We start from the raw sequence: 57,671 nt of genomic DNA on the forward strand, positions 1-57,671 counted from the left end.
GGCGGCGGCGGCCGGAGCAGCGGCGGCCGGCGCGGCCTTGGTGTCAGCCTTGGCGGCCTTGGCAGGGGCAGCGGCGGGCGCAGCGGCCGAAGCGGGGGCGGACGCGCCTTCCGTCACCGAACCCAGGACCGTGCCGGGAACGACATTGTCGCCCTCGGCCGCCTTGATGTCGCCCAGCACGCCGTCGGCGGGCGAGACGACCTCCAGCGAGACCTTGTCGGTCTCCAGCTCGACCAGCAGTTCGTCCTTCTTGACCGGATCACCGACCTTCTTGGTCCACTTTGCGATGGTGGCTTCGGTGACGGATTCACCGAGGGCGGGGGTCAGGATGTCGGCCATGTCAGGTCCAGCTCGTCTCTAGTCGGTCTTTTATACGTGTATCAGGCGAAGGCTTCGGTCGTGAAGGCTTCGAGTTCCTTCAGGTGCCGGCTCATCAGACCGGCGGCGGTCGAGGCCGAGCCGGGACGGCCGACGTAGCGGGCGCGCTTGGCCTTCACGTCCAGCTTGTCCAGCGTCAGCTCCAGCCACGGATCCACGAAGGTCCAACCGCCCATGTTCTTCGGCTCTTCCTGGCACCAGACCAGTTCGGCGTTGGGGAAGCGGGCCAGTTCCTTGCGCAGCGACTGGATCGGCCACGGATAGAACTGCTCCAGACGCAGGATATAGACGTCGTCCACCGCCTGGCCGTCCTTGGCCTTCTTCTCGCGCGCGTCCAGCAGGTCGTAATAGACCTTGCCCGAGCACAGGATGACGCGGCGGATGTCCTTGTCCGCCTTGATCGTGATGCCGGCGATCTCGGGCCGCGTCTGGGCGTCGTCGTGCAGGACGCGGTGGAAGGCCGAGCCCTCCGCCAGGTCCGCCATGGACGAGACCGCCTTCTTGTGACGCAGCAGCGACTTGGGCGTCATCAGGATCAGCGGCTTGCGGAACGGCCGGTGCATCTGGCGACGCAGGATGTGGAAGTAGTTGGCCGGGGTGGTGCAGTTGGCGACCTGCATATTGTCTTCGGCGCACTGTTGCAGGAAGCGCTCAAGACGGGCCGAGGAGTGTTCCGGTCCCTGGCCTTCATAGCCGTGAGGCAGCAGCATGGTCAGGCCGCTCATGCGCAGCCACTTGCGCTCGCCCGAAGAGATGAACTGGTCGATCACCACCTGGGCGCCGTTCACGAAGTCGCCGAACTGGGCCTCCCACATCACCAGCGTATTGGGGTCGGCCAGCGAATAGCCGTACTCGAAGCCCAGCACCGCCTCTTCAGACAGGGCCGAGTCGATGACTTCGAAATTGGCCTGGCCTTCGCGCAGGTTGTTCAGCGGGATGTAGCGCTCTTCGGTCGTCTGATCGATGATGCCCGAGTGACGCTGCGAGAAGGTGCCGCGCACCGAATCCTGGCCCGACAGACGGATCGGGAAACCTTCATCGACCAGCGAGGCGAACGCCAGGCTCTCGGCCGTGGCCCAGTCCAGGCCCTGGCCCGAGGTGATGGCTTCGCGGCGACCGTCGATGACGCGCTTCAGCGTCTTGTGCATGTTGACGCTGTTGGGAATGGTGGTCAGGCGGTGACCCAGGTCGGTCAGCTTGGCCAGCGGCACGGCGGTGTCGCCGCGCAGCTCGTCCTTGGGCGATTGGAAGCCCTGCCACTGGCCGTCCAGCCAGTCGGCCTTTTCGGCGGACCAGCTCTTGCCGGCCTCGAACTGCTCGTCGAGGAATTTCTCGAACCGCTCGACCTCAGCGTCCACCTCGGCTTGGCTGATCACGCCTTCGGCCACCAGACGCTGCGAATACAGTTCGCGGGTCGAGGGCTGGGCGCGGATCTTCGAATACATCAGCGGCTGGGTGAAGGTGGGATCGTCGCCTTCGTTGTGGCCGAAGCGGCGGTAGCAGAACATGTCCACCACCACGTCCTTGTGGAACTTCTGACGGTATTCGGTCGCCACCTTGGCGGCGAAGACGACCGCTTCGGGGTCGTCGCCGTTGACGTGGAAGATCGGGGCCTGGACCATCAGAGCCACGTCCGACGGATAGGGCGAACTGCGCGAGTTGCGCGGGCTGGTGGTGAAGCCGATCTGATTGTTGATGACGAAGTGCAGCGTGCCGCCGGTGCGGTAGCCCTTCAGTCCCATCAGCGCAAAGCACTCCGCGACCACGCCCTGGCCGGCGAAGGCGGCGTCGCCGTGGATCAGCAGCGGCACGACCTTGGAACGATCCAGCGCCCACTGCCCCTCGGGCACGCCCTCGTTGGCCTCGCGAATGTCGAACGCCTGTTTGGCGCGCGCCTTGCCCAGCACGACCGGGTTGACGATCTCGAGGTGCGACGGGTTGGCGGTCAGCGACAGGTGGACGTGGTTGCCGTCGAACTCGCGGTTCGACGAGGCGCCCATGTGATATTTGACGTCGCCCGAGCCCTCGATGTCGCTCGGCACGGCCGAACCGCCCTGGAACTCGTGAAAGATGACTTTGTAGGGCTTGCCCATCACGGCGGCGAGCACGTTCAGACGGCCACGGTGGGCCATGCCCAGCACGACCTCGTCGACGCCCAGCGAACCGCCGCGCTTGATGACCTGCTCCAGCGCCGGGACCATGGCCTCGCCGCCGTCCAGACCAAAGCGCTTGGTGCCGGGGAAGCGCTTGTGCAGGAAGCGTTCGAAGCCTTCGGCCTCGACCAGCTTGGACAGGATGGCCAGCTTGCCTTCCTTGGAGAAGGCGTTCTGCTCGAACTTGTCGGCGCCCTCGAACCGCTGCTGGAGCCAGGATTTCTCCTCCGGCTCAGCGATATGCATGAACTGGATGCCGATATTGCCGCAGTAGGTGCGCTTCAGGATCTCCAGCACTTCGCGGATCGTGCCGGTCTGAAGACCCAGGACGCCGTCCAGGAAGATCGGGCGGTCCAGATCGGCGCCGGTGAAGCCGTAGAATTCGGGCGTCAGCTCGGGGTTCTCCACCGGCTGTTCGATGCCCAGCGGATCCAGCTTGGCCTGCAGGTGCCCGCGCACGCGATAGCTGCGGATCAGCATCAGGGCGCGGATGGAATCATGGGCGGCGGCGCGGATCGCATCGGCCGAGACGTCGGCCGATGCGGCCGTGGGCGCAGCAGCCGGCGCAGCGCCGGGCTTTTTGGGATCAGGCTTCGGGGCCGGCCAACGGCCGTCGAAGACGCCGGTCTCCTCCGTCGGTTCGGTCGCGACGCCACGGCCCCAGCTGCCCGCGCCGGCCGAGGCGGTCACCAGGGCGGCGTTGTCGCGCAACTGGTCGAAGAAGGCTTTCCATTCGGCGGAAACGGAGCCGGGGTCTTTCGCCCACTTCTCCTGAAGCTCCTCGACGTAGGCCGCATTGGACCCGTAAAGGAATGAGGTCTCGGCAAAGACCTGGTTCAGCCGACCGGCATCGTCCGCCATCGTTTCGCAATCCCTGGGCCCCGACGGACACATCTCCGTGAGGGGCGCGCCCGTCATATAGGCGTCGTTTCCTGACGGGTCATGACCGAAACGGGGCAATTTGGTAGGAAATTGGTCGCAGGCCCAAGAAAAAACGCCCCCGGCCTCAGCCGAGGGCGTCCATCGATGCGTCACACGGCATTTTTGATGCCGAAAAGCGATCAGGCCGGGCGCATCAGCCCTTCAGGACTTCGACCAGGGTCTTGCCGAGGCGAGCGGGCGATTCCGACATGCGGATGCCAGCGGCTTCCATCGCCGCGATCTTGGATTCCGCATCGCCCTTGCCGCCCGAGACGACGGCGCCGGCGTGGCCCATGGTGCGGCCCTTCGGCGCCGTACGGCCCGCGATGAAGCCGGCCATCGGCTTCTTGCGGCCCTTCTTGGCTTCGTCGATCAAGAACTGGGCGGCGTCTTCTTCCGCGCCGCCGCCGATTTCGCCGATCATGATGATCGAGGTGGTTTCCTCGTCGGCCAGGAACAGCTCCAGCACGTCGATGAATTCGGTGCCCTTGACCGGGTCGCCGCCGATGCCGACGGCCGTGGTCTGGCCCAGGCCTTCGTTGGTGGTCTGGAACACGGCTTCATAGGTCAGGGTGCCCGAACGCGACACGATGCCGACCGATCCCTTCTTGAAGATGTTGCCCGGCATGATGCCGATCTTGCACTCGTCCGGCGTCAGAATGCCGGGGCAGTTCGGGCCCAGCAGGCGCGACTTGGAGCCTTCAAGGCGACGCTTGACCTTGACCATGTCCATCACCGGAATGCCCTCGGTGATGCAGGTGATGAAGGGGATTTCGGCGTCGATGGCTTCGATGATCGCAGCGGCCGCGCCCGACGGCGGGACGTAGATAACCGAGGCGTCGGCGCCCGTGGCGTCACGGGCTTCGGCGACCGAGGCGTAGATCGGCAGGGTTTCGCCGTGCGATCCGGTCCAGTTCGTGCCGCCCTTGGAGGGATGCACGCCGGCGACCATCTGGGTGCCGTGATAGGCCAAGGCCTGTTCGGTGTGGAAGCCGCCGGTCTTGCCGGTCAGGCCCTGGACGATGATCTTGGTGTTCTTGTCGACGAGAATGGACATGGGTCTGTGCTCTGAATTCGATGTGTCAGCGGGGCGGTGGCGAGTAAGGCCGAAGCCTTAGCCGACCGCCGCGACGATCTTCTGGGCGGCGTCGTCGAGGTCGTCGGCGGCCTGGATGGTCAGGCCCGACTCGTTCAGGATTTTCTTGCCCAGTTCGGCGTTGGTGCCTTCCAGACGCACGACCAGCGGCACCTTCAGGCCCACTTCCTTCACGGCCGCGACCACGCCCTCGGCGATGACGTCGCACTTCATGATGCCGCCGAAGATGTTGACCAGGATGCCTTGGACGTTCGGGTCGGCGGTGATGATCTTGAAGGCCGCCGCGACCTTCTCCTTGCCGGCGCCGCCGCCGACGTCACAGAAGTTGGCCGGCTCCTTGCCGTACAGCTTGATGATGTCCATCGTCGCCATGGCGAGCCCTGCGCCATTGACCATGCAGCCGATGTTGCCGTCCAGCGAGACGTAAGCGAGGTCCCACTTGGACGCTTCGATTTCCTTGGCGTCTTCTTCGGTTTCGTCGCGCAGTTCCTTGATGTCGTCGTGGCGGAACAGGGCGTTGCCGTCGAAGCTGACCTTGGCGTCCAGAACGCGCAGATGGCCGTCCTTCATCACGATCAGGGGGTTCACCTCCAGCATGTCCATGTCCTTCTCGACGAAGGCCTTGTACAGGGCGGGGAACAGCGACTTGGCGTCTTCGGCCGCGGCGCCCGTCAGGCCGTAGGCGGCGGTGATGGCGACGACGTCTGCGTCGGTCACACCCGCGCTCGGGTCGATGACGATGTTCTGGATCTTCTCGGGCGTGTCGTGGGCGACGGTTTCGATGTCCATGCCGCCTTCGGTCGAGACGACGAAGGCGATGCGGCCATAGGCGCGATCGACCAGCAGCGAGCAGTACAGCTCACGCTCGATGTCGGCGCCGTCCTCGATGTATAGGCGGTTGACCTGCTTGCCGGCGTCGCCCGTCTGGGCGGTGACCAGGGTGTTGCCCAGCATTTCCTTGGCGTGAGCGACGGCTTCCTCGACCGAGAAGGCCAGGCGAACGCCGCCCTTGGCGTCGGCCGGCAGTTCCTTGAACTTGCCCTTGCCGCGGCCGCCGGCGTGGATCTGCGACTTCACGACATAGAGCGGGCCGGGCAGTGACTTGGCGGCCGCCTCGACCTGATCGACCGACGTCACCGCGACGCCCTCGGCGACCGGGGCGCCGAAGCCTTTGAGGACCTGCTTGGCCTGATATTCGTGAATGTTCATGGGGGACCGTCGCAACCGCTGCTGGGAGAGTTGCGGGGCTTATAGGCCCCACCCCTTCGCAGGTGCAACCGTCCACAGGCCCCCTTTAGTCGACCCAGTCCTTCTTGAGGGTGCGCGACGCCCCGATCAGCAGGATCGCGGCCAACACATAGAAGCCCATGCCGGTGTAGATGGCCCAGCGCAGGCTTTCCTCTCCGAAGCGCGGGGCCAGCAGGTCGCTCATCCAGCCGAAATAGTAGAAGCCGACCGCGATGCCGAGTAGATTGTTCAGCAGCAGGAACAGGGCCGAGGCCGTCGAACGCATGGCCGCCGGCACCAGATGCTGGACCGCCGCCGTGATCGGACCCAGCCAGGCCAGGTTCAATCCGGTCGGCAGCAGGAAGATCAAGAAGGCCAGGGTTAGCTGCTGAACGTGGCTGCCGCCGCCGGGCAGAACCAGGCCGATCAGCCAGGGCGAGTTCATCGCCAGGATGAAGCACGGCGCCGAGATCAGGAAGGCGATGGCGGGCGTCAGCGGATAGGCGCCCTTGCCCTTCTTGGACAGCTTGTCGGCGATCATGCCGCCCAGCCAGATGCCCAGGATGCCGCCGATCAGGGCGATGCCGGAATAGTAGATGCTGGTCTGTTTCAGGGTCAGGTCGAAGCTGCGCATGAAGAACAACGGCAGCCAGCCGGCGACGCCATAGCCGCACACCGACGACGAGGCGGCGCCCAGACCCAGCAGCCAGAAGCTGGGCTTGCGGATCACCACCGAGGCGGTGCGACGCGCGATCATCAGCGATATGCCGATCACCACGGCCAGCAAGCCGCCGAACGCCAGCACCAGCGGATTGCCCAACGACATGCCCATCAGCCAGCTCAAGGCCCCGAGGATTAGCAGGCCGGCGCCGAGGCCCAGCATGATCTGGGCGGCGATCTTGCCGGCTCGATCCGTGCCGACGGGGGCGGCGGCCAGGGCAGCGACCTGGGCCTCGGTCTTGATGGCGTCGGTTCCGCCGCGCCTGGGATCCCGCACCGTCAGACGCAGCAGGGGCGCGACCAGCACGCCCAGCAGGCCGACCACGATGAAGGCCGTGCGCCAGCCGTAGGTCGCCGCCAGCAGGCCGCCGACCAGGGTGCCCGCCGCCATGCCCAGCGGAATGCCGAAGGCGAAGGCCGCCATGGCCCGCGCGCGCTGATGCGGCGGAAAATAGTCGGCGATCAGCGAATAGGCCGGGGCCACGCCGCCCGCCTCGCCGATGCCCACGCCCATCCGGCACAGGAACAGCTGGCCGAACGACCCGGCCATGCCGCACAGGGCGGTGAAGGCCGACCAGACGGCCAGGGCGCCGGTCATGATCCAGACCCGGCTGAACCGGTCGGCCAGCCAGGCCAGCGGAATGGCCAGCGTCGAATAGACCGAGGCGAAGGCGATGCCGCCCAACAGGCCGAACTGGCTGTCGGACATGCCGAACTCTTCCTTCAACGGCGCGGCCAGGATGCCGATGATCTGGCGATCCAGGAAGTTCAGCATGTAGATCAGGATCAGGACCGCCAGCACATAGTAGCGATAGCCGGGCCGCTCAGGCCGCTCGGGCCGCGCCTCCTGGACCGTCAGCGTCTCCGTCGTCATCGGCGTTTCCCCTCGGCGTCTTGTTGTTCGTTGCGGCGAGCCTATCCGCAAGTCGAGCCTGTGCAAAATAGGCCCCACGAAGCGAAAAAGGGCGGCGGCCCGGAGACCGCCGCCCCTCGTCGTCAGGCGTTATGGATGTGGATCAGAACTTCAGACCCAGGGTCGCCGTGACGGTGCGCGGCGGGCCGTAGAAGCCGATGATCGAGTTGCCGGTCAGGGCGCCGGGGAAGGTGTAGCCGCCGACGCGATAGCGTTCGTCGCCCAGGTTCTTGCCGTGGACGCCGAAGGTCAGGCGGTCGTCGGACGACGTCCAGACGATGCTGGCGTCATACATCCAGTAGGCGTCCTGATCGAGCAGCGGCGCGGGCGTTTCAAACTGCTGATAGGCGCCGCGATAGGCGACCGACGGGATGAAGGCGATCGACGAGCCGTTCTCCATGACCCAGTTGTAGTTGGCCGAGATCGATCCGGTCCATTCCGGCGTGTTCTGGAAGTCGCGCTGCGAGGATACGTCGACGACGCAGCCCGGCAGGGTCGGGCAGGACGTATTGCCCGAGGCCGTCGGGATGTAGGCCAGGAACTGGTCGAACTTGGCGTCGATGTAGCTCAGCGAGGCGTTGAACGTCAGGGCGTCGGTGGCGCGCACGCGGCCTTCGAACTCCCAACCGCGGATCGAGGACGAGCCGACATTGTCCACCACCGAGGCGACGGTCGCCCCGGCCGGATACTGGGTCGTGATCTGCTGGTTCTCGTAGCTGGAATCGAAGATCGCGGTGGCGAAGGTCAGGCGACGATCCAGCAGCGAACCCTTCAGCCCGATCTCATAGGTCTCGACCGTTTCCGGCGCATAGCCGTTGACGGTGGCGGGATACAGGACCGCATCGCCACGCATGTCGAAGCCGCCCGATTTGAAGCCTTCGCCCCACGAGGCGTAGGCCGTCAGATCGGGGCCGAACTTGTAGTTGACCGAGACGCGCGGCGTGAACTTCTCGAACTCGCGAGTGCGGGTGTAGTTGGTGCGCGGCGCCCCCAGCGGCACGGCGGCGTTGTTGCCGAAATAGGGGCTGCGGATGCCCAGATACTGCTGACGGAAGACGGTGCCTTCCTTCTCGTCCTTGGTGAAGCGTCCGCCGACCGAGACCGACAGGGCGTCGGTGAAGTCATAGGAGAAGTCGGCGAAGACGGCGTAGCTCTTGGTCGCCACAGAACCCGAGGTCAGGGTCGTCAGATTGGCCAGACCCACGACGGTGTCGAACGCGCCCGAGGCGTTGGCGTCCATGTAGAAGACGCCGGCGACGCCGTTCAGGCGGCCCGCGCTGACCAGAACCTGGAATTCCTGGCTGAACTGGTCGTCGTCATAGGCGGCGGGGATGTCGAGGATGGGCTGGGGCAGGTTGTCGAAGTCGATGTTGCCGCGCGTCAGGCCTTCACGATAGGCGCTGATCGACTTGAAGGTGAACATGTCGCTCATCTCCCATTCGCCGGTCAGCGACACGCCGCGCGTCTGGACGCGGTTCTTGTCGCCGGCGCCGGCGTTGGTGTCATAGACGTCGGCGGGCGACGGGGCGAACTCGCGGTGGCCGTGGCGCGCGTTGGAGTCGTCGTTCACCAGATCGCCGGCCAGACGGAAGAACAGGCTGTCGGTCGGGCTCCATTCCGCGCTGGCGCGGAAGGCGGTCACGTCCTTGTTGTAGTGTTCGTTGCCGGTGTTCAGGTTCTTGCCGTAGCCGTCACGCAGATAGCGGGCCAGGGCGGCCGAAACCTTGAACTCGTCACTGAACGGCAGCTGGGCGCTGGCGATCACGTCGCGCTGGTTATAGCTGCCGTAGGAGGCGCGCAGGCGTCCCTCGGGCTCGTCGGCATTGATGCGGCTGGTGACGTATTTGATGGCGCCGCCGATGGTGTTGCGGCCGTAAAGCGTGCCTTGCGGACCGCGCAGCACCTCGACCCGCTCCACGTCGAAGATGTCCAGAACGGCGGCCTGCGGGCGGGCCACATAGACGTCGTCGATATATAGGCCGACGCCGGGATCGAAGCCCCACAGCGGATCCTGCTGGCCCACGCCGCGAATGAAGGAGATCAGGGTCGAGTTCGAGCCCCGCGCGGCGTTCAGCGTCAGGCTGGGCGTCGAGCGCGCCAGTTCGGTGATGTCCAGGGCGCCGCGCGCCTCAAGCTGTTCGCCGCTGACGGCGGTCACGGCGACCGGCACGTCCTGCAGGCTTTCCGCGCGGCGGCGCGCGGTGACGACGATGTCGTCGACGGTCGCCGCATCTTGGGCGTTCGCGGCCTGAGCGGTCGCCTCCGCGTCCTGGGCGACCGTGGCCCCCGCAAGCACGCCCCACGCCGCGCCGGCCAGCAGCGCGCACTTCACATGACGGTTCATGATCCTAGACCCCTTTGTCGTTTCCAGCCCGATGGACGCTTTTATTCAGCGTTCAATGATTTTCATGGAAACTACCCGGTTTCGGCCGTCTGTCAAACACTGGACTGACGCAGCGTCACTTGGATCGCCGACCGTGGCGCCGTTGCACCGTCGCGGTCGTGCGCCTAGCCTTGCCGGATGAGCAAGCCGGACGCCGCCGCCCCCCTTCCCCGCCCCGTCGCCGCCGCGCGCCGCAAGGCGGCAGGCGCTGCGCCAGCGCGGCGCGGCCGCCCGCCCAAGACCGAGGCCAAGGCGGCGGGCGAGACGCGCGATCTGATCCTGGATGCGGCCGAGGACCTGTTTTCCAAACACGGCTTCTACGGCGTCACCATCCGCGAGGTGGCGCGCGAGGCGGGCGTGGATACGGCCCTGGTCCATTACTATTTCGGGGCCAAGCGCGAGCTGTTCGACGCCGTCTTCCTGCGCCGGGCCGAGGTCTGGAACGACGACCGCGTCGCCGCCATCGATCGCTATGCCGAGACGGCCGGCGATGACATGACGCTGGAGGGGCTGCTGGAAGCCTTCCTGCGGCCGCCGTTCGAATGGTCGCTGAAGGGCGGCCCGGGCTGGAAACACTATTCCGCCCTGGTGGCCCAAACCAACGCCAACCCCAGTTTCGGCGGCGAGACGATGGCGCGCTATTTCGACCCGGCCATCCACCGGCTGATCGAGCTGATCGCCAAGGTGCTGCCGGGCGCCAGCGAGGTCGATCTGTACTGGGGCTATCACAATCTGTCGGGCGCCCTGACCCTGACCCTGGGCGAGACCGGGCGCCTGGACCGGCTGTCGAACGGGCGGGCGCGATCCGGCGATCTCGAGACGGCGGGCGACTATATGGTCCGGTTCGCCGCCGCCGGCTTCCGGGCCGTGGTCGGAATGTCGCTCCGCCAAGCCTGATCAGTTCGGACCGACGAAGACGGCCCACATCAGCCGACCGGGCAGGAAGGTGAAGGCGCCGGCCACGATCAGTCCGCCGACGAACATCCCCGTCATGGCGCGCCGGTGCGCCGCCACCCGGTGACGCCGCGCGGCGTAGACCGCCATCGGCAGGGCGACCACGGTCCAGCCGCTGAGCAGATGAACCAGAGATAGGCCGCCGGGCCCGTTCGGATTGAGCTGGTTTATGAATAAGGAGCTGACGGCCGTGGTCGCCATGGCCATCACCCACATCCAACCGAGAGTCCGGTGCAGCCGGTTTCCCTTGACCCCGACCAGCAGGACGACTCCGATCGCCAGCGCCGTCACGGCCGCCGCCACATGGATCTGGATCGTCGTCGGCGAGGCGAACAGCAGCGACCATCGCGGGGCGTGAAAGGCATAGCCGACGCTCAACATCCGTCCCCCGTCGACCAAAAGATAGGCGACGAGCGGCACGATCAGCAGCGTCAGAGCCAAGGCAAACGATGCGAGGCGAGACAGGCGAGGCATGTGCATATCTCCGTTTCCACCGCCTTGCCGCGGCGCTTCGATCATTGCATCCCGGCTTTCGCCAACGGCCGTCCAGACTGCGCCAACGCCCACCCGACTTTCCCAAGGTTGGAAATCATGGTCTCAAGGCGGGACCGCCAGATGCCGAAAGCCGCCATGACGTCCCAAGCCGCCGACCGCCGCCGCACCTTTTTGCGTGGGCTTATCGTCGCCGTTCTGGCGGGCGTCTTTCTGGCGGTGACCGGCGCTTTCGGCAGCGCGGGCGCGTCCCTGCCCGTGCGCTTGGCCTATTGGGTGGTGATCATGGTGCTGGGCGGGCTTTGGGGGCATCTGTGCAGCGTCTTGGTCAGCCGATTTCTGGATTCGGACGAGCGGCCTTGGCTGACGATTGCGGCCATGGTCCTGATCATCACCGGGCCGCTGTGCGTGCTGGTCTGGGCGGCGACGGGATTGTTCTTCGCCCAGAGGCTCTATCCGCTGGCGGTGCTGCCGCAGCTGATCGTGCCTGTGTTGGTCATTACGGCGGCGGTGACGACGTTGAACGTCTTTTTGGGGCGGGCCGTGCCGGTCCAGACCCATGCGGCGCCGCCCGAGACAGCGGCCCGCCCGGTTCGGTTCCTGGACCGTCTGCCCATGAAGCTGAAAGGTGCAACGATCCGGGCCGTGCAGGCCGAGGACCACTATCTGCGCATCCACACCGACCGGGGGTCGGACCTGATCCTGATGCGGCTGTCGGACGCGGTGGAAGAGCTGGAGGGACTGGAGGGCGCCCAGACGCACCGCAGCTGGTGGGTGGCGCGCGAGGCGGTGCGCGCCGTCGAACGCGGCGACGGGCGCGCGACCCTGACGCTGGACGGCGGTCTGTCGGCGCCGGTCAGCCGCCGCTACGCCCGGATGCTGCGCGACGCCGAATGGTGGTGACGGATCACGGCGCGGGCTGGGTGGTCAGCATCGACGCAGGCGCGGCGCAGCCGGTCAGCTCGTCGTCGCCGATCTCGACCTTGGCCGTCAGCGGATAGGTGCGGTCGCTCATGCCGTCCGAACATTCGGTGGCGATCAGCACGACGTTCAGCGCCTTGTTCAGATTGGTCGAGCTGGCGAAGGTCGCGACCGTGCCCTGAACCGTCGCGCCATGGTTCGGCGCGCGCTGGCTCGGCTGATCGACGCGGGTGTAGATCAGGGCGTCCGGCGTGATCTCCACGCCCCAGAAGGGTTCGGTCCCCAGCGCCCGCACCGGCTGACCCAGATCGACGCCGCCCAGGCTGACGGCGGCCTGGGGCTGGGGCGCCGGCTTGGGCTTGGAATCCTCGCGGTCGTAACAGGCGCCGAGCGAGAGGCCGGCCACGGCGATGGCGAGCGGGGCGGCGGCGAGCGGAATGAGGCGCATGACGGCTCCTTTTGGTTCGGGCGCAGGTGAGGTCCCGGCCGCCCTCGGTCAAGGGGCGCGGCTGGGTTATGCTGGCTCCATGTCGATTCGCCCCACCGCATTCGAGTTCTTCGCCGGGGGTGGCCTGGCGGGTTTGGGACTGTCCGCCGCCGGCATCGACACCGTCTTCGCCAACGACATGGACGGGGCCAAGGCGCGCGCCTTCACGGCCAATCATCCACATACCCCGTTTCGTCAGGGCGATGTCTGGACCCTGACCGTCGACGATCTGCCGGGACGGCCCGACATGGCCTGGGCCTCGTCGCCCTGTCAGGACGTCAGCCTGGCGGGCGCGCGCGGCGGGCTGGAGGCCGGGCGATCGGGGGCCTTCTGGGGCTTCTGGGGGCTGATGCAGGGGCTGGCGGTCGAAGGTCGGGCGCCGCGCGTGATCGTATTGGAGAACGTCATCGGACTGCTGACCTCGGGTCAGGGGCGGGATTTCGCCGCCGTCTGCTCGGCGATGGTCGAGGCGGGCTATACGGTCGGCGCGCTGGAGATGGACGCCGCCCACTGGCTGCCCCAGTCGCGGCCGCGCCTGTTCGTGGTCGCCATTCGGGGCGAGGCGCCGCGAATGGCTGGTCCGGTCGCGCCCTTCCATTCGCCACGCCTGATTGCGGCGCATGCGCGTTTGCCAGGGGCGGTGAAGGCGGCCTGGGCCTGGTGGTCTCTGCCTGCGCCGTCGCAGCGTAATCTGGACCTTGCGGCCATTCTGGAGCCGGACGACGCCGTCACTTGGCTGGATGATGCGGACGCCATCCTGGCCCTGGCCGCGCCACTGCACCGCGCCAGTATCGCGTCGGCCCTGGCGTCGGGCCAGCGCTGTGTCGGCGCCGCCTATCGCCGGGTGCGGACCGAGAACGGGCGCAAGGTCCAGCGTCTGGAAATCCGGTTCGATGGTCTGGCCGGATGCCTGAGGACGCCGGCCGGCGGCTCGTCGCGTCAATATGTGGTGGTGTGCGATCGGGGCTTGGCGCGGGTTCGGCGGCTGACCGGGCGCGAGGCCGCGCGGCTGATGGGCGTGTCGGACGACTATCGCCTGCCGTCGAGCGAAAGCGCGGCGCTGAAGCTGATGGGCGACGCGGTCGCCGTGCCGGTGGTCAAGGCGTTGGCTGAAGGGCTGTTGCTGCCGGCGCTGATGGATCGACGCGCCGCCGCCTGACGCCGTCACTGATCGCCCAGATAAAAACACCCCCCGGATATCGCCCGAGGGGTGGGAAACATGCGGTCTTTAGCGCTGGACCCACTGGCCCTGGGCGTTGCGGTACCATTGGCCCGAGGAGATGCGGGGCAGCAGCTGGGCCTCGAACATCCGCGCGCCGGCGACATCGGCCGAGGTGCCGGCGTCGGCAGCGCTGCGGGCGTAGGCGGCGCGGCGGCCGGAGTTGGTTGCGTCGACCGCGGCGCGCAGGCTGGCGTCCGAGGTCGGGGTGCGGAAGCCCAGATAACCGTCGGCCTGCTCACCCACGGTGCCGGCGGCCTTTGCCTGGTCGATCTGCGCCTTCTGGGCGCTGGTCTGGGCGATGGCGGCGCCCGCGACGCCCAGAGCCGCAACGGCGGCGCCGATCACGAAGAGTTTGCGGAAGGTCATGTCAGCCTGTCCCTTTCAGAGAGAAGCGGGAAATCAGAAGAGGTTGGGGTTCTGCTGCAACAGCTGCTGCAGCTCCTGGTCCAGCCGAACGCGCACGTCGGCGTCCAGCTTGGCGTAGATCTGGATCGGCGCGACCTCAAGACGGATGGTCGGGGCGCAGGCCGCGAGGGCGACGACGACGGCTCCGAAACCGAGGCCGGCCAATTGGCGCTTGTGGATCATGACGTGGGCTCCGGTTCGGCCGAGGGTGATGTCTCTAATAGCACGCCGTCCAATGAACGCGCGCTGAATGGTGAAGTTCAATCGGCAGGCGCCGGGACGGGCGCGGGCGTCGCATCCTGCTGACCCTGGCGCGCGCGATTGACGGCCAGCAGATCCGAGATCAGCTGGTTGGCGTTCAGGGTCGTGTCTAGCGTCAGATCGATCTGGGTGTTCGACGGCAACGGCAGTTTGCGGTTCAGGAACTGGCGGCTGATCAGTTCGCCGATCGTCAGGCGAAGCTCCTGGCGTTTGGGAGGATCGTGGCGGCCGCGAATGTGGAACAGGACCGCCAGACGCCCGCCGTCCAGGCTGTTCACATCGGCGCTGAGCTGGTCGAAGGACAGGTTCTCCATCGCCTGATAGGCCAGGTCCTCGACGACGTTTTCCGACACCTCGCCGCCCCCGCCGCTGGCGGCGACATCGGTCAGGACGTCCCGCTTGATCGACAGGCGGCCCGGCTGGACCGCCTCCAGCTTGCCGGCGGTGATCTTGAGCCCGCGCTTGGGGTCCATGATGAAGGGCAGGCGGCCGGAGACGACCGCGTCCAGCTGAACCTTGTCGTCAAAGCCGGTGTCGGCGACGATATCGCCCAGCTGCACCCGGTCCAGCACGATCACGCCGCTGTAGGGCTGGGTCGCGTCCAGCGGGACGGTGAAGGGCTCGACCGAGACGGTCCCGCCGCCGGCGACGACCTGGGCGCCGTCAATCAGCACCCCGGCCTCATTGATCGAGAAAGTCACATCCAGCGCCGTGACGGCCGTGCCGACGGCGAGGCTGTCGGCCGTCAGCTTTTGGTTCGGGGCGGTGATCAAGGGTGTCAGGCTGCTGAAGACGATGTCGCCGCGCAGCCCCCTCACGGCCCCGACCGGACTGACGAAATCCAGGCCCGGCGTGACCAGATGACCGCTGGAGGTCGGTTCGGCGTCCTTCGTCCAGTCGAAACGTCCGTCGAAGCTGACGGCGCCCTCGACCGGCGACTGCAGGAAGTCGGCGGCGAGCGGGCTGAGCATCGCCGGCTGAAGCCCATGCTCGGCGAAGGTCACGTTCGGGGCGGTGATGACGATGCCGCCCGAGCCGGTGCGGCCATCGTGCGCCAGGGTCAGGCGGCCGAGATCATAGGCGGCGGCCGCGCCCGTGCCCTTCAGATCGAAGGCGCCGCTCCAGCGTTCGTTGGCTAGCGTCGCAGATCCTGTGGCGGAAAGCGGTTCGAACCGTTCCGGCGTCAGGGCGTCGACGACGCGGGCGGCGGCCACATTGGCGGTCAAACCGATGCCGGCCTTGGTCCCATCGACGGTGACACGGCCCGCAGCGTCGGCGAACCGCATGCCGAGGAAGGGCGCCTGGGCCGAGACTTGGGCGAACCCGCCCGCGACGCGCCAGACGCCGTCCTTCGACGTCAACAGCGGACCGCCCTGGGGACACAGCTTGCCGGCGACCTGATGGACGTCGTTCTCGTCCAGCTCCAGCCGCTCGACGGTCAGGTCGACGCAGTCCGATGTCGCATAGGTCAGCCGGCCGGCGTTCATAGCCAGGACGCCGCGCGTCCGGGCGTCGATGCCGCGCGCCAGGTCGAAATCCAGTCGGGCACGACCGTCCAGCGTCGCTTCGAACCCGCCTTCGGTCAGGCGCCAGTTCGGGACCGCGACGGACATTTCCGGCAGGCCCTTGCCGCGCGTTGCGGTCAGGGTCAGCGCCCCGCCGCCCAGCCGCCCCGGCTCGGCCTGATAGGCGCCGCCCTGACCTTGAGCCACCGTCAGGACGCCGCCGTTGGCGGGCGTCAGGGTCACGGGACGCGACAGGGAAACGGTCGTGCCGGCCGCGCCCGTGGCGAAGCGGATGGCGGGCGCGTTCAGGGCGAAGCGTCCCAGCGCGCGCTTCATCTCGGCCAGCTCGGCGATGTCGTCGCGGCCGACCGCGCCGAACAAGGGCCAGGCCCCGTCGGCGGCGCGCAGCGATCCGTTCGCCACGATTTGAACCCCGCCGTCGCTGACCACGTCCAGATCCAGGTCGGCGCGGCCGCGCTTCAGCGCCAGGTCGCCGAAACCGAAACGGTCGAAGGTCACGCTCAAGGGGCCGGTCGCCTCGAAGGCCGCATCCTTGCCGCCCAAGGCTAGGTCGCGCGACGTCAACGACAATCCGCCGATCGTCGTCTGACCCATCCGTCCCGAACCGGCGGTCAGGGCCAGCGGCCCCTGCATGCGCCAGCGCACGGCGTCGTCGCGCGACACCGTCAGCTTGCCCCGAGTCGCCGTCGCGGCGACATCGGCGATGCGCAGGTCCGCGCCCTCGACGGCCGCCGCCTTCAGCGCGGTCGTGACTTCGCCGTCCAGCCGGAAGGTTTCGATCCAGCCGGAGACGGCGCCGTCGAACCGGGCGGCGACATCGGCGCTGCGGGCGCTTAGCGTCGAGGTTCCCAGGCGTTCGCCCGTCAGGCGGGCGTCCAGCATCGCCCGGCCGTCGCCGCGCCGCGTCTTCAGATCCGGATAGGGCAGATCGCCGGTCAGCGTCAGCGCAGCCCTCTGCCCGCGCGCAGCCGGTGTCGTGAAGGCATCAGCGGCGGCCGACAGCTTGATCGCCATCCGGTCGCCGGTCGTGGTCAGGTCCAGCAGGCCGGACAGGCCTTGGGCCTCCGTTTCGCCGCTCTTCAGCGCGGCTTTCGGCAGGCGCGCCGCCAGCCGCATCAGCTTGCCGTCGTCAATCCGGGCGTCAGCCAACAGATCGACCGGCCCGTATTCCGTATTCAACCGCCCGCGACCGCCCTCGACGATGACCAGGGGCCCGCGCGAATCCGGACGCGGCGGTCCGCCGGTGAACTCCTTGATCAGCGGGTCCAGCGAGCCGAACGACAGTTTTCCGCCCTTCCAGCTGGCCCTGACCACCGGTCGCACCAGACGGATGCGGCTGGGGGTGACGCCCAGGCCCGACCTGGACCACGGCATGGCGACGGCGTAATCGACCTCGGCCCGCTCAACGACCACATCCGGATCGTTGGAATCGCCGATGCGGATGCGGCCGACGAAGCCGTCGATCTCGATCCGCTCCACCTCGACATCGGCCGGAATCCCGCGCTGGTCCAGCCAGCCGACCAGGACATTGCGGGCCACAGCACGGCGATTGAGATAGATCAGGGCGGCCACCACGCCGATCAGCAGCGCCAAGATCAGAACCCCGACGGCCACGGCGCGCAGGACGCGACGGGTCTTGGCCGGCGGCTTTGGCTGGGGCTTGGACGGTGTGTCGGTCAAACGGATCGATCGCGTGATTGAAACGGCAGGCCGCCCACCTTGGTCATCCTTATCCCCAGCACAAGATTAAAGCGTGACGGTCGGTGTTCGGCGCCGCTTCCTGCCGGTCAAGCTGGGCCAGATAACGGCGAATCGACCGGTCGGGATCCCCGCACCGTCGAGCTTTGTCTGACGCACGTTAACCGTTTGTAACGGTCTGCTTTCCAAAATGAGACAAGCGAGGTATAGGACCGCCTTCGCGCCACGGGCGATACGGCGCGATCTTCGAGAACGAGTAAAGCTTTGGCGCCGAAGGCGTCGCAATACGACGGGGACCGATGGCTCAGTTCGACCCACGCCGCCAGCCGATGCGGCTCGCGCCGCACATGCTTACGGCGGCAGCTGCAATCTCGGTGGCGATGCTCGCTGGTCGAGCCTATCAACCCGCTCAGGCCGAAGAAGTTCCCGCCCTGACCTCGGCCCAGATGGCGGCCATGGAAGCCAAGGCCTTCGCCGCCGCCAACGCGCCCGCCGGCCTGACCGCGCCCGAGGCCGTCAACGTCCAGATCCGCCGCGGCGAAACCTTCGAGCAGGCCGTGCGTCGCACCGGTGTCGCGCCGGAAGAAGCCAGCGCCGTCGCCGCCACCGTCGCCAACGCCTTCGATCTGGCCGATCTGCGCGCCGGACTGAAGTTCGAAACCGCCATCGCCAAACCGCGCAACGGCCGGGGCGACGCCCGCCTGATCGGCCTGACGATGCGCACCGGCCCGGCGTCGCAACTGACCGTATCGCGCAGCTTCGACGGCGCCTTGCGCCTGCGTTCGCTGGAAGAAAAAGTCACCCATGAGACCGTCGTCCTGAAGGGCGATGTCGAGCGCAGCCTGTCCGCCAGCGCGCGTGAACTGGGCGCCACCGCCTCCATCGTCCGCTCGGCCAGCCGCCTGTTCGCCACCAAGTTCGACATGCAGCGCGACATCCGCGCCTCCGACGAGTTCACCATGGTCTTCGACCGTGAAGTGACCGAAGCCGGCCGCACGGTGGATGTGGGCGACCTGATGTACGCCGAACTGCGCGGCGTGACCTTCTATCGCTTCAAGCCCGCCGGCGCGAAGGAGGCTCAGTTCTTCGATTCGAACGGCAAGAACCTGCGCTCCGCCATGATGCGCACGCCGCTGCAGAGCTTCCGCCGCGTGTCGTCCAACTTCGGTTTCCGCACCCACCCGATCTCGGGCTATAAGAAGATGCACCAGGGCATCGACTTCGCCGCCGGAACCGGCACGCCGGTCGTGGCCCCCGCGGACGGCGTGGTGGTCGAGGCGCGCCGCTGGGGCGGTTACGGCAACTGGCTGCGCATCCGCCACAACAACGGACTGGAAAGCGGCTACGGCCACCTGTCGCGCTACGGCTCGGGCATCCGCGCCGGCCAGCGGGTCAGCCAGGGTCAGATCGTCGCCTACGTCGGCTCAACCGGCGCCTCGACCGGTCCGCACCTTCACTATGAGCTGTGGCGCGGCGGCCAGCGGATCAATCCCGCCGGCGTGCGCACCCAGGAAGGGACCGAACTGGCCGGCGCCGACCTGACCGCCTTCCGCGCCGAAAAGGCCCGCATCGACCGCATCATCGCCTCGGGCGGTCAAAAGCGCCCGGCCATGCAGCAGGCCTCGGCCGAAGGCCTGCGTCCCGCCCGCGGCTAAGGTTCAGCCGACCAGACGCGGGGTTGCGCGCCCCGGCGTCGGGCAGGACAGGCCGTGGACCGTCACATCGGCCTCGCCCAGCTTCAGGCCCAACAGGTCCAGTACCGGATTCAGCGCGCCGTCCAGCACCGGCCCCAGCGGCTCCAGCAGCCGCCCCAGGGCCTTGGTCAGGTCGCCGAGCCCCAGGCCTAGGCCGATCACGTTCACATCCACGTCCAGGCGCGCCAGCAGGCTGGCCACCGCACCACTGGCGAAGCCGCGCGACGCCATGGTCTTGGTGCGCTGATTGTCGATGTCGCCCGCGTCGAACCTTAGCGATCTGAAACCGGCGTCCGCCGCCTCGACATCCGCCTTGCCGGTGATGCTGACGAGGCCCAGGACCGACAGCAGGGTCGCGCGCTGGGGCGCCAGCGGGGCCTTGAAGTCGTCAAGCTTGGCCTCGTCCACCACACCGATCGATGCGCGCGCCAGGCCCGGCCGCACATCGACCTCGACCGCGTGCGCCGGATCGCAGGACAGCGACTTCAGCCGCGCCTCGGACGCCGCCATTTCGATCAGGATCGGCAGTTCAACCCGCGCCAGACCCGACAGGGATTGCGCCGTCTTGGCCCGCACGTAGAGCCGCGCCTGAGCCGTGCGGATGATCGGCTGGCCGTTGGCCGTCACCGTCAGCCAGGGCGAGCGATTGGGCCGTTCGCCGATCGCCAGGCTGGTCTTCAGATCGGCGAGCCCGACCGGCACGCCCAGGTTCAGCGCTATCTGTCGGTCCCCGCCCCCGACCTCCAGCATGGCCATGACCAGATCCATGGCCGAGACCGACGCGTCCAGCCCCTCGCGGATCCCGTCGGGCGATTGCGCCTCCAGCCCGATCAGGTCGCTCAGCCTGACCTTCGTTCCGACCGAGGCCGAGGCCAGCTTGCCCAGCGCCCCGCCGTCCTGGCCGCCCGCCAGCCGCTCCAGCACCCTCAGCGCACGGCCGGCGTCGACCTGGGTCGCCAGAAGCCGGTCATAGTCGCCGACCTGGACGCCCAGATCGGTCGCCAAGGCGTCGGTGAACCCCAGCAAATTGACGTCCAGATCGATCAGACGACGATAGTCCATGACGCTGAGCGACACCTTCGACCCGGTCAGGCCGCCGAGCACCTGATTGGCCACACCGCCGTCCAGCCGCGCCAGACGCGATCCGATCGAGATCATGGCCTTGGGCGTCCCGCCGCCCGTCGTCGCCGTGGCCCGGCGGGTGACCCGCACCTGATAGCGGCCCAGCAACAGCGGCGTGAAGAACATCGGCGCGCGACTGGTGACCTCGACCCGTGCGGCGTTCGGCTTCACCCCGCCCGTCATGAACCGGTCTTTGCGCGCCTTGGCTGGATCGGGCGTATAGACGCCCAGCGCCGTCGTCACCGTGACCGAGACGTCGGGCGCGACATTGGCCTCGACCGTCGTCTGCGCCGCGCGCGAGACTGCGCCCTCGCCAAGCGCCAGGTTTCGCACCGCCGACAGCGCCGCGAGATCCGCCGCCCCCTGAACCCGGCGCGTGTGCAGAACCAGAACGCCCAGGTCGATCACCGCCGCCGTGAACAGACACAACAGGCCGCCCGCGACCGCCGCGATCACCGCCACCGCCCCACGCCGATCAGCGCCGAACCGGAGCAGCAGCCGAGGCGCCCAGGCCCTCATCAATAGTCGCCCACATGGATGACCGCCGACCGCCGAATGACCGACGGCGGACGCGGCAGCATTCCGCCCAGCACCATGATCAGACTGTCGCTTGCGTCATAGACGACGACGACCCGCAGGCGGCCGGCATCCTCCATCACCTCGATTGTCGTGTGATCGGGGTTCAGCGCCACGCCCCGCACCGCCTCGCTGACCTCGCGCCGCGCCAGGCCGTCGCGCTCGGCCGCGTCCAGCCCCCCGATCGCCGCCCTGGCGCCCTCCGACGCCAGGGCCTGAACCGACTGGGCCATCAGAAACCAGCCGCCATAGACGACGATGCCGATCAGCAGCAGGACCAGGATCGGCCCCACCAGCGCAAACTCCACCGCCGCCACGCCCTCGCGCCCGCGTCGCCTTGCAGCAGGAATGGGTCCAAACGTCCGCATGCCAACCTCACGATTACTATCATGGGTTGTATATCAGGCACAGTTAAGCGTTCGTGTGGCCGCTGAGCGAGCATATGCTCGTCGCGCCTACAGTAGCCAGCCCTAGCCGGCCATCACCCGTTTTTCGGCCCGATCTGATGTCGCGAAAAAGGCAAGCAAGTCGTCGAACGGCAGTGGTCGCGAGACCCAGTAGCCCTGGATGGTGTCACATCCCAGAGCCGACAAGGCGTCAAAGACTTCCTCGGTTTCAACGCCTTCTGCGACGACGGTCATGCCCAAACCGTGGGCCAGATCGACGGTGGATTTGATGATCAGGCGATCACGCCCGCTGTCGAGGACATCAAGGATCAGGGACCGGTCGATCTTCAACTCGTCAGCGTTCAGCATTTTCAGATAGCTGAGCGAAGATAGGCCGGCGCCGTAGTCGTCGATCGAAATCCGCACCCCCGCCGCTCGATAGGCCGCGATCGCCTGGGCCGCGATCTTCGGGTTTTCGATGACGGCAGTCTCAGTGATTTCGAAGATGAGATCGGCGTCGCAGCCCTCGATCAACTGGAGCGCACGCGCTTGGAAGGCCTCGTCCACAAGGAGCCGTCCGGACACGTTCAGAGCGATCGCCAGATGAACGCCCTGGGCCCTCAACGCGGCCTGATCCTCGATCGCTTTGACGATGCTCCATTCGGTCAGGACCCTGATCTGTCCCGTCTGTTCGGCGATCGGAATGAACAGGTCCGGCCCGATCCGACCCCGCACCGGATGATGCCAGCGGCAGAGCGCCTCGACAGAAGCCGTTGAGCCATCCGAGGTCTTGCGCTTGGGCTGATAGTGCAGACTGACGTCGCTCCTGCGCAGGGCGTCGCGAAGTTCCGACATCAGGGCGAGGTTGTTGTCGGGATCGACAAAGGACGCCTCGTCATAAAGCACCGTACGGTCGTCCGAGAGATCGGCCTGGTTAAGCGCCGTCGTCGCCCGTTCGATCAGGGCATCGCCGCTCGCCGACTGCCTATCCTGTGAGGCGCTGCCGATGCGGACGAACAAATCCAGAGGCTGGCCGTCGACGGTGAAGGTCGTTTCCACGGCGCGAAGCGATCTGGCCAGGGCGTGTTGCTGATCGACGGACAGATCGGCCCGCGAGAAGGCGAGCACCGAGGACGCGATTTGCGCCACCAGGTCCACGTCGGCCAAATTGGCCAAGCGGTCGGCAAGCTGGACCATCAAGGTGTTGGCGACGTCATAACCGACGACCCCGCGCATCTCCGCATGGCGATCCACGCCGATCGCAAACACGGCGACGTTGGTCTCGGCTGTGGCGATCAGGTCGTCGATGCCCGCCAGCAGAGCGCGGCGATTGGGAAGCCCTGTTTCCGGCTGGTGCATCGCCAGATGAAGCAGGCCGGCCTCTCGCGCCTGCACGATCGCCTTGGCTTGCCTCGTCAACTCCACGCGGGTCGCCCAGATCGCCATCAGTGTCTGCGTGAAAAGAAGCGCGGCGATGTCGATGCTGACCGGCAGCAAGGCCTGAAGCACGATCGGCGCGATGACGATCAAGGCCGTGATGGCGACATGGCGCACGACCAGCCGCCACAGGGCGCCGCCCCCGCTTCTCACAGGCTGTAAAGCCGCGACGAGCCCGGCGCACAGGATCAGAAGCGCCAGCGGGCTAAGGCTGACCAGGGCCCGTGCGTCAGCGATACTTTCGTAGGCGAGGGCGTGGATGATGACGCCGGGCAACAGCCCGACGGGCGTGGCGAACTCGTCGCCGAGTTCAAGGGCCGTCGCCCCCATCAGAATCTTCTTGCCGCGCACGAGCGAGGGGTCGAAGCGGCCGCTATAGATGTCCTCGAAACTGAGGTGGGGGATCGATTTCTGCTCGATCCCGAAATCGACAGTGAAAGCGCCCTGTCGCACCGAGGCATCGGCCAAGATGGCCGCGACCGATGGCGGCGCTTCATCTGAGGCGCCATAATCGTAATGGCGCACCCTTCCGTCGCCATCCACAGGCACATTGACCGAAGCGAGCAAGGAATCATTCAGAAGCGGCGCGATCGGGCGGTTGCCCGATCTGCGTGTTTCCCCGGCGCCATATGACTCCATCTGCTCGAAGGTCGCCAACGCCACCTGACCGGGATGTCGCGACACGGCCGCCGCCAGCGCCTGATCGGACGCGGGGTTCGACGGCGCGCTGAAATCGACATCGACAGCGACTAGGGTCGCCCCTGCCAAAATCAGATTGTCGATCGCCTGGGCATACCGTCGCCGATCCCATGGCCAGGCCTCTGCGGCGACCAGGCTTCGGGAATCGATCTCGACGATCGTCAGGCTCTGGGTGGCGGGCCTCTCCAGAACCGAGAACCGCGCAGAGGCGATGACATCGTCAAGGGGCCGGAAGGCGCCGGACAGCATGCCGACGCCTATGACCGCTAGCACTGACAGGCTCCATATTCCGGCACGCGCACGCATCGATTGGAGCGCTCGATAAAGATTCATCAATCTCTCGGCGGGCGACCGCCAGGCCCCCCATTGCCCCCGTTGCCGCCACCGTTGCCGGAGCCGCCATTGCCGCCCCCGTTGCCGGGGTTGCCGGGGTTGCCGGGGTTGCCGGGGTTGCCGGGACCGCCGTTGCCGCCACCGTTGCCGGAGCCGCCATTGCCACCCCCGTTGCCGGGGTTGCCGGGGTTGCCGGGGTTGCCCGGACCGCCGTTGCCGCCACCGTTCCCGGAGCCGCCATTGCCGCCCCCGTTGCCGGGGTTGCCAGGGTTGCGCGGACCGCCGTTGCCGCCACCGTTCCCGGAGCCGCCGTTGCCGCCCCCGTCGCCAGGGTTGCCGGGGTTGCCCGGACCGCCGTTGCCGCCACCGTTGCCGGAACCGCCATTGCCACCCCCGTTGCCGGGGTTGCCGGGGTTGCCGGGGTTGCCCGGACCGCCGTTGCCGCCGCCGGTGCCAGAGCCGCCATTGCCGCCCCCGTTGCCGGGGTTGCCGGGGTTGCCAGGGTTGCCCGGACCGCCGTTGCCGCCACCGTTGCCGGAGCCGCCATTGCCACCCCCGTTGCCGGGGTTGCCGGGGTTGCCCGGACCGCCGTTGCCGCCGCCGGTGCCAGAGCCGCCATTGCCGCCSCCGKYGCCAGGGTTGCCGGGGTTGCCCGGACCGCCGTTGCCGCCGCCGGTGCCAGAGCCGCCATTGCCGCCCCCGTTGCCGGGGTTGCCGGGGTTGCCAGGATTGCCCGAGCCGCCGTTGCCAGTGCCGTTGGCGACCCCGCTGCCAAGATTGGCCGGATTGCCGTTGCCTGTTCCAATCGACCCGTTGGCGCCCGAACTGGTGGTTACAGGCGGGGCCGATCCGTTGCCGCCTTGGGCAGAGCTTGCTCCGCTACCGGTGGATGTCGCCGCAGAATTCCCAGAGGAGGTGCTGGCCGTCTGGGCCGATGGTGTCGCCGTAACGGCTATAGGACTGCTGGATGTCGCGGTCGTCCCGCTCGTGGCCGCTGGCGCCGTCGCAGGCGGGTTCTGGACTAGGCCATCGGTCAAGGTCTCGTAGTCAAGGCTTGGCGCCGCGACCGGCGCCGCTTCGATCGGAACCGATGCAACGGGTGTGGAAACTTCGACGCTGGTCGGTTGCTGACGCGGAACCAAGGCGGTGGCGCCCGCCGCCACGTCACTGACGGCGTTGCCGTTGTTGGCGCGAACTTCGACCAGACCTTCGGCGACATGCACGCGGTCGCCGATTGGGTCGACGGTGACTGTAAACGTCGTTCCCTTCACCACGGCGGCAAGCAATGGCGTCTCCACTCGGAAGTGCGGCTGCCTCTGCCGATCAACCTGGAAAAGGGCCGAACCGAGGTCCTGCAAAACCCGTGTCATGCCGCCGACTTCTGGCGCGAGCGTGGTGCGACTGTTCGGCCCTACCACGACCCTTTGCTGACCGTTCGTGATCAGCGCCCGGCCGTTTCCGCCTGTCGTGACGCTGGTTCCGGTCGGTAATACCTGCCCAACCGCGCCGTTTGCAGCGGGCCGCGCCGGTATGGCCACGCGAACAACGCCTGCCACTTCCCTGATGCGCCATTCATCCGCCAGAGCCTGGGTCGGATAGCGCACGAAGAAGAAGAGGACCGCGAAGAATATTGCGTATCGATTGGCCAACACAGGCTCCAGACATTCTATTTGATGTTCTGGATATCAGGACGTGCCTGCCAAGCTCTTAACTGGCGATATTAACACGATTTTTAGCCCGAACGCCGTAAGTGGCCTCCTGTGTCTGGAGAGCGGTGTGCGTCATATTTTTTCGACTTCATGGTTAAGAACAATCACTGTCCTGTGGGGGATGGTGGCGGTGCTGACCATGGCTGTCGCGGGACCGGTTCGCGCGGACGCTGAGCCGGCTTCGACGCCGGACGCCGGATGCGCAGGATGTCTGATCCTGACCAGCATGCTGATCCAGGGGGTGAGCGCCTATCCACTCGCCGATCTCGCCGACACCTATGACCAGCAATTGGCGCGGCGCGTCTCGGTGGACGATCTGGTGCAGTCCGCCAATGCGATCACCGCGCGTTATCGGAACGACGGCTATTTTCTGACCCGCGCCGTCGTCGCCGAAACCGACCCCGCCATCGGCGCCGCCCGCATCGTCGTGTTCGAGGGCTATATCTCGGAACTGAAACTGACCGGCGATGGCGCACGCGCCGTCGAACCGATCCTGAAGCCTTTGGTGAACCAGCGCCCCCTGACCGTCGGCGAACTGGATCGCCGCCTCTCCCTGGCGTCCGACGTGCCCGGGGTCAAATTGACCAGCCGCATCGAGCCGATCATCGGCGACCCGGCGCAACACCGCCTGGTGGTCGAGACGGAAATGACCTCGGGCAGCGCCGGCGTGTATGCCGACAATCGCGGTTCCGAAACCCAGGGTCCGTGGCAAGTCTACCTGTCCGGCGCCCGCAACTCGACATTTATGGCCGGCGACCAGATCACATTGGGCGTGCTGACGGTGCCGGATCGTCCTGACGAACTCACCTATATCGATGCGTCCTACTCTGTCGTCGCGCCCGGAGGCGGCCGCATCCGCTTTGGCGTATCGGGCTATGAGACGGATGCGCCGCTTCAGAACGCATCGGGCTGGGTCGGGGGGAGCAGCCGCATGGCCTGGGTCACGCTCTCGCATCCTTTGGTCCGTTCGCGCGACAAGAACCTCTGGCTCAATGCGGGACTGGATGTCCGTCGCGTCGAGCAGAACTACGTCGCCACGGGTCGCGCCGACGAGACCCTGACCGTGGCGCGGATGTCGGTAGCGGGACAGCGGCGTTACAGCCCCGGCTGGATGGCCGGCTCGGTTCAGGTGTCCAAGGGGATCGACGCCTTTGGCGCCACGACCGAGCGTTCGCCGCTGAATACGCGCTACGACGCGACGGGCGAGTTCTTCAAGGTCAACGCCCAGGTCAGCGCCTATCGCGATCTCAGCAAGTTTGTCGGCATCTACGTTGAGGCCTCAGGCCAATGGTCGGACGACGCCCTGCTCAGCTCCGAAGAGTTCTTCGTCGGCGGCCCGACCTATGGCCGGGCGTATGACTATGGCGAAGCCAGCGGCGACAAGGCCGTCGCCGGGATGATCGAGGCGCGGATCGGATATGATCCCAAAGGCGAACTGATCACCTTCGCCCAGGCCTTCGCCTTCTTCGACGCCGCCAAGGTTTGGAACAAGACGCCCGGACGCGACTGGTCCGAACAGCTGACGTCCGCCGGCGTCGGTTCGCGCATCACCTTCGACCGCAAGACCACCCTGCGTATCGAGTTCGCCAAACCCCTGTCCCGCGCGCCCTATAACCAACCCGACAAGGGCTGGCGCACCTTCGTGTCGCTGTCGAAACAGTTCTAGGCGCGCACAGAAGCCCTCGCGATGCGCTGCAGCGGATCGCGAGGCGGCCCGCCTAAAATTGGCGTCACGTTTGCAGTCGTATTTTTTGGAAGAAGTGGCGCACCCGGAGCGATTCGAACGCCCGACCCTCAGATTCGTAGTCTGGAGAAAATTGTATGGAAAACAGGCTCTTGGCCTTTGGGCCTTGTAACGCCAAAGTCTATGATCGACCTGCCATGAACCGATGTTTCAACTCGGCTGTGTCGGCAAATATGCATGGGCAGTGGGTCGCGCACAACCAAAGGCTGGGTCACCACAAAGGGCGGTCGTCTTGCCCAGACTGGTAGCGCAGGGCGTCCACGATTATCTGAAAGGCAGCCAGGTTCTGACGACGGCTGGGATAGTAGAGAAAGTAGCCGTCGAACTTCGGAGACCAGTCGTCCAACACAAGTTCCAGCCTGCCTGACGCGAGATCCGTCGCGACGATGTCCTCCGGCACATAGGCGATCCCCAGTCCGCTGACCGCTGCGTCGATCATGGCGTAGGAGTTGTTGAAGGTGACCTGGCCATCGACGCGGACGCGCAGGGCCTGACCGTCCTTCTCGAACTCCCAGGCATAGAGGCTGCCCGCCGACTCGTGGCGCATGTTGATGCACGCGTGGGCCACCAGGTCCTTGGGGTGCTGTGGCCTGCCGCGCTCGGTCAGGTAACCGGGTGAGGCGACGGCGACGAGACGCCAGTCGGGGCCGATGCGGACGGCGATCATGTCCTTCTCGACGCTTTCGCCCAGCCGGACGCCCGCGTCGAACCTTTCCTCGACGATGTTGCGGAAGGTGCTGTCGAGGATCAGTTCGACCTTGATGTCGGGATAGGCGGCCAGCACCGGTTTCAGCTTGGGCCACACCACGCTGTCCAGGGCATGATCGGACAGGGTCAGTCGGATCGACCCCGCTGGCCTGTCCCGCACGCTGGTCAAGCTTTTGATCTCCTGTTCGATCTCGGCCAGACGCGGCGTGATCGTCTGCAGCAGACGTTCGCCCGCCGCCGTGGGCGCGACGCTGCGCGTCGTGCGGGTCAGCAACCGGATGCCCAGACGCGCCTCAAGCTGACGGATGGCATGGCTGAGCGTGGATTGCGCGACGCCGATCCGGGCGGCGGCCTTGGTGAAGCTGCGCTCCTCCGCGACGATCTGGAACCAGGTCAGCTGGTTCAGGTCCGGTCCGGCCATGGACGGCCTCCTCGATTAATCGTCTACATCGATTAGTTCATGCCAATCTCCATGGCTAATCGCTTTGAAGGCCAGCGCCTAGTTTGTCTCTCGACGAAAGAGGGAGACGACCATGCTGGCGGCCACCGCTCCGACATCCGAAGCCACGACGCCGACCGCCGCCTGGGGCGCGGTGTTGTCGATGGCGCTGTGCGTGGCCTTGCTGATCGCGTCGGAGTTCATGCCGGTCAGCCTGCTGACGCCCATGGCGCAGGGTCTGGGCGCATCGGTCGGGCAGACCGGCCAGGCCGTCTCGATCAGCGGCCTGTTCGCCGTCGTCGCCAGCCTGGGGGTCAGCACGGTCGCCGGGCGGCTCAACCGCAAAGGCGTTCTCGTCGGCCTGACGAGCCTGATGGGTCTCTCGCTGGTGCTGGTCGCGGCCGCGCCGAACTTCGAGATCCTGATGGTCGGGCGCGCCTTGCTGGGCCTCTGCATCGGCGGCTTCTGGGCGCTGGCGACGGCCGTCATCATGCGGCTGGTCCCGCAAGCGGACGTGCCGCGCGCCCTGGCCCTGATGTATGGGGGTCAGGCGATCGCCGCCGCCTTCGCCGCGCCGATCGGCAGCTATTTCGGCGGCCTGTTCGGTTGGCGCGAAGTCTTCTGGGCGCTGACGCCGCTCGTGGCCGCCAATGTGGTCTGGCACCTTGTCGCCCTGCCGTCGCTGCCCGCCCGTGGACAGCGGGGGATCGGCGACATGCTGGACCTGCTGCGTCGCCGGTATTTCCTGGTCGGCCTGATCGCCTCGATGCTGTCCTGGGGCTCGGCCTTCACCCTCTTCACCTATCTGCGGCCCTTCCTCGAACAGGTCACAGGCGTCGGCGTCACCGGCCTATCGGTCCTGCTGCTCGCGCTCGGTTGCGCCGGCTTCGTCGGCACCTGGGCCTCTGGCCGCTTCATCACCGGGGACGTCTCCAGGCTTCTGCGTCTCCCGGCCCTGGTCATGGGCGCGGTCACCGCCGGCCTGCTGGTTGTCGGCGGCTGGCCCATTGCGGCGGGTCTCCTCCTGGTCGTCTGGGGCGCGATGAACACCGCCATGTCGGTGATCTGGATGACCTGGATGTCGCAGAACGCCGAGGACGCACCCGAAGCCGCCGGCGGCCTGATGGTCGCCGCCGTCCAGGCCTCAATCCTGCTGGGCGCGGTCGTCGGCGGCCTGCTGCTCGACCACATCTCGATCAACGCCGTCCTGATCGCCAGCGTCGCCCTCGCCGCCCTGGCGGTGCTGATCGTCCGCGATGGTCGCGCCCTGCTGAAACCCCGCTGAACCCACACCCCGGAGCCCGACATGACCCCCACTTCCCCCCACCTTCAGACCCGGACGTCCCCCGAAATGGATCGTCGGGGCTTGATGAAACTGACCGGCGCCGGCGTCACCGCCCTGGCCGCCGCCTCCCTCCTCCCCTCCTCCGACGCAAAGGCGCAGACCATGACCAGCGACTGGGACAAGGTGTTCCCCCGCAACGACGCCGTCGACCACCAGAAGGTCACCTTCACCAACCGCTACGGCATCACCCTGAGCGGCGATCTCTACCGGCCCAAGGGTCGCGACGGCCAACGTCTGGCGGCGCTCGCCGTCGGGGGTCCGTTCGGCGCGGTCAAGGAGCAGTCGTCAGGCCTTTACGCCCAGACCATGGCGGCGCGCGGCTTCGTGGCCCTGGCGTTCGATCCGTCCTTCACGGGTGAGAGCGGCGGTGAGCCCCGCAACGTCGCCTCGCCGGACATCAACACCGAAGACTTCATGGCGGCGGTGGACTTCCTCGGCCTGCACCCGTCGGTCGATCAGGAGCGGATCGGCGTCATCGGCATCTGCGGCTGGGGCGGGATGGCGCTGAACGCCGTCGCAACCGACAAGCGGGTCAAGGCCGTCGCGACAAGCACCATGTATGACATGAGCCGTGTGATGTCGCGCGGCTACAACGACAGCGTCACGCCTGAGCAGAGGACGCAGTCGCTGGAGCAGATGAGCCGCCAGCGCTGGGTCGATGCCCGCCACGACGCCCCCGCCTACGGCCCCGCCGCCAACGAATTAAAAGGCGGCGAGGCCCAGTTCCTGGTGGACTACCACGCATACTACATGACGCCGCGCGGCTACCACGCGCGGGCGGTGAACTCCGGCAATTCCTGGTCAGTCACGACGCCGCTGTCCTTCATGACCTTCCCGCTCATGACCTACATCGCCGAAATCTCGCCTAGGCCGATCCTGCTGATCCACGGCGAGAGCGCACACTCTCGCTACATGAGCGAGACCGCCTTCGCGGCGGCGGCGGAGCCTAAGGAACTCCTGATCATCCCAGGCGCCAGCCACGTCGATCTCTATGACCGTCTCGATCTGATCCCGTTCGATCGGCTGGCCCAATTCTTCCAGGAGCATCTCTCGTGATCACTTCGATTCTCTCAACCACGGCCGCCCTGTTCGGCGGCGAAGCCCCCCCGCAGACGCAAGGAAACGCCCCCGTCATGGAAATCACCCGCAAGGCCGACCAGACCACCATCGACGGTCCGGCCGAATGGTTCACCGGCCGCGTCACCATCAGCGGCCAGTTCCAGCGCGAGGCGCCGTCGCGCGTGGGCGGCGCCCTCGTCCACTTCGAGCCGGGTGCCCGCACGGCCTGGCACGTCCATCCGCTGGGCCAGACCCTGATCGTCACCGAAGGCGTTGGCTGGACCCAGATCGAGGGCGGCCCGAAGCTGGAGTTCCACGCCGGCGACATCCTGTGGTGCCCGCCCGAGCACAAGCACTGGCACGGCGCGACGCCGCACGCGGCCATGACCCACATCGCCATCCAGGAAAGCCAGAACGGCTCGCCCGTCACCTGGATGGAGCAGGTCACCGACGAACAGTATCTCGCCGACACGTCGGCCACCGAAGCAAAGGCAGATCAATGACCGACAACATCACAGGCAAAACCGTCGTCATCACCGGCGCATCGAGCGGCATGGGCGCGGCGGCAGCCCGTCACCTGGCCGCAAAGGGCGCGGCCGTCGTCCTCGGCGCCCGCCGCTCCGATCGTATCGACGCACTCGTGGCCGAGATCACCGAAGCAGGCGGCAAGGCCATCGCCGTGCCGACGGACGTGACCAAGCGTGAAGACCTCCAACGTCTCGTCGGCGCCGCCGTCGAGACCTATGGCCGCATAGACGTGCTGATCAACAACGCCGGCGTCATGCCTCTGTCTCCGCTTGAGCGCGTGAAGATCGACGAATGGGACCAGATGATCGACGTTAATCTGAAGGGCGTGCTCTACGGCGTCGCCGCAGCGCTGCCGCACATGATCGCCCAGAAGTCCGGCCACATCATCAACGTCTCATCCGTCGCCGGCCACAAGCTGTTCGGCGGCTCCGCCGTCTATTCCGCGACCAAGTTCGCGGTGCGCGCCCTGTCCGAAGGCCTGCGGCAGGAGATGGCTCCCCACAACATCCGCACCACCATCATTTCCCCCGGCGCGGTCAAGACCGAACTCCTCGACCACATCAGCGAGACGGACGTCCAGAAGGCCAACCAGGATTATGTGGGTCAGATTGGCGTGCCCGCCGAGACGCTGGCGCGGCTGGTCACGTTCGCCATCAATGAACCCGAGGATGTCGGGATCAATGAAATACTGTTCCGCCCGACTGCGCAGGAACTGTGAACCAGGCGACCTAGGCGATGGATGCCAGCAGGCTGGCGTCCATCGCCGAACTTCAAACTACCCGTGCGGCCGAGGACGAACGGTGACTAAGAGCATCAGACTTCTGGAGGACAAATTCTAGTTTCTCTTCAGAAACTTGGCTTTGCTCTCGTTGAGTTGTTACACACCTGTGCTGATGGCGAGCGCGCTGCGACCGACCATTAACAATCTGATTTTTAAGAAGAAGTGGCGCACCCGGAGCGATTCGAACGCCCGACCCTCAGATTCGTAGTCTGATGCTCTATCCAGCTGAGCTACGGGTGCGGCTGCCTTGCGGCGAGGGCGGGTCTTTAGCCGGTGGATCGGGCGGACGCAAGCGGGGGAATGCAGTTTCTGCGTCTGAAGCGGTTGGCGTGGCGGCTGCGACGGCTTAGGCCTGTCTGACGCTCCCCTGCTTTCGGATCTTCCATGCGTTCATTCCGTCGCCAGATCGCCGCTGTGCTGGTTCCCGTCCTGATGGCGGGATGCCAGACCGCGACAGACATCCACGGCGCGCCCTCGCCGACGACAGCGTCGTCGGCGGCCGTGTCGGCCCCATCACCTGCTGCATCGCCCGCTCGGGGGCCGTTCGTGGCGGCGGCGAATCCGCTGGCGGTCGAGGCGGGGATGACGGTGTTGCGGCGAGGCGGATCGGCCGTGGATGCCGCAGTGGCGATCCAGGCGGTTCTGGGTCTGGTGGAGCCGCAGTCGTCGGGCCTGGGGGGCGGGGCCTTCCTGATGAGCTATGACGCCGAGACCGGGACCGTCACGGCCTATGACGGGCGCGAGACGGCGCCGGCGTCAGCGACGCCCGAACTGTTCTATGAGGACGGCAAGCCCCTGCCCTTCATCGACGCAGTGCTGTCGGGCCGCTCGACCGGGGCGCCGGGGGCGGTGGCCATGCTGGCGATGGCGCAGAAGGATCATGGAAAGTTGGCCTGGCGCGATCTGTTCGGGGACGCCGAACGGCTGGCGCGCGACGGGTTCACCGTCAGCCCGCGTCTGGCCGGCATGATCAATGGACGCTATCCCCAGGCGCGGACGCGGTGGGCCAGCGCCTATTTCACCAAGCCGGACGGCACGCGGTATCAGGCGGGCGATACGTTAAAGAACCCCGCCTACGCCGACACGGTCGCGCGACTGGCGCAGCAGGGGCCGGGCGTCGTCTATGGCGGGCCGATCGGGCGCGACATCGCGGCGGCGGTTCGCGAAGGACCGCGTCCCGGCGGTCTCACCGAGGCGGACATCGCCGGCTATCGGCCCTTGCGCCGTGACGCCCTTTGCCGGCCGTATCAGGCCTATGTGGTCTGCGTGCCGCCGCCGCCGTCCAGCGGCGTGGCGTTGCTGCAGTTCCTGGCCATGGCCGATGCGACGCCGGATCTAGACAAGGGGGCCAAGAGCCCCGAGGCCTGGGTCGCCTTCGGGCGGTTGCAGCGGCTGATGTATGCCGACCGGGACCGCTATATCGGCGACAACGACTTCGTCGGGGTGCCGATCGCCGGTCTGCTGGATTCCGATTATGTCGCGTCGCGCGCGGCCCTGGCCCCGCAGGTGAACGGCCCGGTCGAGGCCGGCGCCCCGACGGGATCGCCGCCGCGCGGGGTCGACCAGACCGCCGAGCCGGGCGGCACCTCGCACATGGTCGTGGTGGACGCCTGGGGCAATGCGGTCAGCATGACCACGACGGTCGAGAGCATCTTCGGCAATGGCCGGATGGTCGACGGCTTCTTCCTGAACAACCAGCTGACGGATTTCTCCTTCACGCCGCAGGAGGACGGACATCCGGCCGCCAATGCCGTGGCGGCGGGCAAGCGGCCGCGCTCGTCGATGACGCCGGTGCTGATTCTGGATCGTCAGGGGCTGCTGGTCGGCGCCATCGGCTCGCCGGGCGGGTCCAGCATCCTAGCCTATGTGGCCAAGGCTCTGGTCGGGACGATGGACTGGGGCCTGTCGATGCAGGAGGCGATCGCCCTGCCCAATCTGGTGGTGCGGGGCGAGATGGTGGGGGCCGACACCGACATGATCGCGCCGGATATCCGCGACGCCTTGGCGGCGGCGGGCATGGCCTTGAAGCCGAACGCCACCGAGACCTCGGGCCTGCATGGCGCGATCTGGCGAGACGGGCGCTGGGACGGAGGGGCCGATCCGCGTCGCGAGGGCGTGGCGGTCTCGGAGGTTCGCTGAAGGCTCAGCGGCCGGGACGGATCGACAGCTGGAAGGCCAGCAGGCCTTCGCTGACGTCGGTGTCCAGGCCGTTCATGCCGCGCAGACCCTTGCCGGCGTCGATCTCGCGATAGACGACGCCGAACGACGTCTGCATGTCGCCCTTGCGATAGGCCACGCCGATCGAGGCGTCGCCCAGGAAGCTGCCCTTGTCCTGGGTATAGCCCGAGCGAGCGTAGTCGCCGTCGCGGGTGCGGGCGAAGTTGTAGCCCACGGCCCGGCCCGATCCGGCGGCATACAGATACCAGCGCGGCCGCTCGCCGAACCGTTCGCGGCCGTTGGGGGCCAGACGATCCAGACCCTCGCCGATCTTGAGGGTGACCCCGGCTTCGGCCGAGCGGCCTTCGCTGCCGACGCCCAGGCCCGCGTGGGGCGTCAGGCTGACTTCCAGGCCCGAGGCGGTGTGGCCGCGCGCGCCGCGGAAACCGCGCACATAGCGCAGATCATAGGCGTCGGGGTCCAGTTCAGCCCGATCGACGGGCGTGACCGGCAAGGGAGAGCCGTCGGCGCGGCGCAGACGGCCGGCCGTCTCCAGCGTCACCCGGTCGGTGAAGTCGGTGCGATCGATCCAGACGTCGTTGCGCGTGCTGGCGGACAGGCCGGATCGGTCATCGGCACGGAAGGCGGTCGGGATTTCGATCTGGGCGCCGAACCGGGCGTCAGGCGCAACGCGGAAACTGGTCTGTTCGGTCAGGCGGGCGGAGACATCGGGTGAGGCGTCGAAGGCGTTGGGGGCCCAGGTCTGTGCGCAGGCGGCGCTCGCGCCGGCCATCGCCAACACGCCCCCCAAGCCGACAATACAGGCCTTTAATCGCATCCGGTCTCCCCACCGATCCGCTGGACACACACTGCAACCCTCAGGCGCAAGAGTCCAACGGCTTTTGGTCATGGTTTCGTCGCTTTTGAACGAGGACGCCCAGCAGCGGTTCCCAAACGAAAAAGGGCCCCGCTGTCGCGGAGCCCTTCGGGTCGTTTGGTGCAGATGGCCTTACTGGCAAGCCAGGCACTCGTCGTAGTCGGTCTTGGGCAGGGAGAAGAGATCCGGCTGATTGGGATCGATCACCTCTTCGGCCTTGTCCTCTGCGCCCGCGAAGGCGGCGCGCTGCACCGACTTGGAGCGTAGATAGTACAGCGACTTCACGCCGCGCTCCCAGGCGGACCAGTGCAGCATGTGCAGGTCCCATTTGTTCACATCGCCGGGGATGAACAGGTTCAGCGACTGGGCCTGGCAGATTTCCGGCGCGCGGTCGGCGGCCAGTTCGATCACCCAGCGCTGGTCCAGTTCGAAGGCGGTCTTGAACACGCCCTTCTCGTCCTCGTTCAGGGCGTCGAGGTGTTGGACCGAACCTTCGTTCTCTAGGATAGAGCTCCACACCGCCTCGGTGTTGATGCCCTTTTCGTCGAGCAGGCGCTCCAGATAGGGGTTCTTGACCGCGAACGAGCCCGACAGGGTCTTGTGGGTGTAGATGTTGGCCGGGATCGGCTCGATGCCGGCGGACGTGCCGCCGCAGATGATCGAGATCGAGGCGGTCGGGGCGATCGCCAGCTTGTGGCTGAACCGCTCCATCACGCCGCGCTCCTCGGCGTCCAGGCACGGGCCCTTCTCTTCGGCCAGCAGGCGGCTGGCCTTGTCGGCCTCGCGGCGCAGATGCTTGAACAGGCGCATGTTCCACGACTTGGCCATGGCGCTTTCGAAAGCGACCCCCTGACCCTGCAGGAAGGAGTGGAAGCCCATCAGGCCCAGACCCACCGAACGCTCGCGCTTGGCCGAATAGACGGCGGCGGCCATGGCGGGCGGGGCGCGGCGGATGAAGTCCTCCAGCACATTGTCCAGGAACCGCATCAGGTCCTCGACGAAGCGCGGCTCCTCGCGCCACTCCAGGAAGGTCTCGGCGTTGACCGACGACAGGCAGCAGACGGCGGTCCGGTCCACGCCCAGATGGTCGCGGCCGGTGTGCAGCATGATCTCGGCGCACAGGTTCGACTGTTTGACCTTCAGGCCCAGGTCGCGCTGGTGCGGCGCCATCTGGCGGTTCACCGTGTCCGAGAAGATCAGATAGGGCTCGCCGGTCTGCATGCGGATGTCGAGCAGCTTGGTCCACAGCGAGCGCGCGTCGACGGTCTTCATGACCGCGCCGTCCTTGGGCGATTTCAGATCGAAGGTTCCGCCGACCTTGACCGCTTCCATGAACTCATCGGTGACGTTGATGCCGTGGTGCAGGTTCAGGGACTTGCGATTGAAGTCGCCCGACGGTTTGCGGATCTCCAGGAACTCTTCGATTTCCGGATGGTGGATGTCCAGATAGACGGCGGCCGAACCGCGGCGCAGCGAACCCTGGCTGATCGCCAGCGTCAGGCTGTCCATCACGCGGATGAAGGGGATGATGCCCGAGGTCTTGCCCGCGCCCTTCACCTTTTCGCCGATGGAGCGGACGCCGCCCCAATAGGTGCCGATGCCGCCGCCGTTCGAGGCCAGAGCCACGTTCTCGTTCCAGACGTTCTGGATGCCGTCCAGGCTGTCGCCCACCGCGTTCAGGAAGCAAGAGATCGGCAGGCCGCGATCCGCGCCGCCATTCGACAGGACCGGGGTCGCCGGCATGAACCACAGGCGGCTCATATAGTCATACAGGCGCTGGGCGTGTTCGGCGTCATCCGAGAAGGCGGTCGAGACCCGCGCGAACATGTCCTGATAGCTTTCGCCCGGCAGCAGATAGCGATCTTCCAGCGTCTTCTTGCCGAAGTCGGTCAGCAGATCGTCGCGCGAGAGGTCGACCTGGACCGATTTGACCACAGTCAGATGGGGGCGCTCCGGCGTCGGCGTCGCCGCAACGCCTTGGAATTCCGTCGTCTTCAATGCCTCGCCGCCAGCCATGGTCATCTGCGTCCTGAACAAAAAATCGTTTGAGCCGCCCGCGCCGCGACCACATCATATTGTGGCCTCTGCGCTCCCCGAGCCCACATATAGGGCGCATATGCCTAATGACCCGTCAACGGGTTGACGCCGACCATTGTGGGCGAATCGGTCGGACAAGTCCCAGCCGTCTGGGGAAAAGCCCGCGTGCAAGCCAGCACGTCCGTTTTACGAGCCCGCGACGGCATGATCACGAACGCGTGATCGGAACGACTGCTCAGCTTGGCCGTTGGCTCGCCCATGACGCTTTCTGACTTACGCGCCTTTTTGATACGCGCCCTGACGGTCGCCCGCACGGAAATCGCCGCGCTTCTGGCCCTGCTGGTCGTCGCCGGCGGCGTTCTGACCTTCGCCGGCCTCGCCGATGAGATGACTGAGGGCGAGGGCCAGGCCTTCGATCTTCATGTCCTGGCGCTGATGCGGCCCTATGCCGACGATCCCGGCCGGCCGTGGGGGCCGTGGTGGCTGAAGGAGGCGGCGGCGGACATCACCTCGCTGGGCGGCATCTCTGTGCTGGGTCTGTTCGCCCTGATCGTGATCGTCTTCCTGCTGAGCCAGCGGAAATGGCTGTCGTCCCTGCTGCTGGTCATTGGCCTGGCCGGCGGCGTCGCGCTCTCGGAGGGCCTGAAGGCGGTGTTCGAGCGCGCCCGGCCCCCTGCGGCCATGCAGGCGGTGGAGACGATCAACGCCAGCTTCCCCTCCGGCCACGCCCTCTTGTCCACCGTCTTCTATCTCAGCGTCGCTGTCATGCTGACCCGCGCCTTCCCGCGCGAGCGGTTCAAGGTCTTCGTGCTGGGCGTCGGCATTCTGCTGGCCCTGCTGGTCGGGCTGACGCGCATCTATCTGGGCGCCCACTGGGCCACCGACGTCTTCGCCGGCTGGGCGGTCGGCGCGGCCTGGGCCATGGCCCTGTGGCTGGTCGCCTATGGGGTGGCGCGCTGGCAAAAGCGCCACCGTGCGGCGCTGCAGGACGAAGCCTCCCCGATCGAAGCCGCCCCCGACCCGACCAAAGTCTAGGCCCGCCATCCGCCTCGCGGCAGGCTAGTCTGATGACATGTCGGAGATGCACGCCATGGATCACGCCGCCCTCTACGCCGAACGCCTGAAGACCCCCGACCAGGCCGCCGCCCTGATCGTGCCGGGCGCTAAGGTCGCCATGGGCCTTGGCGTGTCCCAGCCGCCGGCCCTGCTCAAGGCCTTGGCAGACCGGGCCGCGCGCGGCGAGGTCGAGGACGTGAACCTCTACTATCTGCTTTCGACCGCCATCGCCGGGGACACGGTGCTGCGCTATGAACTGATGGACCGGATCCGCCCCTGGAGCCTGTTCCACAGCGCCATCGAACGCCGGCTTGAGCAGCGCGCGCACGAGGAGGGTCGCCCCAACCCCGTGCAGTTCATCCCCACGGGCTTTCAGCAATCGCCCCGCCTTCTGTGCGACGAGGTCAAGGTGGATGCGCTGATCTGCACCGTCTCGCCCATGGATGCGGACGGCTTCTTCTCGTTCGGGACCAACACCGACTACGCCAAGCCGGTGTCGCAGACGGCGAAGACCGTGATCGTCGAGGTCAATCCGCACATGCCGCGTGTGTTCGGCGACTGCACCGTCCATGTGTCCCAGGTCGCCGGCATCGTTGAACATGCCGCGCCCCTGCTGGTCGTGCCGCGCGCCGAGCCCCAGCCGGCGGACCTGGCCATCGGCCGCATCATCGCCGGCCTGGTCGAGGACGGGGCGACGCTTCAGATGGGGATCGGCGCCCTGCCCAACGCCGTGTGCGACGCCCTGATGGACCACCGCGATCTGGGCGTTCACACCGAGATGCTGACGCCCGGCCTGGTCGAGCTGATGCAGGCCGGCGTGGCCAACCATGCCCGCAAGACCCTGCATCCCGGCGTGGGCGTCTTCGCCTTCTCGATGGGCGACCTCAACACCTATGATTTCCTGGACGGCAATCGCGGCATGGAGGCCCATCCGGTCTCGTATGTGAACGACCCGGCCGTGATCGCGCGCAATGCGAAGATGATCTCGGTCAACGCCACGCTTCAGGTCGACCTGACCGGCGCCTGCTGCTCGGAGTTCCTGAACGGGCGCCAGTTCACGGCCGCCGGGGGCCAGCTTGACTTCGTGCGCGGCGCCTATGGATCGGAGGGCGGCAAGTCTATCATCGCCTGTCATTCCACGGCGGCGAAGGGGACGGCCTCTCGCATCGTCGCTCGTCTGGACGGGCCGGTCACCACGCCACGCAACGACACCCACATCGTCGCCACCGAACACGGCTGGACCAATCTGAAGGGCAAGTCTTCCAGCGAGCGCGCCCGCGCCCTGATCGCCTTGGCCGCGCCGGAGTTTCGCGACGGCCTGACTACGGCGGCGCGCGAGCAGGGCCTGATCTGACGCCCCGACAACTTGAACTACGGCTTGATCTTGGGCCGTCCGTCGGGACTTTTGGCGTCATGAAGACCGTCCGCCTTCTGGCCCTGCTGTCCCTGCTCCTCGCCGCGCCTGTTAGCGCCAGAGCGGCGCAAGGCGCCTATGCGACCGATGGCGACTGCAGCGGTCGCCCAATGACCACCGTGCGGATGGCGCCCGGCTATTGCCTGGGACTGGTCTGGCAGGGCGCGGAGGCCGAGGGACCGCGAATGCCGCGCGGCCTGCTGGCGCTATCGAACGGCGACTGGTTGGTGACGGATCTGGGCAACTGGTATCCGGGCAATGGCGCGATCTGGCGGCTGTCGTTCGGCCCCGACGGTGCGCCGCACTGGAGACGGCTGGCCCAGGGACTGAACATGCCGCACACGGCGGCGCGCGGGCCGGACGGGCGCATCTATGTGTCCGAGATGAACCGCATCCTGATGCTGGACCCCGACGCGGCCGATCCGGCGGCGACGGTGCGCACCGTGATCGGCGATCTGCCCGACAACCGGCTGCACGCCAATCGCCACCCGCTGTCCAGCTTCCTCTTCGACTCCAACGGCGACCTGCTGGTCAATGTCGGGGCCCCCAGCGACCGCTGCGTGGATGCGCGAGGCCGGGCGCGCGCCAATGCGGCGGGGGCCTGCATCGACAGCGCGGCGACAGCCCAGGTGCGGCGTCACGCCTATCTGGGAAACGGCCGCTGGGCCGAGGACAGCACCGTCTTCGCCTCGGGCCTGCGAAACTCCATCGCCCTCGTGCGGCACCCGTCGGGCACGATCCTGCAAGGCGAGAACTCGGTCGACTTGACCACGCCCGACCATCCCTATGACGAGATCAATGTCCTGCGTCAGGGCGGCCATTACGGCTGGCCCTATTGCGTCGATCTGGCGACGCCCCTGCCGGGCTGGAGCGCGGCCCAGACGCGATGCGGCCAGCGCGACCGCCCGGTCGCCCTGCTGCCGCCCCACGCCGCGCCGCTGGACCTGATCTATTACGACGGGGCGATGTTTCCCGAACTGCGCGGCCGGCTGCTGATGAGCTGGCACGGCTATCGTCGCGCGGGCGGCCGGATCGTGGCGGGCGAGACGGATGGCGAGGGCCGCCCCCTGACCGATATCGGCGGCCGCTACGCCATCTATCCGCGCGGCGCCCTGTCCTATCCCGCCGGCGCGCCCAGCCTGCGCGGCAAGGTGCTGACGCCGGGCTGGGACACGGTCGCAGGCCGTCAGCCGCGCGGCGCGCCGGTCGTGCTGGCCGTCGCCGCCGACGGATCGATCTGGGTCACGGACGACCGAAACCGGGCGATCCTCAGGATCGCCCGGTCGGATAAGACGCCCTAGCTCTTGCGCGCGTCGCGCTTGGCCAGGACGCGTAGGCGCAGGGCGTTCAGCTTGATGAAGCCGGCCGCGTCCTTGTGGTCATAGGCCTGGACGCCTTCTTCGAAGGTCACCAGGTCCTGATCGTACAGGCTGTTGGGGCTTTCGCGGCCGATGACCGAGACATTGCCCTTGTACAGCTTGACCTTGACCGTGCCGGAGACGTTTTCCTGGCTCTTGTCGATAGCGGCCTGCAGCATCTCGCGCTCGGGCGAAAACCAGAAGCCGTTGTAGATCAGCTCGGCGTATTTCGGCATCAGCTGGTCCTTCAGGTGCATGGAGCCGCCGTCCAGGGTGATGCTTTCGATGCCGCGGTGCGCCGCGATCAGGATGGTCCCGCCGGGGGTCTCATAGACGCCGCGCGACTTCATGCCGACGAAACGGTTCTCGACCAGGTCCAGACGGCCGATGCCGTTGTCGTGGCCATATTGGTTCAGGGCGGTCAGGATCGTGGCGGGCGACATGGCCTCGCCGTTGATCGAGACGGCGTCGCCCTTTTCGAAACCGATCTCGATGACGGTCGCCACGTCCGGCGCGTCCTCAGGCGCGATCGTGCGCTGGTGGACGAACTCGGGCGCCTCGACCGCCGGGTCTTCCAGAATCTTGCCCTCGGACGAGGAGTGCAGAAGGTTGGCGTCGACGCTGAAGGGCGCCTCGCCGCGCTTGTCCTTGGCGATGGGGATCTGGTTCTTTTCGGCGAAGTCCAGCAGGGCCTCGCGACTGCGGAACTCCCACTCGCGCCACGGAGCGATGACGCGGATGTCGGGCTCCAGCGCATAGTAGCCCAGCTCGAACCGGACCTGATCGTTGCCCTTGCCGGTCGCGCCATGACAGACGGCGTCGGCGCCGACCTGACGCGCGATCTCGATCTGGCGCTTGGAGATCAGGGGCCGGGCGATGGAGGTGCCCAGCAGATAGTCGCCCTCATACTGGGCGTTGGCGCGGAACATCGGGAAGACGAAATCGCGCACGAACTCTTCGCGCAGGTCGTCGATGAAGATGTTTTCGGGCTTGATGCCCAGCTTCAGCGCCTTCTCGCGCGCCGGGCCCAACTCTTCGCCTTGGCCCAGGTCGGCGGTGAAGGTCACCACCTCGGCGTTATATTCGGTCTGGAGCCACTTCAGGATGATCGAGGTGTCCAGCCCGCCCGAATAGGCGAGGACGACTTTCTTGACGGGCTTGTCGGCGGGGGCGGACATGGCGGCTCTTTCAGCAAGGGGCGGTCAGTCGGGGAGTTGACGCGCGCATAAGACCGGGGGTCCGGCGATGCAACCTTTTCCGGGGTCTCCCGATGAAGAGGGGGCGGTGAACATGAACCTTTCGTCATGTTTCATTCCGTCGCGTTGCCAGACCGCAGACCGTCGTTATGGTCCCATCCAACTGCAATCCCGAGGATATCGCATGCGCCGCACTGGCTCTCTCGTCGCCGCCGCCGCCCTTCTGGCGGTTTCAACGCCTGTCTGGGCCTCCGTGGCCGCCGCACCCGCTGCCCAGGCCGCCGGTCAGGCCGCCGCGCCCGCCGTCCAGGCCGCGCCGGTGTCGCAGCTGATCAACGAAGTCGACATCCCCTACACCAAGTTCACCCTCGACAACGGACTGACCGTCCTGGTCCACGAGGATCACAAGGCCCCCGTCGTCGCCGTCTCCGTCTGGTACAATGTCGGCTCCAAGGACGAGCCGGCCGGTTCGACCGGCTTCGCCCACCTGTTTGAACACCTGATGTTTGGCGGGTCGGAGAACGCGCCGGGCTCCTATCTGGGTCGGATGCGCAATCTGGGACCGTCGAACCTGAACGGCACGACCTGGTTCGACCGCACCAACTATTTCGAGACCGTCCCGACGCCGGCGCTGGAACAGGCGCTGTTCCTGGAAAGCGACCGGATGGGCTATCTGCTCGGCGCAGTCGATCAGAAGGTGCTCGATCTGCAGCGCGGCGTGGTCCAGAACGAGAAGCGCCAAGGCGACAACCAGCCCTACGGCCTGTTCCAGTACGCCCAGCTGGAAGGCCTGTTCCCGGAAGGTCACCCCTACCGCCACTCGACTATCGGCTCGATGGCCGATCTGGACGCCGCCAGCCTGGAGACGGTGCGCAACTGGTTCCGCGAGAACTACGGCCCGAACAACGCCATCGTCGTGCTGTCGGGCGACATCAACGAGGCCGAGGCCCGGCCGTTGATGGAGAAATATTTCGGCGCCATCCCGCGCGGTCCGGTCAACGCGCCGGCTCAGGCCGACGTCCCCACCCTGGCCGCTCCAGTCAAGGAAGTGATGCACGATCGCGTCGCCAACACCCGCCTGACGCGCAGCTGGGCGGTGCCCGGCCTGCTGAGCGACGACGCCGTGCCCCTGTCGGTCGGAGCCGCGGTGCTGGGCGGACTCGCATCGTCGCGCCTGGATAACATCCTGGTCCGTGATGAACAGACGGCGGTCAACGTCAGCGCCTCCAACTCCGACTTCCACCGCGTCGGAATGTTCACCATCACGGCGGATGTGAAGCCGGGCGAGAACGCCGATGCGGTCGGCCGCCGGCTGGACGAGATCGTCGCCGACTTCATTCGCACCGGCCCGACCGAGGAAGAGGTCGCCCGCGTCGCCACCCAGTATGTGTCGCGCGTCGTCCAAAGCCTGGAACAGGTCAACGGCAAGGCCAACGTCCTGGCCGAAGGCCAGCTTTATGCGGGCGATCCGGACCACTACAAGAAGGAGCTGTCCCAGTACGCCTCGGTCACCCCGGCCCAAGTCCGCGACGCCATGCAGCGCTGGCTGACGCGTCCGGTGCTGGACATCACCATCGCGCCCGGCGAGCGCGAGGCTTATGAGGAAGCCGCAGCTGCGCCGGCGGGGGCCGCCCAAGCCGCTCCGGCAGCCGAGATCCAGCGCGTGTCGCGTCCGCCCATGCCCGAGATCGGCCAGGTGCCGGATCTGGACTTCCCTGCCGTGCAGCGCGCCACCCTGTCGAACGGCATCCAGGTCGTCTACGCTAATGTTGATACTGTTCCGGTGACCCGCGTGGGCATCGACTTCGACGCCGGCTTCGCCGCCGACCGTCCCGATCGTCTGGGAACCCAGGCGATGATGATCGACTTGCTGGACGAAGGCACCACGACCCGGAACGCCAACCAGCTGGCCGAGGAGGAGGAGCGTCTGGGCGCGTCTGTCAACGTCTCGGCGTCGATGGACCGCACGTCCGCCGACCTTTCGACGGTGACCGCCAACCTGGCGCCGTCGTTGACGCTGCTGGCCGACGTGGTCCGCAACCCGGCCTTCGCCCCGTCCGAGGTCGAGCGCCTCCGCGCAGCGCGCCTGTCGGGGCTGGCCAGCGAGAAGACCAACCCCGGCGCCATCGCTGCCCGCGCCCTGCCGCCGCTGATCTATGGCGCGAACAGCCCATACGGCCGCTCCTTCACCGGAACCGGCGACGAGGCGACGATCGGCGCCCTGACGCGCGAGGAGCTCGAGGCCGCCCACGACACCTGGATCCGGCCCGACAACGCCACGATCTTCGTCGTGTCCGACCTGCCGCTCAGCCAGGTGACGCCGCATCTGGAAGCGGCCTTCGGCGACTGGCGCGCGCCGTCGACCCCCAAGGGGACCAAGGACTTCTCGGCCCCGATTCCGTCGCCGACCAACCGCGTCGTCCTGATCGACCGACCGCAGTCGCCCCAGTCGCTGATCTACGGCGGCGCGGTCCTGCCGGCGTCGGGCACCGACGACCTCCTCGCGCTGAACGCGGCCAATGTGACCCTGGGTTCGGACTTCCTGTCGCGGATCAACTCGGACCTGCGCGAGACCAAGGGCTGGTCCTATGGGGTGCGCGGCAACGTCAACACCCTGCAGCACCGCGTCCCCTACATCGTCAACGCCCCGGTGCAGGCGAACCGGACCGGCGAATCGATCGCCGCCCTGATCGCCCAGTACGACCGCTTCCTGAAGAGCGAGGGCGTGCAGCCGAACGAGCTGGAACGGACGATCAACGGCAACACCCGTTCGCTGGCCGGCGGGTTCGAAACCTCGGGCCAGATCCTGGGCGCCCTTCGTTCGAACGCCCTCTACAACCGGCCGGACGACTATCAGGCGACCCTGGCCAGCCGCACCCGAGCCCTGACGGCGGAACAGATGGACCAGGCCGCCCGCCAAGTCATCAAGCCCGACCAGTTCGTCTGGGTCGTGGTCGGTGACGCCTCGGTGGTCAAGCCGCAACTGGACGCCCTAGGCATCCCCGTGGAGGTCCGCGCGGCGGCCCCCGCCGCCCAATAGGGCGAGGACAGACCAGAACGACGAAGGCCCGGAGAGCGATCTCCGGGCCTTTTTCGTTTGCGACATTTTTCCTTCGTCATCCTCCGGCGACCCCCGCGAAAGCGGGGCGAGACCGGGGGACCCAGCGGCGCCGAAAGCGATGTATCGTCAGCGCGGTTCTTGAAATTGCATTCGCGACAGGTTCGCGCTCACGCGCGCCGCTGGGTCCCCCGGTCTGCGCCGCGATGCGGCTTGCCGGAGGATGACGAAAGGAATGTCAGTCCAGCGTCGCGCCCGTCGTGCGCATGATCTCGGCGCGCAGTTCGGGCAGACCGAGACCCTTTTCCGACGAGGTCAGGGCCACCACCGGGAAGGCGGCGGGGCGTTTGGAGATCGCCTTCAGTGTCGCGGCCTGCACGGCCTCGCCCTCGCCCTTCTTCAGCTTGTCGGCCTTGGTCAGGACGATCTGATAGCTGACGGCCGCCAGGTCCAGCGCATCCAGCGCCTCGGTATCCACCGACTTCAGCCCGTGGCGGCTGTCGATCAGCAGATAGACCCGCTTCAGCGTCACCCGGCCGCGCAGATAGTCGCGGCCCAGATCCTGGAACTTCTTGACCGTGGTCTTGGACGCCTTGGCCCAGCCATAGCCGGGCAGGTCGACCAGACGCATCCGGCCGTCCAGATCGAAGAAGTTGACCTCGCGCGTGCGGCCCGGCTCGTTCGAGGCGCGAGCCAGCTTGTGCATGCCGACCAGCCCGTTGATGAGGCTGGACTTGCCCACGTTCGAGCGGCCCGCGAAGGCGATCTCGGGCAGATCGGGGTCGGGCAACTGTTCGATCTTGGCCGCGCCCATGACGAAGGTCGCAGGCCGCGCGAACAGAATGCGCGCCGCCTCGATGTCCTCGGGCGTGAACTCGGTCTCGTCGATCACGCCGGTGACTTCTTGAACCGGGCGAAGAAGGTATCGATCGGGTTCTCGGCCTTGTAGCGGTGCATGATCACATACTGCTGCAGGATGGTCAGGATGTTGGACCAGGCCCAGTAGATCAGCAGGCCCGCCGCGAACGGCGCCATGATGAAGGTGAACAGCAGCGGCATGAACTGGAAGATCTGGCGCTGGACCGGATCGGCCGCCGGCGGGTTCATCGCCGTCTGCAGCCACATCGTCAGACCATAAGCGATCGCCAGCAGACCCAGGTGCAGCGGGCCGGCCAACAGGCCGCCGATCAGCGGCGCCATCGCCGGATCCCACGGGATCAGGCCGAACAGGTTCCAGATCGACGACGGATCTCGCGCCGACAGGTCATGAATGAAGCCCAGGAACGGCTGGTGACGCATTTCGATGGTCACGGTCAGCACCTTGTACAGGGCGTAGAAGACCGGGATCTGCAGCACCAGCGGAAGGCATCCGGCGACCGGATTGATCTTCTCGCGCTGATACAGGGCCATCGTCTCCTGCTGCTGCTTCTGCGGGTCGTCTTTGAACTTCTTCTTGATCTCCTCCATCTTGGGCTGGAGGTTCCGCATCTTGGACATCGAGGCGTAGGCGTTGTTGGCCAGCGGGAACATGACCAGCTTGACGATGACGGTCAGGGCCAGAATGGCGACGCCGAAGCTGCCGACCAGGCCATAGACGTTCTCCAGGATCCAGAAGATCGGACGCGTCAGGAACCAGAACATCCCCCAGTCGATCGCATAGACGAAGCGAGGCAGGTTCAGGCTCTGCTCATAGGATTTCAGCACCTCGGCGCGCTTGACCCCGGCGAACAGGCGCTGGGTCTCGGTCGCGGTGGCTCCGGGCTGAATCGTGCGGGTGGTGCCCAGGACATTGGCTTCCAGCTGCTGGGCGCCGTTCAGGTCGCGCACGCGGAATTCGGTCTCGACCGCCTCGTTCTGCTGGGGCAGCAGGGCCGCCAGCCAGTATTTGTCGGTGATGCCCAGCCAGCCGCCGGTCGAGGCGTTCTCGATCCGCGGCTCCTTCAGCCAGTCCTTGTATTTCTTCTGCTCGGTCCGGTAGTCGCCCGGCTTGCCGAAGGTGCCGATCGCGCCCTCGTGGACGATGTGCGACGAGCCCGCTGCTGGCGGCACGCCCTGGCGCTGGACGCTGCCGTAGGGGGCGATGGTGATCGCCTGCGTGCCCAGGTTCTGGACCGTGTCCTGCACCGAGAAGACGTATTTGTCGTCGACCGAGATCACGCGGGTGAAGCGCAGGCCCTGGCCGTTGTCCCAGGTCAGGGTGACCGGCGTCGTCGGCGTCAGGGTCGAACCATTGGTCAGGCGCCAGACGGTATTGGGTCCGGGCACGCCGCCGGCGACATTGGGGCCGGTCCAGCCGAACTGGGCGAAATAGGCGTTCTGCATCCCTTGCGGGCGGAACAGCTCCACCGGCTGGGGTTTGTCCTGAACCTCGCGGTAGTCGGTCAGGAACAGGTCGTCGATCCGGCCGCCCTGAAGCGACAGCGACCCCTTCAGCGTGCCGGACTGGATCGGCACCCGCGCGGCGGTGCTCAGAGCCTGGCTGCGGTCGGTGACGAAGGTCGGTCCCTGCGGGCTCAGCGCCGTGCGCGCGGCGTTATCGGCGGTCTGCGACTGCTCGGCCTGGGCCTGCTGTTGCACGGCGCGACGCTCGGCCTGCGGACGCAGCACGGCGAAATAGTAGATCCCCATGATCAGGACCGAGCACACGATGAAGATGATCGTGTTGCGCGTGTTTTCGTTTTTCATGGATTCTGGCGGTCCTGGCCGGAGGGGGCGCGGGCGTGCGAAGGCCTGTTGGCCTTGGGTGTCGCCAGCCTTGTAAGCGTCGATTTCACGTCGTCAAGCAGACGGTCCCACGCACGCTCGGTCGTGCCCATGCGGGCGATGAAGACATAGTCGCTTCCGGGCACGCCGTGCTGGGCCAACATGGCCCGTGCGGCCTCGCGCAGACGGCGTTTGGCGCGGTTGCGCTGAACCGCCCCGCCGATCTTCTTGGTGGCGGTGAAGCCCAGTCCGATGTGCGGCGAACCGTCGCCGCGCTCCAGCCGCTGGATCACCACGGCGCCGCGCGCCTCGGAAACGCCTTTGGCGGCCGCCAGGAACTGGGGCCGCCGCAACAGACGCTTGATCTGTAAAAGGTCGCTCATGCGTCCAAAAGATCCGGACGCGTAAGCCGCTTACGCCGTCAGGCGCTTGCGGCCCTTGGCGCGACGGCGCGCAACAATCTTCTGGCCGTTCTTGGTGGCCATCCGGCTGCGGAAGCCGTGACGGCGCTTGCGCACGAGTCGCGACGGCTGATAGGTCCGCTTCACGGTCGGCTCCTGACGTTAAAAGGTTGGGCGACGGGGCAAGAGGCGTCCGCCGCAGGAAGGGCGGGCGTATAAGTCGCATGTCCGCGTGAGTCAACGCTCGGACGGCATTTCGGGACGATGAAACGGATGGCGAAACGAACGGCGAAGGAATGGGCCCTGCGGCTGGCGCCGCTGGCGGCCATCGCCGGCCTGGTGATCGCCTTCTTCGCCTTGGGCTGGAACCGCTATTTGTCGATGGATCTGATCCGCGAGCACGGGCTGAACCTTCAGGCCTATGCGCAACAGAACTGGTGGATCGCGCTGGTCGCCTTCATCGCCGTCTATGCCGTGGCGACCGCCTCGACCATTCCCGGGCCCGTTTTCCTGACCCTGCTGGGGGGGATGATGTTCGGCCCCTATGTCGGGGCCCTGGCCCAGTCGACGGGGGCAACCATCGGTTCGGTCGTCATCTATTATGTCTATCGCACCTCGATCGGTTCGTGGCTGCGCGCCAAGTTCGAGGCCGACGCCGGCTTCATGGATCGGCTGGCCAAGGGCATCGACCGCAACGCCTTCACCACCCTGTTCACCCTGCGCGTGATCCCCAGCGTGCCCTTCGTCCTGGTCAACGCGACGGCGGGGATGATGGCGGTGCCGCTGAGACCCTACATCATCGCCACCTTCATCGGACTGCTGCCGTCCACCTTCATCTACACCTGGATCGGATCGCAGCTGGGCGACCTGCTGCGCGCGGGCGTGCGGCCGGACCTGCCGATGCTGCTGCAACAGTTCTTCTGGCCGTTGATGGGCGTGGTCTTCCTGTCCCTGCTGCTGCCCATCGGCATCAAGCTGTTCCAGATGATCCGTGCACGGCAGATCGGGGCGACGGCGGCATGAGCGCCCTGTTCGACCGGATCGCAGCGCGGCTGAACCTGACGCCGGACCAGGCCAATCTCTGGCGCGAGCGCCTGACGCCGCGCGCGCCCGACGGTCTGTCGGCGCGGCTGCTGCTGCTGACCGTCGCCTTCACCCTCGCGGTCGAGGCCTTGATCCTGGGGCCGAACCTGGCGGCCTTCCATGAGCGCTGGCTTCGCGACCGGCTCCAGGCCGCCGAACTGGCCTCGGTCGGGGTCGAAGCCCTACCCTATAGCGCGGTCGAGGACGACACGGCCGCCGAGCTGATGCGAATCGGCGGGGTTCAGGCGGTCGCCCTGACAGAGCAAGGCGTGCGCCGCCTGCTGCTTCAGGCCCCGAACCTGCCCCGCGCGCCCGAACTGATCGATCTGAGGCGTCAGGACAGCTGGTCGCGCCTGACCGACCCGTGGCGCACCCTGTTCGGCCATCCGGACCGCTCGCTGCGGGTTCAGGCCAAGCCGCGCTATCGCTCGGGCGACTTCATCGAGATCGTCACGCCTGCTCAACCGCTGAAGCTGGAGCTGCGCGCCTTCCTCCTGAACAGCCTGTTGGTGTCCCTGCTGGTGTCGGTGACGGCGGGCGCGCTGCTGTATGGCGGTCTGGCCCTGCTGGTGCTGCGGCCGCTTCGTCGCGTCACCCGCTCGATGGAGCGGTTCGCCGCCGATCCCGAGAGCGAGGCCGAGGCGCCGTCCGATCGCCACGACGAGATCGGCCGCGTCGAGCGCGAACTCAGCCGGATGCAGGAGGAGGTGCGCCATTCCCTGCGCTCTCGTGCCCGTCTAGTCGCGCTGGGCGAGGCGGTGGCCAAGATCAACCACGACCTGCGCAACATGCTGACCTCGGCCCAGATGGCGTCCGAGCGGCTGGCGACCTCCGCCGACCCGCAGGTGGCCAAGGCTCTGCCCCGGCTGGAGCGCGCGCTCAGTCGCGCCGCCGGCCTGTCCCGCAATGTGTTGGAGTACGGAAAGAGCGAGGAGCCAGCCCCCCAGAAGACCCGCGTCGTCCTGACCAAGGCTCTGACCCTGGCGGCCGAGGACGCCGGACTGGACCCCGACGGCGTGCGCCTGGTCAAACAGCTGCCGTCCCGGTTCGCCGTCGAGGCCGACCCGGATCAGCTGTATCGCATCCTGGTCAATCTGATGCGAAACGCCCGTCAGGCCATCGAGGCCGACCCCGCGCGTCCGCCCGAGCGGCGCGGCAAGGGCGCCATCACCGTCAGCGCCTTCGGTCAGGACGGCTTCTGCGTCGTGCGCATCGCCGATGACGGCCCCGGCATTCCGCCGCGTCTGGCCGAACGCCTGTTCGAACCCTTCGTCAGCTCAAAGAGCTCGGACGGTTCGGGCCTGGGCCTGACCATCTCGCGCGAGCTGGCCGCCCTTCACGGCGGTGACCTGCGTCTGGTCGAAACCGACGGAACAGGCGCAGCCTTCGAACTGCGCCTGCCCGGATAGGCGATCAGACCGCCTTCAGGGTCGCCATGTCGATGACGTAGCGGTAGCGCGCCTCGCCGTTCTCGATCTTCACATAGGCGTCGTTGATCTCGGCGATGTCGATCATTTCGACCTCGGGGGCCACGCCGTTGGCGGCGCAGAAGTCCAAGACGTCCTGGGTTTCCTGAAGATTGCCGATCAAGGAGCCGCCCACCGTCTGGCGTTTGAAGGCCAGTTTGGAGTTGTCGACCCCGTCCACGACATCGAGATTGCCAACAACGATGAAGGCCGCATCGCGCTTCATCAGGTCCAGCAGGGCGCCGATCTCGTGCTTCTCGGGCACGGTGGACAGGATAAAGTCGAACGTTCCCGCCAAGGGCGCCAGGGCCGTCTTGTCCGTCTCGATATGGGCCGCGTCGGCGCCCAGCCGCTTGGCGTCCTCGATCTTCTCGGGCGTCGAGGTCAGGACGGTCACTTCCGCCCCCAGAGCCTTGGCCAGCTTGGCCGCCATATGGCCCAGACCGCCAAAGCCCAGGACGCCGACCTTGTCCCCCGCCTTGACGCCCCAGTGTTTCAGCGGCGACCAGGTGGTCACGCCGGCGCACAGGATGGGCGCGGCCGCCTTGGGGTCCAGGCCTTCGGGGATGCGCAACACGAAGTCCTCGGGCACGACCACCACATTGGAATAGCCGCCGTAGGTATTGTCCCGGCCATACATGTTGGCGCCGTCTTCGGTCTCGGTCGCCGGCGTCATGGGGCCGTTATAGGTCGCCAGCCAGCCGTTCGGGCCCTCACAGTAGTTCTGATCGCCGGCGTTGCAGGCTTCGCATTGGCGGCAGCTGTCGATCATGCAGCCGACGCCGACCAGATCGCCTTCCTTGAAGCGCGAGGTCTCGGCGCCCGCCTGTTTGACCCGCCCGACGATCTCGTGGCCCGGCACGCACGGATAGACCGTATTGGCCCATTCGTTTTTGACCTGGTGGATGTCGGAGTGGCAGACGCCGGCGTAAAGAACCTCGATCACCAGCTCGTTGGGCTTGGGATCGTCGCGCTCGAACGTCATGGGCTCGAGCTTGGACCGGGCGGTCTTTGCGCCGTAACCGATTGATTGGAACATGAAAGTCTCCGGGGGCAAGGGGATGTTGCCGCAATCCCCCGCGCTCGAAGACGTTCCAGCGTCGCCTTATTCCAGACCGTCGTCCGACACGACGAAGGGCCGGTTCTCCGCCTTGGCCTGGGCCGCGAGTTCCTCCTGGACCAGATGCCAGCGCCGCAGCCGCTCGTAGTCGATGGCGTGTTCCGGCGAGGCGTCCAGCCAGTGACGGAAGTCCTCGATCTGGAGCCGGGCGTCCGCGGCGGTCGCATCGGGCAGGGCCGGCACGTTCGGCAACTGGCGCGCGACATCCGCGGGAATAGGGAAGTCGCCGGACGCGGTGCTCAGGATCATCGGTCTTCTCGGATAGGCTGCGGTCGGGAGAGGACGACCATGACGCGAAGCCGAACCTTTCGCCACCTTTTCATCGCTGCGGCGTTGTGCAGCAGGATCACAATGGCCAAGCTGCGCAGAACGCCACGGCCTCGGGAGAGACAGTCATGATCGTTCGCACCGCCGCCGCCGCTACCCTGCTGGTCGCCGCCCTGACCGCACCCGTCGCCGCCCAGACCACGACGGCGCCGGCGACCGCCGACCCCTATCGCGATCAGCGCGCCCTGCCCGACCCGGCCGATCCCGCCAGCCGCGACGCCCTGCTGAAGGCGCGGGGCGAGGCCTATCATCGCGCAAGTGACGCCCAGCAGACCGAAGAGGAACTGCGCACCACCCGCGCTCTGAACGACGAGATCGCCGCCCAGAACGCGCTGGCCGACAAGACCGACGCCGACAACCGGCTGGACTACGACGCCGCCCTGGCCCGTCATCAGATCGAGGTCAGTCAGGCCGAGGAACAGGCGCGCGCCGCCGCCGAGACCGCCCGCTTGGCCCAGGAGAAATACGACCGCGACTACGCCGCTTGGCAGGAACAGGTGCGACTGTGCCGCACCGGCTTCCGCCCCGCCTGCACCGCCCGACCGGCGTGGGTCGCGCCGGCGCAGTAAGCGCCATCAGTCCGCCTTGATTTTCGCCTCGGCGATCAGCGCGTCGTCGATTTCGCGGGCCCGCACAGCGGCCGGGCGTGTCGTGATCCGTTCGGCATAGGCCGCGAAGGCCGGCCGTTCGGGCAGGCTCTTGAACATCAGCCCCCAGGCGATCTGGCTGCCGACATAGACATCGGCGGCGCTGAACCGCTCGCCGAGAATCCACGGACTGCGATCCAGCGCATGTTCCAGCCCGTCGATCACCTGATCGAACGAGCCGTAGCCGACCATGGCCGACTTCTCGGGCGGCGGCAGTTGGCCCAGCGACTTGGCCGTCACCGCCGCCTCGACCGGCCCGGCGGCGAAGAACATCCAGCGATAATAAAGGCCGCGCAGCGGATCGTCCGTCGCCGGCGCCAAGCCGGCGTCAGGAAAGGCGTCGGCTAGATAGGCGCAGATGGCGGCGCATTCGGTGACCACGATCCCGCGATGGGCGATGGCCGGCACCTTGCCCATCGGATTGATCGCCAGATAGTCCGGCGACTTCATCGCCGCATAGTCGACCACGACGGTGCGATAGGGCTGGCCCGCCTCCTCCAGCATCCAGCGGACGATGCGTCCGCGCGACATGGGGTTGGTGTAGAAGACGATCTCTTCGCTCATGGCGTGCTCTCCCTTTCGGGAGAGCCTACGCCTGAACCGGCCGGGGTGTCAGCCCGCGACCAGGCTCATGTCGCGGCGCGCCATCATGCGGTCGAACTCGGTCCAGACGCCGTCGGCGCCGTGCCAGTTTCCTTGCGTCGCCGCCTTGGAATATTCGGTAGCGCGGGCCTCGAAGAAGTTGGCGTGTTCAACGCCGCTGAGAAGCGACTGCAGCCACGGCAGCGGATTTTCCGTCACCCCATAGACTTCCGGCAGCTTCAGCTGACGCAGGCGCCAGTCGGCGATGAAGCGGATGTATTGTTTGATGTCGTCCGGCGTCATGCCCTGGACCGAGCCCATCTCGAAGGCCAGGTCGATGAACTTGTCCTCCATGTTCACCACCGTCTTGCAGCAGTCGACGATGTCGTCCGCGACCGACTTGGTGACGGCGCCCGTCTCCTTGTTGAAGGCGTGGTACAGCTTGATGATGCCTTCGCAGTGCAGGCTCTCGTCGCGCACCGACCAGGACACGATCTGGCCCATGCCCTTCATCTTGTTCTGGCGCGGGAAGTTCATCAGCATGGCGAAGCTGGCGAACAGCTGAACGCCCTCCGAGAAGCCGCCGAACATGGCCAGGGTCCGGCAGATGTCGGCGTCGGAATCCACGCCGAACTTGCCCATATAGTCGTGCTTGTCCCGCATGGCCTCGTATTCCATGAAGGACCCGAACTCACTCTCGGGCATGCCGATGGTTTCGAGCAGCAGGGCGTAGGCCGCGATATGGATGGTCTCCATATTGCCGAAGGCGGCCAGCATCATCTTCACCTCGGTCGGTTTGAACACCCGGCCGTAGCGCTCCATATAGTTGTCCTGAACCTCGATGTCCGCCTGGGTGAAGAAGCGGAAGATCTGGGTCAGCAGGTTGCGTTCGCCGTCGTTCAGGGTCGAGGCCCAGTCCTTGATGTCCTCGCCCAGCGGCACTTCTTCCGGCATCCAGTGGACCTGCTGCTGCTTCTTCCACATGTCGAACGCCCACGGATAGCGGAACGGCTTGTAGGCGGCCGACGGGGTCAGAAGACCGGCGCGCTCGGGGAGGATGATCGGAGTGATGGCGTTCATCGAACTGGACCTGAGGGCGATTCTGAAGATGCGTTCACCATGCGATTTGAAGACGTCGGCGCCAAGTCAAAATAGGTCTATGTTGCGATCACAATTTATCGCGACCGCTAGATGTTGTGTCCGTGCCGCACATTCTTGGGGACGGGCCTGGGGATGAAGCCGCACCCGAAGGCTCAGGCGGCTTGGGCGTCCAGGCGAGACGCGGCGGCGCTCAGCGTCTCGTCGATGGCGGCGTAGAGCTTGGCCTGGGTCACCGGCTTGGCCAGATGACCGTCCATCCCGGCGGACAGGCACCGTGCGGCGTCTTCGGGCATGGCCTCGGCGGTGACGGCCAGGATCGGCGTTCGGCTGGCGGGATCGGCCAGGGCGCGGATCGCACGGCTGGCGGCCAGACCATCCATCACGGGCATGCGCACATCCATCAGGATCAGATCGAAAGCCTCGGCCGAGGCGGCGTTCACCGCCTCGCGCCCATCGCAGGCCTCGGCGGTATCGCAATCGGCGGCCTGCAGCATGATGCGCAGCAGATCCCGATTGGCCGGGTGGTCGTCGACGATCAGCACCCGCATACGGCGGCTGTCCAGCGGCGCGCCGCCGTCCGTCTCTACGGGGGCCACGAGGGGCGCCTCGATCTCCACGGTGAAGGTCGAGCCCTGCCACTGGACGCTTTCGACGACGATGGTTCCGTTCAGGCGCTCGGCATGGCTCTTGGCCAGAGCCAGGCCGACGCCCGCCCCCTCATGCGCGCGGCTGGTGGAGGCGTCCGCCTGTTCGAACAGGCGGAACACGCCCGCCAGGGTTTCGGCGTCCATGCCGCAGCCGGTATCGGAAACGGCGATCCGCAGCCGGTCGTCGGTCCGATCGACCGTGACGGTCACGCCCCCGCGCGTCGTGAATTTCGAGGCGTTCAGCGTCAGATGATGCAGGATCTGGCGAAGCCGCCGCATGTCGGTCAGCACCCAGCCCTCGGCCTCCGGCGCGGTGTGCAGATCGAACGACAGGCTGCGGATCTCGGCCCACTCGCGCGCCGGCGCCACGGCGTCCTGGATCAGGGCGCGCAGATCGGCGGGCTTCAGCACGACCTCGTCGCCCCCGCGCGAAATTTCCAGCAAGTCCTCGACCAGACGCAGCATGGATTCGCCGCACTGGCGCACCGCATTGACCTGCCGATGGCCCTCGGCGTCCAGACTGGTCGAGCGCGACAACAGGTCGGCATAGCCGGTGACCCCTGTCAGGGGGGTGCGCATCTCATGGCTCATCAAGGCCAGGAAGCGCGACTTCGCCTCATCGGCGCGCTTGGCCCGGGCCAGGGCGTCCAGCGCCGCCGCCGTGCGCGCCCGCAGACGCGCCGTCAGACGCCGACGCTCGGTCGACAGGGTGGTGATGGGCAGGACCGACCCGACGACGCACAGCAGGAACAGATGAAACACATTCATCTGGCGCATCACTTCCGGCAGGGCCGCCAGAACCGGATCGGACGGCAGGCGGGTCAGCACGACCGGCCCATGCCCGCTCAGCGTGGCGGCGCCGCCAATGGCCGCGACCAGCACCACCGCGCAGGCGGTCGTGGGCGGGCACAGCCGGAAGGCCAGAAGGATCAGCGGCGGAAACACCGCGAACATCACCGGCGCCGACGACTGGGTGAAGACCCACAGCGTGACGCCGCCGACCAGCACCAGCAGGGCGGCCGCCTCCGTCATCGTGGCCTGGGCGTCTTCCCGGAAACGGTGATTGCGCGCCAGCAGCAGCAGGGACGGCGTGACGATCATCATCGCCAGCAGCTCCATGTCGAACAGGTGGTGCATCCGGAACGCCAGAGTTCCCGGCACCTTCCAGCTCATCAGCACAGCGACCGCGCCCGCCAGCAGGGTGCTGATCAAGACGGCCGGAACGGCGGCGAAGACGGCGAAACGGAACAGACGCCAAGGCCGGCGCATGTCCAGCGCGGCCCCGCAGACCCGGCGCGCCAACACGGCGGCGACGCAAACCTGCGTCAGGTTCAGGGCGACATTGGTGAACATCATCACGCCGGGATCGCCGCGCACGATGTTGCTGACCAGATTGACGGCGGCGCAGGCGAGCATGACTCCGATGGCCTGGCGACGATGAAGCTGAAGGACGGCGGCCAGAAGCACCGCATTGGCCGGCCACAGAACCGTGGCGCCGAAGGCATGCATGCTCCACTGGGCGACCGACAGGCATAGGGCGAACAGCGCCACATAGGCGTAGGGCGACGGTCCAGCCGCGCGGCCGGCCTCGTGACGGAAAAACCGCCAGCGCCCGCCTTCTGCGTTCACCCACTTCAGTCCCATGACGTAACGGTGACACGCAGGGGTTAAGGATCCTGTAGCGGCCGACCTAGGTAGGATTGCGGAACCGCCGTTCAGCGTCGCCGTTTACTCGCCCTTGCCAGCGAAGGGCCCCAGCCAATGTCAGACGTGATCGCCGAACCGACCTTCGAGCCGCCGGCGGACGCCCTGGCCTTCTATGAAGAGAGCCTGCGCCTGCTCAAAGAGAGCGGCATTCCCTTCCTGTTGTCGGGCACCTATGCGGTCACGGCCTACACCGGCATCCGTCGTCCGACCAAGGATTTGGACGTCTTCTGCAAGCCTGGCGACTACCCCCGCATCCTGGCCTTCTTCCAGAAGCACGGCTACCGCACCGACGTCGAGGACGAGCGCTGGATCGCCAAGGTCTGGAAGGACGAGAAACACTTCTTCGACGTCATCTTCGCCATGTCCAACGGCACCATCGCCGTGTCCGACAGCTGGTTCAGCGAGGACCGGATCACC

Annotated in this window: 46 protein-coding genes and 1 tRNA gene (2 of these 47 running past the window's edge); 18 read left to right on the forward strand and 29 right to left on the reverse strand. The window is 66.9% G+C overall.

The genetic code is table 11. The annotated features are described in order from the left end of the window. The 6 genes from odhB to ASF31_RS10630 form a co-directional block, all read right to left on the reverse strand. Positions 1-339: the 5' end (the start) of a 2-oxoglutarate dehydrogenase complex dihydrolipoyllysine-residue succinyltransferase gene (gene odhB, locus ASF31_RS10605; RefSeq protein ID WP_055754609.1), read on the reverse strand. It extends 1,203 nt beyond the left edge of the window; 339 of the gene's 1,542 nt are visible here — the first part of the coding sequence; its start codon is at positions 337-339; its stop codon lies beyond the left edge, outside the window. A gap of 41 nt (positions 340-380) precedes the next feature. After that, complete coding sequence (locus tag ASF31_RS10610; protein ID WP_055754610.1) at positions 381-3,392, reverse strand: 2-oxoglutarate dehydrogenase E1 component; 3,012 nt, start codon at positions 3,390-3,392, stop codon at positions 381-383. A gap of 214 nt (positions 3,393-3,606) precedes the next feature. Then, entirely contained in the window at positions 3,607-4,509 is a 903-nt protein-coding gene (gene sucD, locus ASF31_RS10615) for a succinate--CoA ligase subunit alpha (protein ID WP_055754611.1), read from the reverse strand. A 57-nt stretch (positions 4,510-4,566) separates the two neighbouring features. Continuing rightward, the gene (gene sucC, locus ASF31_RS10620) at positions 4,567-5,757 is read right to left on the reverse strand and encodes an ADP-forming succinate--CoA ligase subunit beta (RefSeq protein WP_055754612.1); all 1,191 of its coding nucleotides are present in this window, start codon (positions 5,755-5,757) and stop codon (positions 4,567-4,569) included. 85 nt (positions 5,758-5,842) lie between these two features. Then, positions 5,843-7,369 carry an MFS transporter gene (locus tag ASF31_RS10625; protein ID WP_055754613.1) on the reverse strand — a complete coding sequence of 509 codons (1,527 nt, stop codon included), beginning with the start codon at positions 7,367-7,369 and terminating at the stop codon, positions 5,843-5,845. A gap of 142 nt (positions 7,370-7,511) precedes the next feature. Next, positions 7,512-9,752, reverse strand: a complete 2,241-nt coding sequence (locus ASF31_RS10630; protein WP_055754614.1) for a TonB-dependent receptor — start codon at positions 9,750-9,752, stop codon at positions 7,512-7,514. A gap of 177 nt (positions 9,753-9,929) precedes the next feature. Between ASF31_RS10630 and ASF31_RS10635 the strand changes: the two genes are divergently transcribed. Then, positions 9,930-10,688, forward strand: coding sequence for a TetR/AcrR family transcriptional regulator (locus tag ASF31_RS10635; protein WP_055754615.1), 759 nt, complete (start codon positions 9,930-9,932; stop codon positions 10,686-10,688). Here the strand turns inward: ASF31_RS10635 and ASF31_RS10640 are convergent, their stop codons facing one another. Beyond that, positions 10,689-11,219: a DUF2306 domain-containing protein gene (locus ASF31_RS10640; protein WP_055754708.1), complete on the reverse strand. Its 531-nt coding sequence runs from the start codon at positions 11,217-11,219 to the stop codon at positions 10,689-10,691. 141 nt (positions 11,220-11,360) lie between these two features. Between ASF31_RS10640 and ASF31_RS10645 the strand changes: the two genes are divergently transcribed. Then, positions 11,361-12,140, forward strand: a complete 780-nt coding sequence (locus tag ASF31_RS10645) for a LytTR family DNA-binding domain-containing protein (RefSeq protein WP_235551316.1) — start codon at positions 11,361-11,363, stop codon at positions 12,138-12,140. A 4-nt stretch (positions 12,141-12,144) separates the two neighbouring features. Here ASF31_RS10645 and ASF31_RS10650 read toward each other — a convergent pair whose 3' ends face one another. Continuing rightward, positions 12,145-12,606, reverse strand: a complete 462-nt coding sequence (locus ASF31_RS10650; protein ID WP_055754617.1) for a COG3650 family protein — start codon at positions 12,604-12,606, stop codon at positions 12,145-12,147. Between the two features lie 79 nt (positions 12,607-12,685). On the opposite strand from ASF31_RS10650, the gene ASF31_RS10655 reads away from it, so the two are divergent. Beyond that, a complete protein-coding gene (locus tag ASF31_RS10655; protein WP_055754618.1) occupies positions 12,686-13,804 on the forward strand; it encodes a DNA cytosine methyltransferase in 1,119 nt (372 codons plus the stop codon). A 69-nt stretch (positions 13,805-13,873) separates the two neighbouring features. On the opposite strand, the gene ASF31_RS10660 is transcribed toward ASF31_RS10655, so the two are convergent. The 3 genes from ASF31_RS10660 to ASF31_RS10670 all read right to left on the reverse strand — a co-directional run bounded on the left by ASF31_RS10660 (position 13,874) and on the right by ASF31_RS10670 (position 17,739). Continuing rightward, entirely contained in the window at positions 13,874-14,233 is a 360-nt protein-coding gene (locus ASF31_RS10660; protein WP_055754619.1) for a DUF1318 domain-containing protein, read from the reverse strand. A gap of 33 nt (positions 14,234-14,266) precedes the next feature. Then, a complete protein-coding gene (locus tag ASF31_RS10665; RefSeq protein ID WP_055754620.1) occupies positions 14,267-14,455 on the reverse strand; it encodes a YnbE family lipoprotein in 189 nt (62 codons plus the stop codon). Positions 14,456-14,532: 77 nt separating this feature from the next. Beyond that, on the reverse strand, positions 14,533-17,739 hold the full coding sequence (locus ASF31_RS10670) for a YdbH domain-containing protein (RefSeq protein WP_055754621.1): 3,207 nt from the start codon (positions 17,737-17,739) through the stop codon (positions 14,533-14,535). A 317-nt stretch (positions 17,740-18,056) separates the two neighbouring features. Here ASF31_RS10670 and ASF31_RS10675 point away from each other — a divergent pair, with 317 nt between their 5' ends. Further along, positions 18,057-19,412: a M23 family metallopeptidase gene (locus tag ASF31_RS10675; protein ID WP_055754622.1), complete on the forward strand. Its 1,356-nt coding sequence runs from the start codon at positions 18,057-18,059 to the stop codon at positions 19,410-19,412. A gap of 3 nt (positions 19,413-19,415) precedes the next feature. Here the strand turns inward: ASF31_RS10675 and ASF31_RS10680 are convergent, their stop codons facing one another. From ASF31_RS10680 to ASF31_RS10695, 4 genes are all read right to left on the reverse strand, one after another. After that, positions 19,416-21,092 (reverse strand): TadG family pilus assembly protein, encoded by a 1,677-nt coding sequence (locus ASF31_RS10680; RefSeq protein WP_055754623.1) that lies wholly within the window; start codon positions 21,090-21,092, stop codon positions 19,416-19,418. Continuing rightward, positions 21,092-21,517, reverse strand: coding sequence for a TadE/TadG family type IV pilus assembly protein (locus tag ASF31_RS10685; RefSeq protein ID WP_055754624.1), 426 nt, complete (start codon positions 21,515-21,517; stop codon positions 21,092-21,094). Before ASF31_RS10685 ends, ASF31_RS10680 begins: the two co-directional genes overlap by 1 nt. Before the next feature lie 102 nt (positions 21,518-21,619). Further along, entirely contained in the window at positions 21,620-23,944 is a 2,325-nt protein-coding gene (locus ASF31_RS10690) for an EAL domain-containing protein (protein ID WP_162233961.1), read from the reverse strand. Between the two features lie 59 nt (positions 23,945-24,003). Further along, entirely contained in the window at positions 24,004-25,653 is a 1,650-nt protein-coding gene (locus ASF31_RS10695) for a FecR domain-containing protein (RefSeq protein ID WP_156356012.1), read from the reverse strand. Between the two features lie 199 nt (positions 25,654-25,852). Between ASF31_RS10695 and ASF31_RS10700 the strand changes: the two genes are divergently transcribed. After that, positions 25,853-27,379, forward strand: a complete 1,527-nt coding sequence (locus ASF31_RS10700; protein WP_162233962.1) for a ShlB/FhaC/HecB family hemolysin secretion/activation protein — start codon at positions 25,853-25,855, stop codon at positions 27,377-27,379. Positions 27,380-27,668: 289 nt separating this feature from the next. Here the strand turns inward: ASF31_RS10700 and ASF31_RS10705 are convergent, their stop codons facing one another. Beyond that, positions 27,669-28,586, reverse strand: coding sequence for a LysR family transcriptional regulator (locus tag ASF31_RS10705; protein WP_055754628.1), 918 nt, complete (start codon positions 28,584-28,586; stop codon positions 27,669-27,671). 112 nt (positions 28,587-28,698) lie between these two features. Here ASF31_RS10705 and ASF31_RS10710 point away from each other — a divergent pair, with 112 nt between their 5' ends. Genes ASF31_RS10710 through ASF31_RS10725 form a run of 4 tightly spaced genes read left to right on the forward strand, consistent with a single transcriptional unit; the run spans position 28,699 to position 32,254 of the window. Then, on the forward strand, positions 28,699-29,889 hold the full coding sequence (locus ASF31_RS10710) for an MFS transporter (protein WP_156356014.1): 1,191 nt from the start codon (positions 28,699-28,701) through the stop codon (positions 29,887-29,889). 21 nt (positions 29,890-29,910) lie between these two features. Next, a complete protein-coding gene (locus ASF31_RS10715; RefSeq protein WP_055754629.1) occupies positions 29,911-31,005 on the forward strand; it encodes an alpha/beta hydrolase in 1,095 nt (364 codons plus the stop codon). Beyond that, the gene (locus ASF31_RS10720; protein WP_235551317.1) at positions 31,002-31,511 is read left to right on the forward strand and encodes a cupin domain-containing protein; all 510 of its coding nucleotides are present in this window, start codon (positions 31,002-31,004) and stop codon (positions 31,509-31,511) included. Before ASF31_RS10715 ends, ASF31_RS10720 begins: the two co-directional genes overlap by 4 nt. Beyond that, positions 31,508-32,254 carry an SDR family oxidoreductase gene (locus ASF31_RS10725; RefSeq protein WP_055754630.1) on the forward strand — a complete coding sequence of 249 codons (747 nt, stop codon included), beginning with the start codon at positions 31,508-31,510 and terminating at the stop codon, positions 32,252-32,254. Before ASF31_RS10720 ends, ASF31_RS10725 begins: the two co-directional genes overlap by 4 nt. A 226-nt stretch (positions 32,255-32,480) precedes the next feature. On the opposite strand, the gene ASF31_RS10730 is transcribed toward ASF31_RS10725, so the two are convergent. Continuing rightward, positions 32,481-32,557, reverse strand: a tRNA-Arg gene (locus tag ASF31_RS10730). A gap of 144 nt (positions 32,558-32,701) precedes the next feature. Between ASF31_RS10730 and ASF31_RS10735 the strand changes: the two genes are divergently transcribed. Beyond that, positions 32,702-34,456 (forward strand): gamma-glutamyltransferase family protein, encoded by a 1,755-nt coding sequence (locus ASF31_RS10735; protein WP_055754631.1) that lies wholly within the window; start codon positions 32,702-32,704, stop codon positions 34,454-34,456. 4 nt (positions 34,457-34,460) lie between these two features. Here ASF31_RS10735 and ASF31_RS10740 read toward each other — a convergent pair whose 3' ends face one another. Further along, entirely contained in the window at positions 34,461-35,267 is an 807-nt protein-coding gene (locus ASF31_RS10740) for a lipid A-modifier LpxR family protein (RefSeq protein WP_200918618.1), read from the reverse strand. Between the two features lie 216 nt (positions 35,268-35,483). Next, positions 35,484-37,373 carry a ribonucleoside-diphosphate reductase subunit alpha gene (locus ASF31_RS10745; protein ID WP_055754633.1) on the reverse strand — a complete coding sequence of 630 codons (1,890 nt, stop codon included), beginning with the start codon at positions 37,371-37,373 and terminating at the stop codon, positions 35,484-35,486. 273 nt (positions 37,374-37,646) lie between these two features. Between ASF31_RS10745 and ASF31_RS10750 the strand changes: the two genes are divergently transcribed. Genes ASF31_RS10750 through ASF31_RS10760 form a run of 3 tightly spaced genes read left to right on the forward strand, consistent with a single transcriptional unit; the run spans position 37,647 to position 41,159 of the window. Then, positions 37,647-38,423, forward strand: coding sequence for a phosphatase PAP2 family protein (locus tag ASF31_RS10750; protein WP_055754634.1), 777 nt, complete (start codon positions 37,647-37,649; stop codon positions 38,421-38,423). 37 nt (positions 38,424-38,460) lie between these two features. Then, positions 38,461-39,798, forward strand: coding sequence for an acetyl-CoA hydrolase/transferase family protein (locus ASF31_RS10755; protein WP_082465118.1), 1,338 nt, complete (start codon positions 38,461-38,463; stop codon positions 39,796-39,798). A gap of 59 nt (positions 39,799-39,857) precedes the next feature. Beyond that, positions 39,858-41,159, forward strand: coding sequence for a sorbosone dehydrogenase family protein (locus ASF31_RS10760; protein ID WP_055754635.1), 1,302 nt, complete (start codon positions 39,858-39,860; stop codon positions 41,157-41,159). On the opposite strand, the gene ASF31_RS10765 is transcribed toward ASF31_RS10760, so the two are convergent. Continuing rightward, on the reverse strand, positions 41,156-42,394 hold the full coding sequence (locus tag ASF31_RS10765; RefSeq protein WP_055754636.1) for an argininosuccinate synthase: 1,239 nt from the start codon (positions 42,392-42,394) through the stop codon (positions 41,156-41,158). The genes ASF31_RS10760 and ASF31_RS10765 overlap by 4 nt on opposite strands. Before the next feature lie 202 nt (positions 42,395-42,596). On the opposite strand from ASF31_RS10765, the gene ASF31_RS10770 reads away from it, so the two are divergent. Then, a complete protein-coding gene (locus ASF31_RS10770) occupies positions 42,597-45,452 on the forward strand; it encodes a pitrilysin family protein (RefSeq protein WP_055754637.1) in 2,856 nt (951 codons plus the stop codon). Between the two features lie 256 nt (positions 45,453-45,708). Here ASF31_RS10770 and yihA read toward each other — a convergent pair whose 3' ends face one another. From yihA to rpmH, 4 genes are read right to left on the reverse strand one after another with little or no spacing between them, the layout of a single operon-like run. After that, a complete protein-coding gene (gene yihA, locus ASF31_RS10775) occupies positions 45,709-46,362 on the reverse strand; it encodes a ribosome biogenesis GTP-binding protein YihA/YsxC (protein WP_055754638.1) in 654 nt (217 codons plus the stop codon). Then, positions 46,359-48,155, reverse strand: a complete 1,797-nt coding sequence (gene yidC, locus ASF31_RS10780) for a membrane protein insertase YidC (RefSeq protein WP_055754639.1) — start codon at positions 48,153-48,155, stop codon at positions 46,359-46,361. The genes yihA and yidC overlap by 4 nt, the downstream gene beginning before the upstream one ends. Next, a complete protein-coding gene (gene rnpA / locus ASF31_RS10785) occupies positions 48,152-48,556 on the reverse strand; it encodes a ribonuclease P protein component (RefSeq protein ID WP_055754640.1) in 405 nt (134 codons plus the stop codon). The genes yidC and rnpA overlap by 4 nt, the downstream gene beginning before the upstream one ends. Positions 48,557-48,586: 30 nt before the next feature. After that, positions 48,587-48,721, reverse strand: coding sequence for a 50S ribosomal protein L34 (gene rpmH / locus ASF31_RS10790; RefSeq protein ID WP_003164000.1), 135 nt, complete (start codon positions 48,719-48,721; stop codon positions 48,587-48,589). A gap of 126 nt (positions 48,722-48,847) precedes the next feature. On the opposite strand from rpmH, the gene ASF31_RS10795 reads away from it, so the two are divergent. Next, the gene (locus ASF31_RS10795; RefSeq protein ID WP_055754641.1) at positions 48,848-49,597 is read left to right on the forward strand and encodes a TVP38/TMEM64 family protein; all 750 of its coding nucleotides are present in this window, start codon (positions 48,848-48,850) and stop codon (positions 49,595-49,597) included. Further along, on the forward strand, positions 49,594-51,066 hold the full coding sequence (locus ASF31_RS10800) for a sensor histidine kinase (RefSeq protein ID WP_055754642.1): 1,473 nt from the start codon (positions 49,594-49,596) through the stop codon (positions 51,064-51,066). Before ASF31_RS10795 ends, ASF31_RS10800 begins: the two co-directional genes overlap by 4 nt. Positions 51,067-51,070: 4 nt before the next feature. Here ASF31_RS10800 and ASF31_RS10805 read toward each other — a convergent pair whose 3' ends face one another. Together ASF31_RS10805 and ASF31_RS10810 are read right to left on the reverse strand one after the other, a co-directional pair. Then, the gene (locus ASF31_RS10805; protein ID WP_055754643.1) at positions 51,071-52,162 is read right to left on the reverse strand and encodes an NAD(P)-dependent alcohol dehydrogenase; all 1,092 of its coding nucleotides are present in this window, start codon (positions 52,160-52,162) and stop codon (positions 51,071-51,073) included. Positions 52,163-52,228: 66 nt separating this feature from the next. Beyond that, positions 52,229-52,492 (reverse strand): hypothetical protein, encoded by a 264-nt coding sequence (locus tag ASF31_RS10810; RefSeq protein ID WP_055754644.1) that lies wholly within the window; start codon positions 52,490-52,492, stop codon positions 52,229-52,231. Between the two features lie 146 nt (positions 52,493-52,638). Here ASF31_RS10810 and ASF31_RS10815 point away from each other — a divergent pair, with 146 nt between their 5' ends. Beyond that, positions 52,639-53,139, forward strand: a complete 501-nt coding sequence (locus tag ASF31_RS10815) for a hypothetical protein (protein WP_055754645.1) — start codon at positions 52,639-52,641, stop codon at positions 53,137-53,139. A 6-nt stretch (positions 53,140-53,145) separates the two neighbouring features. Here the strand turns inward: ASF31_RS10815 and ASF31_RS10820 are convergent, their stop codons facing one another. The 3 genes from ASF31_RS10820 to ASF31_RS10830 all read right to left on the reverse strand — a co-directional run bounded on the left by ASF31_RS10820 (position 53,146) and on the right by ASF31_RS10830 (position 57,191). Next, positions 53,146-53,781, reverse strand: coding sequence for a glutathione S-transferase family protein (locus ASF31_RS10820; protein WP_055754646.1), 636 nt, complete (start codon positions 53,779-53,781; stop codon positions 53,146-53,148). Between the two features lie 48 nt (positions 53,782-53,829). After that, positions 53,830-54,879 (reverse strand): ribonucleotide-diphosphate reductase subunit beta, encoded by a 1,050-nt coding sequence (locus ASF31_RS10825; RefSeq protein ID WP_055754647.1) that lies wholly within the window; start codon positions 54,877-54,879, stop codon positions 53,830-53,832. A gap of 173 nt (positions 54,880-55,052) precedes the next feature. Beyond that, positions 55,053-57,191 carry a response regulator gene (locus tag ASF31_RS10830; protein WP_055754648.1) on the reverse strand — a complete coding sequence of 713 codons (2,139 nt, stop codon included), beginning with the start codon at positions 57,189-57,191 and terminating at the stop codon, positions 55,053-55,055. A 117-nt stretch (positions 57,192-57,308) separates the two neighbouring features. Between ASF31_RS10830 and ASF31_RS10835 the strand changes: the two genes are divergently transcribed. Next, a protein-coding gene (locus ASF31_RS10835; protein ID WP_055754649.1) for a nucleotidyltransferase family protein crosses the window boundary here: on the forward strand, positions 57,309-57,671 show its 5' portion. It continues 426 nt past the right edge of the window; 363 of the gene's 789 nt are visible here — the first part of the coding sequence; its start codon is at positions 57,309-57,311; its stop codon lies beyond the right edge, outside the window.

This window comes from Brevundimonas sp. Leaf280 (assembly GCF_001422455.1).
Classification (GTDB): Bacteria; Pseudomonadota; Alphaproteobacteria; order Caulobacterales; family Caulobacteraceae; genus Brevundimonas.

What these genes read in the sequence shown, in the direction of transcription:
- ASF31_RS10825 (WP_055754647.1), bottom strand. Translation starts at nt 54,879, where the DNA reads ATGAACGCCATCACTCCGATCATCCTCCCCGAGCGCGCCGGTCTTCTG.
- ASF31_RS10610 (WP_055754610.1), bottom strand. Translation starts at nt 3,392, where the DNA reads ATGGCGGACGATGCCGGTCGGCTGAACCAGGTCTTTGCCGAGACCTCA.
- ASF31_RS10795 (WP_055754641.1), top strand. Translation starts at nt 48,848, where the DNA reads ATGGCGAAACGAACGGCGAAGGAATGGGCCCTGCGGCTGGCGCCGCTG.
- sucC (WP_055754612.1), bottom strand. Translation starts at nt 5,757, where the DNA reads ATGAACATTCACGAATATCAGGCCAAGCAGGTCCTCAAAGGCTTCGGC.
- rnpA (WP_055754640.1), bottom strand. Translation starts at nt 48,556, where the DNA reads ATGAGCGACCTTTTACAGATCAAGCGTCTGTTGCGGCGGCCCCAGTTC.
- ASF31_RS10770 (WP_055754637.1), top strand. Translation starts at nt 42,597, where the DNA reads ATGCGCCGCACTGGCTCTCTCGTCGCCGCCGCCGCCCTTCTGGCGGTT.
- ASF31_RS10735 (WP_055754631.1), top strand. Translation starts at nt 32,702, where the DNA reads ATGCGTTCATTCCGTCGCCAGATCGCCGCTGTGCTGGTTCCCGTCCTG.
- ASF31_RS10685 (WP_055754624.1), bottom strand. Translation starts at nt 21,517, where the DNA reads ATGCGGACGTTTGGACCCATTCCTGCTGCAAGGCGACGCGGGCGCGAG.
- ASF31_RS10665 (WP_055754620.1), bottom strand. Translation starts at nt 14,455, where the DNA reads ATGATCCACAAGCGCCAATTGGCCGGCCTCGGTTTCGGAGCCGTCGTC.
- ASF31_RS10765 (WP_055754636.1), bottom strand. Translation starts at nt 42,394, where the DNA reads ATGTCCGCCCCCGCCGACAAGCCCGTCAAGAAAGTCGTCCTCGCCTAT.
- ASF31_RS10680 (WP_055754623.1), bottom strand. Translation starts at nt 21,092, where the DNA reads ATGAGGGCCTGGGCGCCTCGGCTGCTGCTCCGGTTCGGCGCTGATCGG.
- ASF31_RS10760 (WP_055754635.1), top strand. Translation starts at nt 39,858, where the DNA reads ATGAAGACCGTCCGCCTTCTGGCCCTGCTGTCCCTGCTCCTCGCCGCG.
- ASF31_RS10820 (WP_055754646.1), bottom strand. Translation starts at nt 53,781, where the DNA reads ATGAGCGAAGAGATCGTCTTCTACACCAACCCCATGTCGCGCGGACGC.
- yidC (WP_055754639.1), bottom strand. Translation starts at nt 48,155, where the DNA reads ATGAAAAACGAAAACACGCGCAACACGATCATCTTCATCGTGTGCTCG.
- ASF31_RS10710 (WP_156356014.1), top strand. Translation starts at nt 28,699, where the DNA reads ATGCTGGCGGCCACCGCTCCGACATCCGAAGCCACGACGCCGACCGCC.
- ASF31_RS10755 (WP_082465118.1), top strand. Translation starts at nt 38,461, where the DNA reads ATGTCGGAGATGCACGCCATGGATCACGCCGCCCTCTACGCCGAACGC.
- ASF31_RS10805 (WP_055754643.1), bottom strand. Translation starts at nt 52,162, where the DNA reads ATGTTCCAATCAATCGGTTACGGCGCAAAGACCGCCCGGTCCAAGCTC.
- ASF31_RS10625 (WP_055754613.1), bottom strand. Translation starts at nt 7,369, where the DNA reads ATGACGACGGAGACGCTGACGGTCCAGGAGGCGCGGCCCGAGCGGCCT.
- ASF31_RS10830 (WP_055754648.1), bottom strand. Translation starts at nt 57,191, where the DNA reads ATGGGACTGAAGTGGGTGAACGCAGAAGGCGGGCGCTGGCGGTTTTTC.
- ASF31_RS10640 (WP_055754708.1), bottom strand. Translation starts at nt 11,219, where the DNA reads ATGCCTCGCCTGTCTCGCCTCGCATCGTTTGCCTTGGCTCTGACGCTG.
- ASF31_RS10745 (WP_055754633.1), bottom strand. Translation starts at nt 37,373, where the DNA reads ATGACCATGGCTGGCGGCGAGGCATTGAAGACGACGGAATTCCAAGGC.
- ASF31_RS10740 (WP_200918618.1), bottom strand. Translation starts at nt 35,267, where the DNA reads ATGGCCGGCGCGAGCGCCGCCTGCGCACAGACCTGGGCCCCCAACGCC.
- ASF31_RS10655 (WP_055754618.1), top strand. Translation starts at nt 12,686, where the DNA reads ATGTCGATTCGCCCCACCGCATTCGAGTTCTTCGCCGGGGGTGGCCTG.
- ASF31_RS10635 (WP_055754615.1), top strand. Translation starts at nt 9,930, where the DNA reads ATGAGCAAGCCGGACGCCGCCGCCCCCCTTCCCCGCCCCGTCGCCGCC.
- ASF31_RS10810 (WP_055754644.1), bottom strand. Translation starts at nt 52,492, where the DNA reads ATGATCCTGAGCACCGCGTCCGGCGACTTCCCTATTCCCGCGGATGTC.
- ASF31_RS10750 (WP_055754634.1), top strand. Translation starts at nt 37,647, where the DNA reads ATGACGCTTTCTGACTTACGCGCCTTTTTGATACGCGCCCTGACGGTC.
- ASF31_RS10725 (WP_055754630.1), top strand. Translation starts at nt 31,508, where the DNA reads ATGACCGACAACATCACAGGCAAAACCGTCGTCATCACCGGCGCATCG.
- ASF31_RS10630 (WP_055754614.1), bottom strand. Translation starts at nt 9,752, where the DNA reads ATGAACCGTCATGTGAAGTGCGCGCTGCTGGCCGGCGCGGCGTGGGGC.
- ASF31_RS10800 (WP_055754642.1), top strand. Translation starts at nt 49,594, where the DNA reads ATGAGCGCCCTGTTCGACCGGATCGCAGCGCGGCTGAACCTGACGCCG.
- sucD (WP_055754611.1), bottom strand. Translation starts at nt 4,509, where the DNA reads ATGTCCATTCTCGTCGACAAGAACACCAAGATCATCGTCCAGGGCCTG.
- ASF31_RS10715 (WP_055754629.1), top strand. Translation starts at nt 29,911, where the DNA reads ATGACCCCCACTTCCCCCCACCTTCAGACCCGGACGTCCCCCGAAATG.
- ASF31_RS10700 (WP_162233962.1), top strand. Translation starts at nt 25,853, where the DNA reads ATGGCTGTCGCGGGACCGGTTCGCGCGGACGCTGAGCCGGCTTCGACG.
- ASF31_RS10675 (WP_055754622.1), top strand. Translation starts at nt 18,057, where the DNA reads ATGGCTCAGTTCGACCCACGCCGCCAGCCGATGCGGCTCGCGCCGCAC.
- ASF31_RS10650 (WP_055754617.1), bottom strand. Translation starts at nt 12,606, where the DNA reads ATGCGCCTCATTCCGCTCGCCGCCGCCCCGCTCGCCATCGCCGTGGCC.
- ASF31_RS10660 (WP_055754619.1), bottom strand. Translation starts at nt 14,233, where the DNA reads ATGACCTTCCGCAAACTCTTCGTGATCGGCGCCGCCGTTGCGGCTCTG.
- ASF31_RS10815 (WP_055754645.1), top strand. Translation starts at nt 52,639, where the DNA reads ATGATCGTTCGCACCGCCGCCGCCGCTACCCTGCTGGTCGCCGCCCTG.
- ASF31_RS10705 (WP_055754628.1), bottom strand. Translation starts at nt 28,586, where the DNA reads ATGGCCGGACCGGACCTGAACCAGCTGACCTGGTTCCAGATCGTCGCG.
- ASF31_RS10645 (WP_235551316.1), top strand. Translation starts at nt 11,361, where the DNA reads ATGCCGAAAGCCGCCATGACGTCCCAAGCCGCCGACCGCCGCCGCACC.